Origin of the sequence: Noviherbaspirillum pedocola (assembly GCF_016632335.1) — a bacterium.
Lineage (GTDB): Bacteria > Pseudomonadota > Gammaproteobacteria > Burkholderiales > Burkholderiaceae_D > Noviherbaspirillum_A > Noviherbaspirillum_A pedocola.
This window is the reverse complement of record NZ_JAEPBG010000012.1, coordinates 111,899-168,336: the sequence shown is the minus strand read 5'-3', so window position 1 is coordinate 168,336 and position 56,438 is coordinate 111,899. Positions and strand designations below refer to the sequence as shown.

General features: G+C 64.3%; 50 protein-coding genes, 1 tRNA gene and 1 pseudogene (2 of these 52 running past the window's edge). 25 read left to right on the top strand and 27 right to left on the bottom strand.

Features of this window, described 5'->3' with window-relative positions; genetic code table 11:
* Nucleotides 1-746: the 3' portion of a hypothetical protein gene (locus tag JJB74_RS23305; protein WP_200595927.1), read on the top strand. It extends 325 nt beyond the left edge of the window; 746 of the gene's 1,071 nt are visible here — the last part of the coding sequence; the start codon falls outside the window, past its left edge; the stop codon is at nt 744-746.
* 7 nt (nt 747-753) lie between these two features.
* Here the strand turns inward: JJB74_RS23305 and JJB74_RS23300 are convergent, their stop codons facing one another.
* Nucleotides 754-1,956, bottom strand: coding sequence for a serine hydrolase domain-containing protein (locus JJB74_RS23300; RefSeq protein WP_200595925.1), 1,203 nt, complete (start codon nt 1,954-1,956; stop codon nt 754-756).
* Between the two features lie 173 nt (nt 1,957-2,129).
* A complete protein-coding gene (locus tag JJB74_RS23295; RefSeq protein ID WP_200595923.1) occupies nt 2,130-2,852 on the bottom strand; it encodes an SGNH/GDSL hydrolase family protein in 723 nt (240 codons plus the stop codon).
* A 129-nt stretch (nt 2,853-2,981) separates the two neighbouring features.
* On the opposite strand from JJB74_RS23295, the gene JJB74_RS23290 reads away from it, so the two are divergent.
* From JJB74_RS23290 to ahpF, 3 genes are all read left to right on the top strand, one after another.
* A complete protein-coding gene (locus JJB74_RS23290) occupies nt 2,982-3,857 on the top strand; it encodes an NAD-dependent protein deacetylase (RefSeq protein ID WP_200595922.1) in 876 nt (291 codons plus the stop codon).
* 207 nt (nt 3,858-4,064) lie between these two features.
* Complete coding sequence (gene ahpC, locus JJB74_RS23285; protein WP_200595920.1) at nt 4,065-4,628, top strand: alkyl hydroperoxide reductase subunit C; 564 nt, start codon at nt 4,065-4,067, stop codon at nt 4,626-4,628.
* A gap of 203 nt (nt 4,629-4,831) precedes the next feature.
* Nucleotides 4,832-6,412 carry an alkyl hydroperoxide reductase subunit F gene (gene ahpF, locus JJB74_RS23280; protein WP_200595919.1) on the top strand — a complete coding sequence of 527 codons (1,581 nt, stop codon included), beginning with the start codon at nt 4,832-4,834 and terminating at the stop codon, nt 6,410-6,412.
* Nucleotides 6,413-6,824: 412 nt separating this feature from the next.
* Here ahpF and JJB74_RS23275 read toward each other — a convergent pair whose 3' ends face one another.
* From JJB74_RS23275 to JJB74_RS23260, 4 genes are all read right to left on the bottom strand, one after another.
* Nucleotides 6,825-7,916: an ATP-binding protein gene (locus JJB74_RS23275; protein ID WP_200595917.1), complete on the bottom strand. Its 1,092-nt coding sequence runs from the start codon at nt 7,914-7,916 to the stop codon at nt 6,825-6,827.
* Nucleotides 7,913-8,635, bottom strand: a complete 723-nt coding sequence (locus tag JJB74_RS23270) for a response regulator (RefSeq protein WP_200595916.1) — start codon at nt 8,633-8,635, stop codon at nt 7,913-7,915. Before JJB74_RS23270 ends, JJB74_RS23275 begins: the two co-directional genes overlap by 4 nt.
* Before the next feature lie 114 nt (nt 8,636-8,749).
* Nucleotides 8,750-8,944 carry a hypothetical protein gene (locus JJB74_RS23265; protein ID WP_200595913.1) on the bottom strand — a complete coding sequence of 65 codons (195 nt, stop codon included), beginning with the start codon at nt 8,942-8,944 and terminating at the stop codon, nt 8,750-8,752.
* 63 nt (nt 8,945-9,007) lie between these two features.
* The gene (locus JJB74_RS23260; protein WP_200595912.1) at nt 9,008-9,316 is read right to left on the bottom strand and encodes a hypothetical protein; all 309 of its coding nucleotides are present in this window, start codon (nt 9,314-9,316) and stop codon (nt 9,008-9,010) included.
* Nucleotides 9,317-9,475: 159 nt separating this feature from the next.
* Between JJB74_RS23260 and JJB74_RS23255 the strand changes: the two genes are divergently transcribed.
* Entirely contained in the window at nt 9,476-10,735 is a 1,260-nt protein-coding gene (locus JJB74_RS23255; protein ID WP_200595910.1) for a metal-dependent hydrolase, read from the top strand.
* A gap of 17 nt (nt 10,736-10,752) precedes the next feature.
* On the opposite strand, the gene selD is transcribed toward JJB74_RS23255, so the two are convergent.
* Together selD and senB are read right to left on the bottom strand one after the other, a co-directional pair.
* Entirely contained in the window at nt 10,753-11,805 is a 1,053-nt protein-coding gene (selD, locus tag JJB74_RS23250; protein WP_234484785.1) for a selenide, water dikinase SelD, read from the bottom strand.
* The gene (senB, locus tag JJB74_RS23245) at nt 11,802-12,773 is read right to left on the bottom strand and encodes a selenoneine biosynthesis selenosugar synthase SenB (protein ID WP_200595909.1); all 972 of its coding nucleotides are present in this window, start codon (nt 12,771-12,773) and stop codon (nt 11,802-11,804) included. Before senB ends, selD begins: the two co-directional genes overlap by 4 nt.
* 27 nt (nt 12,774-12,800) lie before the next feature.
* Between senB and senA the strand changes: the two genes are divergently transcribed.
* Nucleotides 12,801-13,988, top strand: a complete 1,188-nt coding sequence (senA, locus tag JJB74_RS23240) for a selenoneine synthase SenA (protein ID WP_200595959.1) — start codon at nt 12,801-12,803, stop codon at nt 13,986-13,988.
* A gap of 113 nt (nt 13,989-14,101) precedes the next feature.
* On the top strand, nt 14,102-14,251 hold the full coding sequence (locus JJB74_RS23235) for a hypothetical protein (RefSeq protein WP_200595907.1): 150 nt from the start codon (nt 14,102-14,104) through the stop codon (nt 14,249-14,251).
* 112 nt (nt 14,252-14,363) lie between these two features.
* On the opposite strand, the gene JJB74_RS23230 is transcribed toward JJB74_RS23235, so the two are convergent.
* Together JJB74_RS23230 and fabI are read right to left on the bottom strand one after the other, a co-directional pair.
* A complete protein-coding gene (locus JJB74_RS23230; RefSeq protein ID WP_200595906.1) occupies nt 14,364-15,743 on the bottom strand; it encodes a DEAD/DEAH box helicase in 1,380 nt (459 codons plus the stop codon).
* A gap of 336 nt (nt 15,744-16,079) precedes the next feature.
* On the bottom strand, nt 16,080-16,862 hold the full coding sequence (gene fabI, locus JJB74_RS23225; RefSeq protein ID WP_200595904.1) for an enoyl-ACP reductase FabI: 783 nt from the start codon (nt 16,860-16,862) through the stop codon (nt 16,080-16,082).
* 235 nt (nt 16,863-17,097) lie between these two features.
* Between fabI and JJB74_RS23220 the strand changes: the two genes are divergently transcribed.
* From JJB74_RS23220 to JJB74_RS23195, 6 genes are read left to right on the top strand one after another with little or no spacing between them, the layout of a single operon-like run.
* On the top strand, nt 17,098-18,894 hold the full coding sequence (locus JJB74_RS23220; protein ID WP_200595902.1) for an extracellular solute-binding protein: 1,797 nt from the start codon (nt 17,098-17,100) through the stop codon (nt 18,892-18,894).
* Between the two features lie 10 nt (nt 18,895-18,904).
* Nucleotides 18,905-19,969: a microcin C ABC transporter permease YejB gene (locus tag JJB74_RS23215; RefSeq protein WP_200595900.1), complete on the top strand. Its 1,065-nt coding sequence runs from the start codon at nt 18,905-18,907 to the stop codon at nt 19,967-19,969.
* Nucleotides 19,966-20,997: an ABC transporter permease gene (locus JJB74_RS23210; protein ID WP_200595899.1), complete on the top strand. Its 1,032-nt coding sequence runs from the start codon at nt 19,966-19,968 to the stop codon at nt 20,995-20,997. The genes JJB74_RS23215 and JJB74_RS23210 overlap by 4 nt, the downstream gene beginning before the upstream one ends.
* A gap of 29 nt (nt 20,998-21,026) precedes the next feature.
* Entirely contained in the window at nt 21,027-21,359 is a 333-nt protein-coding gene (dhiT, locus tag JJB74_RS23205; protein ID WP_234484784.1) for a type II toxin-antitoxin system toxin DhiT, read from the top strand.
* A gap of 9 nt (nt 21,360-21,368) precedes the next feature.
* On the top strand, nt 21,369-21,671 hold the full coding sequence (locus tag JJB74_RS23200) for a DUF2442 domain-containing protein (protein ID WP_200595897.1): 303 nt from the start codon (nt 21,369-21,371) through the stop codon (nt 21,669-21,671).
* A gap of 6 nt (nt 21,672-21,677) precedes the next feature.
* The gene (locus JJB74_RS23195; RefSeq protein WP_200595895.1) at nt 21,678-23,267 is read left to right on the top strand and encodes an ABC transporter ATP-binding protein; all 1,590 of its coding nucleotides are present in this window, start codon (nt 21,678-21,680) and stop codon (nt 23,265-23,267) included.
* A 98-nt stretch (nt 23,268-23,365) separates the two neighbouring features.
* Here JJB74_RS23195 and JJB74_RS23190 read toward each other — a convergent pair whose 3' ends face one another.
* The 4 genes and pseudogenes from JJB74_RS23190 to gloB all read right to left on the bottom strand — a co-directional run bounded on the left by JJB74_RS23190 (nt 23,366) and on the right by gloB (nt 27,904).
* Nucleotides 23,366-24,478, bottom strand: coding sequence for an NADH:flavin oxidoreductase/NADH oxidase (locus JJB74_RS23190; RefSeq protein WP_200595893.1), 1,113 nt, complete (start codon nt 24,476-24,478; stop codon nt 23,366-23,368).
* Nucleotides 24,479-24,575: 97 nt separating this feature from the next.
* Nucleotides 24,576-25,322 (bottom strand): annotated as a pseudogene (locus JJB74_RS23185) (YoaK family protein); the annotation flags it as partial.
* 120 nt (nt 25,323-25,442) lie between these two features.
* The gene (locus tag JJB74_RS23180) at nt 25,443-26,927 is read right to left on the bottom strand and encodes a transglycosylase SLT domain-containing protein (protein WP_200595890.1); all 1,485 of its coding nucleotides are present in this window, start codon (nt 26,925-26,927) and stop codon (nt 25,443-25,445) included.
* A gap of 188 nt (nt 26,928-27,115) precedes the next feature.
* Nucleotides 27,116-27,904 (bottom strand): hydroxyacylglutathione hydrolase, encoded by a 789-nt coding sequence (gloB, locus tag JJB74_RS23175; protein ID WP_200595888.1) that lies wholly within the window; start codon nt 27,902-27,904, stop codon nt 27,116-27,118.
* A 5-nt stretch (nt 27,905-27,909) separates the two neighbouring features.
* Here gloB and JJB74_RS23170 point away from each other — a divergent pair, with 5 nt between their 5' ends.
* The 4 genes from JJB74_RS23170 to JJB74_RS23155 all read left to right on the top strand — a co-directional run bounded on the left by JJB74_RS23170 (nt 27,910) and on the right by JJB74_RS23155 (nt 29,990).
* On the top strand, nt 27,910-28,683 hold the full coding sequence (locus JJB74_RS23170) for a class I SAM-dependent methyltransferase (RefSeq protein WP_200595886.1): 774 nt from the start codon (nt 27,910-27,912) through the stop codon (nt 28,681-28,683).
* Nucleotides 28,676-29,119: a ribonuclease HI gene (gene rnhA / locus JJB74_RS23165; RefSeq protein WP_200595884.1), complete on the top strand. Its 444-nt coding sequence runs from the start codon at nt 28,676-28,678 to the stop codon at nt 29,117-29,119. Before JJB74_RS23170 ends, rnhA begins: the two co-directional genes overlap by 8 nt.
* Before the next feature lie 37 nt (nt 29,120-29,156).
* On the top strand, nt 29,157-29,876 hold the full coding sequence (gene dnaQ, locus JJB74_RS23160) for a DNA polymerase III subunit epsilon (RefSeq protein ID WP_200595882.1): 720 nt from the start codon (nt 29,157-29,159) through the stop codon (nt 29,874-29,876).
* A gap of 39 nt (nt 29,877-29,915) precedes the next feature.
* Nucleotides 29,916-29,990, top strand: a tRNA-Val gene (locus tag JJB74_RS23155).
* A 65-nt stretch (nt 29,991-30,055) separates the two neighbouring features.
* Here JJB74_RS23155 and JJB74_RS23150 read toward each other — a convergent pair.
* Together JJB74_RS23150 and JJB74_RS33410 are read right to left on the bottom strand one after the other, a co-directional pair.
* Nucleotides 30,056-30,226, bottom strand: coding sequence for a hypothetical protein (locus JJB74_RS23150; protein WP_200595880.1), 171 nt, complete (start codon nt 30,224-30,226; stop codon nt 30,056-30,058).
* Between the two features lie 172 nt (nt 30,227-30,398).
* Nucleotides 30,399-30,878 (bottom strand): response regulator, encoded by a 480-nt coding sequence (locus tag JJB74_RS33410; protein ID WP_200595878.1) that lies wholly within the window; start codon nt 30,876-30,878, stop codon nt 30,399-30,401.
* A 346-nt stretch (nt 30,879-31,224) separates the two neighbouring features.
* On the opposite strand from JJB74_RS33410, the gene JJB74_RS23140 reads away from it, so the two are divergent.
* Nucleotides 31,225-32,073 carry a DUF72 domain-containing protein gene (locus JJB74_RS23140; protein WP_200595876.1) on the top strand — a complete coding sequence of 283 codons (849 nt, stop codon included), beginning with the start codon at nt 31,225-31,227 and terminating at the stop codon, nt 32,071-32,073.
* Here JJB74_RS23140 and JJB74_RS23135 read toward each other — a convergent pair.
* Nucleotides 31,995-32,531 carry a hypothetical protein gene (locus tag JJB74_RS23135; RefSeq protein WP_200595874.1) on the bottom strand — a complete coding sequence of 179 codons (537 nt, stop codon included), beginning with the start codon at nt 32,529-32,531 and terminating at the stop codon, nt 31,995-31,997. The genes JJB74_RS23140 and JJB74_RS23135 overlap by 79 nt on opposite strands.
* Before the next feature lie 8 nt (nt 32,532-32,539).
* Nucleotides 32,540-32,869, bottom strand: coding sequence for a hypothetical protein (locus JJB74_RS23130; protein ID WP_200595873.1), 330 nt, complete (start codon nt 32,867-32,869; stop codon nt 32,540-32,542).
* Nucleotides 32,870-33,156: 287 nt separating this feature from the next.
* On the opposite strand from JJB74_RS23130, the gene JJB74_RS23125 reads away from it, so the two are divergent.
* Nucleotides 33,157-34,407, top strand: coding sequence for an Hsp70 family protein (locus tag JJB74_RS23125; protein WP_200595871.1), 1,251 nt, complete (start codon nt 33,157-33,159; stop codon nt 34,405-34,407).
* 38 nt (nt 34,408-34,445) lie between these two features.
* Here JJB74_RS23125 and JJB74_RS23120 read toward each other — a convergent pair whose 3' ends face one another.
* Nucleotides 34,446-35,534 carry a porin gene (locus JJB74_RS23120; protein ID WP_200595869.1) on the bottom strand — a complete coding sequence of 363 codons (1,089 nt, stop codon included), beginning with the start codon at nt 35,532-35,534 and terminating at the stop codon, nt 34,446-34,448.
* 390 nt (nt 35,535-35,924) lie between these two features.
* Between JJB74_RS23120 and JJB74_RS23115 the strand changes: the two genes are divergently transcribed.
* Nucleotides 35,925-37,448 (top strand): MFS transporter, encoded by a 1,524-nt coding sequence (locus tag JJB74_RS23115; RefSeq protein ID WP_200595866.1) that lies wholly within the window; start codon nt 35,925-35,927, stop codon nt 37,446-37,448.
* On the opposite strand, the gene JJB74_RS23110 is transcribed toward JJB74_RS23115, so the two are convergent.
* The 4 genes from JJB74_RS23110 to JJB74_RS23095 all read right to left on the bottom strand — a co-directional run bounded on the left by JJB74_RS23110 (nt 37,358) and on the right by JJB74_RS23095 (nt 45,268).
* Nucleotides 37,358-40,735 carry an NHL repeat-containing protein gene (locus JJB74_RS23110; protein ID WP_200595864.1) on the bottom strand — a complete coding sequence of 1,126 codons (3,378 nt, stop codon included), beginning with the start codon at nt 40,733-40,735 and terminating at the stop codon, nt 37,358-37,360. The genes JJB74_RS23115 and JJB74_RS23110 overlap by 91 nt on opposite strands.
* Nucleotides 40,736-40,816: 81 nt before the next feature.
* Nucleotides 40,817-42,397: a pentapeptide repeat-containing protein gene (locus JJB74_RS23105; RefSeq protein WP_200595862.1), complete on the bottom strand. Its 1,581-nt coding sequence runs from the start codon at nt 42,395-42,397 to the stop codon at nt 40,817-40,819.
* Nucleotides 42,397-44,073, bottom strand: coding sequence for a hypothetical protein (locus JJB74_RS33710; protein ID WP_200595860.1), 1,677 nt, complete (start codon nt 44,071-44,073; stop codon nt 42,397-42,399). Before JJB74_RS33710 ends, JJB74_RS23105 begins: the two co-directional genes overlap by 1 nt.
* 223 nt (nt 44,074-44,296) lie before the next feature.
* Nucleotides 44,297-45,268 carry a thymidylate synthase gene (locus JJB74_RS23095; RefSeq protein WP_200595858.1) on the bottom strand — a complete coding sequence of 324 codons (972 nt, stop codon included), beginning with the start codon at nt 45,266-45,268 and terminating at the stop codon, nt 44,297-44,299.
* A gap of 153 nt (nt 45,269-45,421) precedes the next feature.
* Between JJB74_RS23095 and JJB74_RS23090 the strand changes: the two genes are divergently transcribed.
* Together JJB74_RS23090 and JJB74_RS23085 are read left to right on the top strand one after the other, a co-directional pair.
* A complete protein-coding gene (locus JJB74_RS23090) occupies nt 45,422-46,777 on the top strand; it encodes a DUF3422 family protein (RefSeq protein ID WP_200595856.1) in 1,356 nt (451 codons plus the stop codon).
* Between the two features lie 131 nt (nt 46,778-46,908).
* Nucleotides 46,909-47,121, top strand: a complete 213-nt coding sequence (locus JJB74_RS23085) for a hypothetical protein (RefSeq protein WP_200595854.1) — start codon at nt 46,909-46,911, stop codon at nt 47,119-47,121.
* Nucleotides 47,122-47,740: 619 nt separating this feature from the next.
* Here the strand turns inward: JJB74_RS23085 and JJB74_RS23080 are convergent.
* The 4 genes from JJB74_RS23080 to JJB74_RS23065 are packed head-to-tail and all read right to left on the bottom strand — an operon-like array spanning nt 47,741 to nt 53,896.
* Nucleotides 47,741-49,555: an ABC transporter transmembrane domain-containing protein gene (locus tag JJB74_RS23080; RefSeq protein ID WP_200595852.1), complete on the bottom strand. Its 1,815-nt coding sequence runs from the start codon at nt 49,553-49,555 to the stop codon at nt 47,741-47,743.
* Nucleotides 49,552-50,628 (bottom strand): lipocalin-like domain-containing protein, encoded by a 1,077-nt coding sequence (locus JJB74_RS23075; RefSeq protein WP_200595850.1) that lies wholly within the window; start codon nt 50,626-50,628, stop codon nt 49,552-49,554. Before JJB74_RS23075 ends, JJB74_RS23080 begins: the two co-directional genes overlap by 4 nt.
* The gene (locus tag JJB74_RS23070) at nt 50,628-53,153 is read right to left on the bottom strand and encodes an FtsX-like permease family protein (RefSeq protein ID WP_200595848.1); all 2,526 of its coding nucleotides are present in this window, start codon (nt 53,151-53,153) and stop codon (nt 50,628-50,630) included. Before JJB74_RS23070 ends, JJB74_RS23075 begins: the two co-directional genes overlap by 1 nt.
* A complete protein-coding gene (locus JJB74_RS23065; protein WP_200595846.1) occupies nt 53,150-53,896 on the bottom strand; it encodes an ABC transporter ATP-binding protein in 747 nt (248 codons plus the stop codon). Before JJB74_RS23065 ends, JJB74_RS23070 begins: the two co-directional genes overlap by 4 nt.
* A gap of 117 nt (nt 53,897-54,013) precedes the next feature.
* On the opposite strand from JJB74_RS23065, the gene JJB74_RS23060 reads away from it, so the two are divergent.
* The 3 genes in view from JJB74_RS23060 to egtD are tightly spaced (at most 32 nt apart) and all read left to right on the top strand, a layout consistent with a single transcriptional unit that may run on beyond the window.
* Nucleotides 54,014-55,084 carry a transglutaminase domain-containing protein gene (locus JJB74_RS23060; RefSeq protein ID WP_200595845.1) on the top strand — a complete coding sequence of 357 codons (1,071 nt, stop codon included), beginning with the start codon at nt 54,014-54,016 and terminating at the stop codon, nt 55,082-55,084.
* Nucleotides 55,085-55,116: 32 nt separating this feature from the next.
* The gene (locus JJB74_RS23055; RefSeq protein WP_200595843.1) at nt 55,117-55,674 is read left to right on the top strand and encodes a TlpA disulfide reductase family protein; all 558 of its coding nucleotides are present in this window, start codon (nt 55,117-55,119) and stop codon (nt 55,672-55,674) included.
* Nucleotides 55,675-55,689: 15 nt separating this feature from the next.
* Nucleotides 55,690-56,438, top strand: partial view of an L-histidine N(alpha)-methyltransferase gene (egtD, locus tag JJB74_RS23050; protein ID WP_234484783.1) — the 5' portion only. 193 nt of this gene lie beyond the right edge of the window; 749 of the gene's 942 nt are visible here — the first part of the coding sequence; its start codon is at nt 55,690-55,692; its stop codon lies beyond the right edge, outside the window.

The following is a 56,438-nucleotide window of genomic DNA, read 5'->3' as shown; positions in this document are numbered from 1 at the left end:
TTTTTCCCGATGTTGTCATTGCGGATAAAAGCAATTATCAGCAGGCGTATGCCGATATCCTGAATTCCTGCTTGGCGCTTGCGCATAAAAAAGTGCCGCTCTGGGTCTCCCGAATTCGGAATAAAAAAACACTGCAGGTACGTCGGAAAAGCATTGCCGTGCAAAACGCGGCGCCGACGCCCGAGCATTTCCTGATCGATTACCTGACTGCCGACGGATCGCGCGCTTCCTTCGGCATCGACATGCGCCATCATGTGGATCCAGCGCTGCCGCGGCCGGCATCCGCGAGCGCATGGAGCACGCCGGCGGAGATCCTGTGCGCGGTCGAAAAGCAGTTTTCGCGCTGTGCGGACATCAATCGAGGCGACTATGAAGCCTTTGAAGTTCCGGTAGGCTCCCGCCTGCTGCGCGAATCGTTTTTCTGGGCGCGCGCAAGTGGCGAGGACGAGATATTGCAGGTGCGTTCGGCGGTGCCGGGTTCGGGGCAATTTACCTTGTCCTACCTTAGCGTCACTGGCCTGCCGTATGAAATCGATCTGCGTATCGCCGTCAACAATGGCGCCGGTCTGCTCGGCTCGGTGGATTGGCTTGATATCGCAGTCGCGATCGAAGAGGAATGCACGAGCTATCCGGGCTTCGATGTGGATCGTTACAGCGTGATCGAAATCTGCGACGGCGCGCGCATGCAGAGGGAGATGTTCCTGCCGCAACGGGACAGGACGCAGCCAGTGCGCGCCGCTGCCTGAAAAATGCTCAGGACTTCTGACTGTCAAGCTCGGCAATGATCAGGTTGCCGATTTCAATGGCCGGCTGACGGTCGTTCGGGCCGGAAGACAGCGAGGTCCAGACGATGATCGTGGTCCGCGTATCGGGATTGTGCAGCATGTAGGTGTTGTACCCCGGCAATTGCCCGGTATGGCCGTAGTAGCGCCCCACGCGTCCCAGTCCCCAGCCGTAATGCAGGGAGTCCGGTCCGGTGTTTGCCGGATCGGTCGGCAAGCAGCTTTCCAGCCGTTGTTTCTGCCATTCCGGCTGCAGATAGCCGCCGCCGACCATGCGCTCCACGAAGGCGGCCAATTCACGCGCGGTCGATATGCCGCCGCCCGCAGTCCATGCCCAGGACCGATTCCAGTTTGTTGCGTCGCGCAAGAGCGTGACGCCGGCTTGCGCGTCTTGGGATGCGGCCGATTGTGCTTGTCCGCCTTCATCGCCAATAGGACCGTATTGATAGCCGCGCGCATACGGAGCAGGCAGTCGAGTCTTACCGGCGCGTGGCAGAGAGGTATGACCCAGGCCGAATGGCGTGAACAGCCGCCGCTGCATTTCCACCGCAACCGGGCGCCCGGTCACTTTTTCGATGACCTTGCCCAGAAGCACAGTGTTGGTATTGGAATACGCGTACTGCGCGCCTGGCGCGAAGGCAGGCGGATGGCGGAATGCGATAGCCAGCAAATCGTCCGGTCGATAGACATGGTAGGGATCCCGCTCCATGCGTTTGATGAACGCCGTGTCGCGAGTGTAGTTGAATAGACCGCTGCGCATGTTGAGCAGTTGCTCGATCGTGATATGGCTGCCGTTCGGCACGCCTTTCACATGGCGGGAAATCGGATCCGACAGTCCCAGCCTGCCTTCCTGAGCCAGTTGCAGGATCACCGTGCCGGTCCAGGTCTTGGTAACGCTGCCGACGTGGAAGTGATCGTCGATGCCAACCGCATCCTTCCCGCCCAGGGTGCGGGTGCCGAATGCCTGTTCCCAGTTGCCTTGCGCGGACTTTACCAGCACGACAGCGCCTGGAGCGAGCGTCTGTTTCAGTACCTCTTCTATGCGTGGTCGCAAGGTCTGCGCATAGGCGGGAACATCCGGCGCGGCACGGCTGGCACTGGATGCGGCAAGTAACAGGAGGCAGAACACGGGGCGCAACAGGGGCGTGGGCAGAAGGCGAAGCGGAGTTTTCAAGGCATTTCCTTTCCGGCGAATCACGTGGCGTGGGGATGAGGTGGGCGTTTATCAACTCAGCACGTCGAATGACGGCATGCGCTGCTGAGCCGTACCTTAGGTGAAGAAAAAACGATGCCGGTTCGCCGGCGTATTGCTCGCGGGAGCGCCGGGACGCGCCGTAGGGAAAACGGCTATCGCGACAGAATCAGTGCGCCAGGGCGCGACGCATCGTGCTGGCCGACAGCGCGGATAATGGCCTGCGCAATCTTGTCGGCGCCGCTGCTGGAAGGCTCGATCGCATTCGCGTAGTCGGACGGCTGGCTGCAAATGCTGCGCAGATCCAGCACGCCCAGCCGGTGCTCTGTGGCGACGCGGATGATCACGTCGTCGAACAGCGCCGCCGCAGCCATGATGCGTTCGCGATAGGCAGGGTCAGGAAAGTTGCCGTTGTAGATCGTGCAGATCGTCAGCGGCAGGCCGGGCTGCATCGCCGCGGCGACGGCGTCGCGGTAACTGCTTTCAAACTCGCGCAGCAAGCGCGCCATCAGCGCCAGCGCTTCGCCCACCGAACGCGATGGCTGCTCCAGAATGTTCTGGCGCATCAGCGCATCATTGCCGCCGATGCTCATCACCAGGTGGCTGGCGTCCCCGGACAGTCGGGCAACCTGGGCAGCGATGTCGCGCGTAACTGCACCGTCCACCGCGAGCAGACTGGCTTTCCAGCCTTCCGCAAGATGGCTGCGCAGGCGCGCGAGCACATCTGGCTTGCCGTCGACATAACGGGCATTGTCGAAAACCGAGTCGCCGAGAAGAACCACGTGCTTCATATTCGCTCCGCGCTGTGCGGCGCCAAGCGCGGCGCCTGCCATGCCCAGCGCGGCCAGGCTGAGGAATGCTCTGCGAGCACATGCCATCGCCAACTCCTTTTGCCGGGTTGTTGGGGAAAGACTGCGTTCGCGGGCGGGCGTTCCCTCGGCAACAGCGCGGACGGGGCGGTGGTAGCATAGCCCGCTGCAATGGCAGTCTTTCCGCTGATGATCCCCATGCCTTCCGATCTCCTTTTTCCGCCGCAAGCCCCGATTGACGACGCATCGCTCGAACGCCTGGCGGAATTTGTCGCCAGCCATGCGCGTCTGCTGGTGCTGACCGGCGCCGGCGTCAGCACCGCATCCGGCATTCCCGGCTACCGCGATGCGGATGGCGACCGGCGTGGCAGGGCGCCGATACAGGGTCCGGAATTTCGCGCGTCGGACGCAGTGCGGCGGCGCTACTGGGCACGCAGCATGGTCGGCTGGCCCTTGCTCGCGGCGGCGCGGCCGAACACCGGGCATCGCGCGCTGGCGGCTTTGCAACGTGCTGGTCGGGTGGCATCGGTTATCACGCAGAATGTCGACGGTCTGCACGGCGCGGCGGGCAACAGCAATGTGCTCGAGCTGCACGGCAATATCCACCGAGTGCGATGCCTGGAATGCGGGACAGAGCAGTCGCGTGCGCAATTGCAGGAGTGGCTACTCGCGGCCAATCCCGCGCTGGCTGGCGCATCGGCGCGTCCGGCGCCGGACGGCGATGCGCATCTCGAACCCGACTCGCTGGTGCACTTCCGTACGCCGAGCTGCGCAGCCTGCGGCGGCATGCTGCAGCCGGATGTGGTGTTTTTCGGCGATGCGGTGCCGGCAGTGCGCACGCAGGAGGCGAGCCTGCGTGTCGATGGCGCCGATGCACTGCTGGTGCTGGGCTCGTCGCTGATGGTGCATTCGGGCTACCGGCTCATCACGCGCGCCGTGAACCGCGGCATACCAGTCGCTGCGGTGAATCGGGGCAAGACCCGGGCTGATGCGCTGCTCGCTTTCAAGATCGAGGAATCGACGGAACATTTTCTGCCCTGGCTTGCCGAACGACTTTCCGCAGACATGCTGTGACGGCGCAAGCCTGCCACGCTGCATTTTTATATTCTCGTGCCGGCTATTGAAACATTCGCCATAGCAACCATATCCCGGCAGCCTGGACTTATCGAAAGTTTCATAAAAACTCGCTATGAGATTAATTGGTACTATCGATTTCATTTTTCGATAAGTCTTCGCTATTCTCCACGCATCGCAACTTCTTCAACACCAAGGGAATTCACCATGTCGCTGATCAATACCCAAGTTAAGCCTTTCAACGCCACCGCGTATCACAACGGCAAATTCGTGCAAGTCTCGGATGCCGACCTGAAAGGCAAGTGGTCCGTGGTCGTGTTCTATCCGGCTGACTTCACCTTCGTTTGCCCGACCGAACTGGGCGATCTGGCCGACAACTACGACACCTTCAAGTCGCTGGGCGTGGAAGTGTACGGCGTGTCCACCGACACTCACTTCACCCACAAAGCCTGGCACGACACGTCGGAAACCATCAAGAAAATCCAGTACCCGCTGATCGGCGATCCGACTGGCGTCATCACCCGCAATTTCGACGTGATGATCGAAGAAGAAGGCCTGGCGCTGCGCGGCACCTTCGTGATCAATCCGGAAGGCCAGATCAAGCTGTGCGAAATCCATGACAACGGCATCGGCCGTGATGCCAAGGAACTGCTGCGCAAGGTGCAGGCTGCCCAGTACGTGGCATCGCATCCGGGCGAAGTGTGCCCGGCCAAGTGGACCCCGGGCGCCGAAACCCTGGCTCCGTCGCTGGACCTGGTCGGCAAGATCTAAACGACATATCTCCCAGGCCGCGCCGAATCCGGGCGCGGTTCGCAAGATGCCGGGCGCATTGCCGGCCCGGCGGCAGTACCACCCCCACTTCAGCCTTCCCCATCCGTGTCGCCCGAGGCTGATGCGGAGGCAGTACTGCACCCTCAGGCATTCCGAAGTACCCCAAAGCATCGCCAACCCCATTGACATCGAGAGCGAACATCATGCTGGACGCGAATCTGAAAACCCAATTGAAGGCTTACCTGGAGCGGGTCACCCAGCCGATCGAGATCACGGCTTCGCTGGACGACGGCGACCGGTCGCGCGAAATGCTGGCGCTGCTGCAGGATATCGTTGGCCTGACCGACAAGATCACCCTGATCGAGCGCCGCGACGACACCGAACGCAAGCCATCCTTTGCCATCAACCGCAAGGGCGCAGACATGGGCGTGCGCTTCGCCGGCATTCCGATGGGCCATGAATTCACTTCGCTGGTGCTGGCGCTGTTGCAGGTCGGCGGCCATCCGCCGAAGGTGGAAGCGGATGTGATCGAGCAGGTGCGCAATCTGCAGGGCGAATTCCGCTTTGAAACCTATATCTCGCTGTCCTGCCAGAACTGCCCGGAAGTCGTGCAGGCGCTGAACCTGATGGCGGTGCTGAACCCGAACATCCGCCACGTGATGGTCGACGGCGCCCTGTTCCAGGACGAAGTGCAGCAGCGCCAGATCATGGCGGTGCCGACCGTGTTCCTGAACGGCGAAACCTTCGGCCAGGGCCGCATGGGCCTGGAAGAAATCCTGGCCAAGCTCGACACCGGCGCGGCGCAGCGCGATGCGGAGAAGATGGCGTTGAAGGAAGTCTTCGACATGCTGATCGTCGGCGGCGGCCCGGCCGGCGCGGCGGCGGCGATCTACTCGGCGCGCAAGGGCATCCGCACCGGCGTGGTCGCGGAGCGTTTCGGCGGCCAGGTGCTGGACACCATGGGCATCGAAAACTTCATCTCGGTGAAGGAAACCGAGGGACCGAAACTGGCGGCCGCGCTCGAGCAGCATGTGAAGAGCCATGACGTCGACGTGATGAATCTGCAGCGCGCCGCTGCGCTGATTCCGGGCGAGACCATCGAGGTGAAGCTGGAAAACGGCGCGAGCCTGAAGGCCAGGACCGTGGTGCTGGCCACCGGCGCGCGCTGGCGCCAGATGAATGTGCCGGGCGAGCAGGAATACAAGAACAAGGGCGTGGCCTATTGCCCGCACTGCGATGGTCCGCTGTTCAAGGGCAAGCGCGTGGCGGTGGTTGGCGGCGGCAATTCCGGCGTCGAGGCGGCGATCGATCTGGCCGGCATCGTCGCGCATGTGACATTGCTGGAATTCGATGTGAAGCTGCGCGCCGACGCAGTGCTGCAGCGCAAGCTGTACAGCCTGCCGAACGTGACCGTGCTGACCCAGGCGCAGACCACCGAAGTCACCGGCGACGGCGCCCGGGTCAACGGCCTGGTCTATACCGACCGGCAGAGCGGCGAATCGCATCGTGTCGAGCTGGAAGGCATCTTCGTGCAGATCGGCCTGTTGCCCAACACCGACTGGCTCAAGGGCACGGTGGCACTGTCGAAACACGGCGAGATCGAAGTCGACGCGCACGGCCGCACCTCGGTGCCGGGCGTGTTCGCTGCAGGCGACGCGACCACGGTGCCGTACAAGCAGATCGTGATTGCGATGGGCGAGGGCTCGAAAGCGGCGTTGTCGGCCTTTGATCATCTGATCCGCACTACCGCGCCGGCGGAAGAGAAGGCGGCGATCGCGGCCTGACCGGGTAGGGAGGCATCGGCTCGCGGTGTCAGGTCACGCGCCGAAAAACCCGCCACGTGTTGGCGGGTTTTTTCATGGGCTGGGGGCGGCGGTCTGTCGCCGGGCAGGTTTTCCGTAGGTTGGGCTGCCAAGCCCAACATGCTCACGCGGCCTGCAAGCGCCCGGTGTTGGGCTTGGCAGCCCAACCTACAAGCCGGCATGCGGACAAAAAAATGCCCGCCGGATGGCGGGCTCAAAATCAGATGTCAGTCCATGACAATCTGGGAGGGAGATTGCAATTCATGCGATTCCCTCGGGCAAGCAGAGCCGGTCTGTCGGAACCGGTGTCGTCGCCCTCAGGAGATTGCAGTATCGCGCCCGGATGTGTCGACAGTTTGTGCGGCATGTATCGGCCTTGATACATTCGTCCCAATTAATCCTGCGCGCGCGGCAGCGTCAGCCGCGCGATCAGACCGCCTTGCGCGGCATTCTCCAGCACGAGAGAGCCGCCGCATTGCGTCGCCGCCTCGCGCGCAATCGCCAGTCCCAGGCCGACGCCGCCGGTGGCGCGGTTGCGCGAATGTTCCAGGCGTACGAAGGGCTCGAATACCTGTTCCATCTGATCTTCCGGAATGCCCGGGCCGGCATCGCGGATCTCGATCTGCAGCCTGTCGTCCTCATCCTTCAGCACGATGCGGGCGCTATGCCCGTAGCGCAGCGCATTCTGCAGCAGGTTCGACAGGCAGCGTCGCAGCGCCAGCGGCCGGGTCGTGACCGGACGCGCGGCGCCGGCCAGCGTGACATCGTGTTCCAGTTCCTGCGCATCCTCGGCCATCGATTCCAGGAGCGCCGTGATGTCCAGCAACTGCCAGCCCTCGGCCGAGGCTTCATCGCGCAGGTAATCGAGCGTGGCGTTGAGCATCGCCGCCATTTCTTCGATGTCTTCGCCAAGCTTGTCGCGCGCCGCGTCGTCATTCAGGCGTTCCACGCGCAGCTTCATGCGGGTCAGCGGCGTGCGCAGATCATGCGACACCGCAGCAAGAAAACGGCCGCGTTCCTCCACGCCCTTGCGGATGCGCTGCTGCATGCGATTGAAATTGCGCGCCGCCTGGCGTTCTTCGCTGCTGCCGCTTTCGGCTATGGCCGGCTGGTCGAGGCTCGCGCCGAGGCGGGATGCCGCGTGCGCCAGGCGCTGCATCGGCCGCGCCAGCATGCGCGCGCCGAACCAGGCGGCCACGGTCAGCGCGAATAACTGGCTGGCAATACCGATCCAGAAATTGAGCGGCGGACGGCGTATCGCATGGCCGGCAATGATCACGCTGGCCGGCGGCGGATGATGATGCCCGGCGGCGCTCGGCGCATGCATTTCGGTCGGCGGCCGCGCATCTGGCGGCGGGCCATGATGGTCGCGCTCGCCGTAGATCAGCAGCAGCAGCGCGAACGTCATCAGATGGCTGACCATGATGGCCGCCAGCACCAGCAGGAACAGTCGCCCGAACAGGGTATCCGGCAGCAGGCGTTTCATCGGGCGATGCGCGCGTCGAACAGATAGCCTTCGCCGCGTATGGTTTTCAGAATCTTCGGATCGCGCGGATCTTCATCGAGCTTCTGGCGCAGCCGGGAGACCAGGAGATCGATGCTGCGGTCGAACGCGGTGCTGGCCTGGCCGCGTGCGGCATCCATGAGCTGGTCGCGGGTCAGCACCCGGCGCGGCCGCTGGATGAAGGTCCACAGCAGGCGGAATTCGGCGTTCGACAGCGGCACGATCATGCCGCGCGGCGTGGTCAATTGGCGGCTGCTGACATGCAGCACCCAGCCTTCGAAGCTGACTACGTCTTCATCGTGGCCGCTGCTGTCGTCGCGCTTGCGCTCGGGGCGGGCGCGGCGCAACACGGTATGGACCCGCGCTACCAGTTCGCGCGGATCGAAGGGCTTGACCACGTAATCATCGGCGCCGAGTTCCAGGCCTACCACCCGGTCGGCCGCTTCGCCGCGGGCGGTGAGCATGATGATGGGAATATCGCCCGCCGCACGCAACTGGCGGCACAGTGTCAGACCGTCTTCGCCGGGCAGCATCAGGTCGAGGATGATCACATCGGGTTGCTGCTCGACCATCGCGCGGCGCATGGCGGCGCCGTCTTGCGCGCCGCTGGCATCGATGCCGAAGTCGGCGAGGTAATTGCACAGCAGAGTGCGGATTTCATTGTCGTCATCGACGATCAACGCATGTATCGGCTTGTCCATCGCCCTCAATCTCGAACGCAAAAAAGCGTGCTGAAACGCACGCAGCCGCAGCATACACCGCGGCTGTATCGATCATGTATCGGGATTGCGTCAGGCTTGCTACAGGAGAAGCACTCAGGCTTCGCCGCTGCCGTGCCGGGTATTGGGTGTGGAGCCGGGTGTCTTGCCGCCCGGGTCTTCCAGTTCCCCGGGTTGAATGCCGGGCGGCAGGCCGGTATCGATGACATGCTTCACGTCATTGCGCTGCGTCGGAGCGATGTCGCGCGGATCGGCCGCCGGGCGTTCGCCATTGCTGGGTTCATTCTGCATGCTGGCCTCCAAACCCGTTTGGATGGACGTTGGCGCGCTCGGTTCCGCCGTGCCGAAACATGCTCAATGCCGTGGCGTGATCGACCGGCCCGAACGTCCGAACAACTGGCGCGCTTTTGCCACGGCCAGGGACAGCAGCACGCCGGTTGCGGCGACCAGAACGAATACGCCGGCAAACAGCGCCAGAAGCACCAGCACGGCGATTGCGGCGATGGCCATGCCGGCGATCTTCCAGCGCCACCAGGGTCCGAGCAGCACCTGCAGCGGATGACGCATGGCGCCAGCATCCTGCGTCGATTGCCGATAGGTGTATTCCTGCCCGCGGCGCGTCGACGCGTCATCAACGATTTCCCACTCCACTTTTTCACTCATTTCTTGTTCCTCAGCGCATCTCATGGTTACGGCATGCCGATCAACGGGCGACACACATGCTAATTCTCGTAAGTCGCATAAAAAACCGGAGTTTTGTGTATCTTCGGTTCGCAAAAAACGAAACCAGCAAGCGGCTTACATTTTCAGTAACATCGCCCGATGGACAATCTCAGCCACTCTGTTGCCGGCCTGCTCGCCGGCGAAATCCTGCACCGGGCATTGCCCGCCGAAACTGAACCGGCATTCGAACGCAGCCGTCATCGCTTGCTGCTGATCAGCTGCTGCCTGGCGAGCAATTTTCCTGACCTCGACCTGATCTACACCTCGCTTCTGCCCGCGCCGCTGGGCTATTTGCTGCATCACCGCGGCCATACGCACACCATCCTGTATGCCTTTCCTCAGGCGCTCTTGCTGGCGCTGCTGACCTGGCTTCTCTGGCCCGCGGCCCGGCACCTGCTGCGCGGCAGTGCGACGGCGCGGCTGGGCTGGGTGCTGGCACTGGTGACCGGCTTCGCGCTGCACCTGGGCATGGACTATTTGAACTCCTACGGACTGCATCCGTTCCATCCCTTCGATGCGCACTGGGTCTATGGCGACATGGTGTTCATCCTGGAGCCGGTGTTCTGGACCGCGTTCGGCGTGCCGATGTTCATGCTGTTGCCGCGTGCCTGGCTGCGCTGGGCAATGCCGGCTTTGCTTGCGGCCATGCTGGCGTTATTCACGGTGCGCGGTTTTCTTGCCTGGCAATCGCTGCTGGCGCTGTACGCGCTCGGCGCCGCGCTGGCTTGGCTACAGCTGAAATCGTCGCCAAGACAGCTTGCGGCGCTGTGCGCCGCCGCCGCGGTCGGTTGCGGCTTCGTCGCGGCCCAAGCTGGGGCTTCGCACGTGGCGCGGCAAATGGTGCAGGAAACGCTGAGCCGGCGCGACCCCGGCGCCCGCTTCATCGATGCCGCGATGACTGCATTCCCGGCCAATCCGCTGTGCTGGAGCGTAGTGGCGCTGCAGTCGTGGGAAGGGGAGTCGCGCTATCGGATCAGCAGCGGCATCGTCAGCATCGCGCCGCGATGGATGCCGGCGCTGTCCTGTCCCGCTTCGTTCATCGACCGCCCGGCCTTGCCCGATTCTCCGGAGACGCTGGCGCTGCTGTGGCGGCAGGACGATTCGTTGGCGCATCTGCGGCAACTGGCCCGCGATAACTGTCAATTCAACGCCTGGATGCGTTTTGCCCGCATGCCGTTGCTCGACAGCGCACGCGCTTCGGATGCGCGCTTTGCCAGCGGCCTGCGCGACAACTTTTCCACGCTGGATTTCAAGGCCTTCGCCGGCCAGGCGTGCGACGGACCGGTGCCGAGCTGGGGATATCCGCGCGCCGACCTGCTGGCCCGGCATGCGCCAGGTGGCCCCGGCGCACCGTACTGAGAGCCGCGATTTGCGGCTCAGGACACCACGACCTGAGCTGCACCGGCAGCCATCTCGCCGATGACGCGGGCATGGCCAAAGCCTTCGCGCTCGAAAATCGCCAGCACCTCGTTCACCGCTTCCGGGGCGCAGGACACCAGCAGGCCGCCCGAGGTCTGCGGATCGGTCAGCAAAGCGCGCTCGACGTCCGAAATGGTTTCGGCCAGGCGCACCGCATCGCCGTAGCCGGCCCAGTTGCGGTTCGAAGCGCCGGTCACGTAGCCCTGCTGCGCCAGCTGCAGGACGTCCGGCAGCAGCGGAACATCCTGCATCGTCAGCCGCGCTTGAAGGCCCGCGCCGCGCGCAAGCTCCAGCGTGTGGCCAAGCAGGCCGAAGCCGGTGACGTCAGTCAGCGCATGCACGCCGGGAAGGGCGGACAACAGCCGGCCGGGCTTGTTGAGCCTGGTGGTGTTTTCGATCATCGCGGCATAGCCGCGCTCGTCCAGCGCATTCTTCTTCAGTGCCGCCGACAGCACGCCTACGCCCAGCGGCTTGCCGAGGATGAGCTTGTCGCCGGCGCGGGCGTCGGCATTGCGCTTGATGCGGTCCGGATGCACCAGTCCCATCACCACCAGGCCATAGATCGGCTCGACCGAATCGATCGTATGTCCGCCGGCGATTGGAATGCCGGCTTCGGCGCAAACGGATTCGCCGCCGCGCAGGATCTTGCCGATGGTCTCCAGCGGCAGCCGGTCGATCGGCATGCCCACCAGCGCCAGCGCCATGATCGGCGTGCCGCCCATCGCATAGACATCCGAAATGGCATTCGTTGCGGCGATGCGGCCGAAGTCGAACGGGTCGTCGACGATGGGCATGAAGAAATCGGTGGTCGCGATCAGCGCCTGCTCATCGTTGAGCTTGTAGACCGCGGCGTCGTCGGCGGTCTCGATGCCGACCAGCAGCTGCTCGGGGATCGGAAAGCCGCCGGAGGTCTTCAGGATTTCGGCCAGCACGCCGGGTGCGATCTTGCAGCCGCAGCCGCCGCCATGGGAAAAGGAGGTGAGCTTGATCGGTTCGTTCGGATTCATCATGGGTTCCTGTGAGAGAGCAGCGCATTATCCACCAGCGCGAGCAGCGATGCTTGCTCGTGTTCCGGTGCGAACAGCGGCGCGCGTGCAGCACATTGTTCGCATAGCAGCCGATAGAAATCCGTATCTCCCGCTGCGCGATCGATGAGCGCGGCAAGAGATGCAGCATCGCCAACCGGGAAGTAGCCGGCATAGTCCTCGCCGAGCATGCCGCGGTTGCCGGAAACATCGCTGGCCACCACCGGCACGCCCGATGTCACCGCTTCGATCAGCACATTCGCGCCGCCTTCCATCAGCGAGGGCAGCGCCAGCAGGTGGCTGCGCCGCAATTGTTCGCGTGCATCGTCGTGCGGCAATTCGCCCAGCCAGGCATAGGCGGGACAGCGCTGTGCCGTGTCCTGCGCTGCCGCCTCGAGTTCGGGCTGCAGCGCGCGGCCAATCTGCAGAAAGCGCAGCGCGGGCGCACTGGCAAGGGCCGCAGCGCGCATGAAGGTCAATGGATCCTTTTCCTGCCGAAGATGGCCGATCATCACCACCGAAAACGGACTTCCCACTGCCGGCATCGCACGCGGCAGCGCCGGCGCGGACTGGTAGATGACATGGGCGCGCGGCAGCAATGCGCGCGGCAGTTCGGCCAGCCCTGCCGGCTGCAGCAGCACGAGGCGCGCGGCGGCGTGCAGTGCGCGCTGTGCCAGGGTATCGCTGTGAATGTCGTGGTAAAGGTCGGTGCCGGTGAGCGCCAGAATCGCCGGCCGGCCGGTTGTGGCAAAGGCCAGCAGCGCGCTCGCCGAGCGGCGCGCATGCAGCGCGATCATGGCGTCCGGTGGCGTACTTGCGGCAAGCCAATTGATAGCAATGTCGACGTGATATCGTTCGGACAGAAATCCCGCCCAACGCTGCGCGGTGCGCCAGTTGCCATTGTTCGCCTGCACCGTCGCCGGGCTGATGATGAGGATGTTCGCCTTGTTCAAATCGATTCGCCGTTCGCTCGCCCGATGATGACTGATTCCTTCCGAAGCGCCACGCCAGGCGAATTGGCTGGCGCCCTGCAGAACGCCAGGGATTATACGCTGGCGCTTTTTGACTGCTTTGCGGCCGTCGGGCTGGATGCTCCAGTGCGTGTGCCGCCGCTGGACATCATCAATCCGCCGCTGTGGGAGCTCGGCCATATCGCCTGGTTCGCCGAGTGGTACATCCTGCGCGAAGCGGAATCGAGCGCGCCCGGTTCGGCGAAGACCCATTCGCTGCTGACCAAGGGCGACGACTGGTTCGACTCCAATACCGTGCCGCACGCCATGCGCTGGAAGCTCGATCTGCCTTCGACCGGCGCGCTGAAAACCTATTGCCACGAAGTGCTGGACCGGGCGCTGGACAAGCTGGCCAAGACCAATGGCGACGATGCGTCGCTCTATCCCTACCGCCTCGCGCTGGCCCACGAAGACATGCACGCGGAAGCCTTCTTCGCCACGCTGCAGACGCTGGGCGTGGCGCTGCCGCCGACGCTGGGTGGCAATACGATCCGGACCTGGGCACAGGGAGAAATCCGTTTTCCCGGCGGCACGCTGCAGATGGGCAGCGCGCCGGGCAAGGGCTTCATTTTCGACAATGAGAAATGGGCGCACCCGGTGTATGTGCCGCCGTTTTCCATGGATTCGACGCTGGTGACGAATGCGCAGTATGCGGAATTCATCGCCGACGGCGGCTATGAGCGGCCGCAGTTCTGGAGCAAAGCCGGCCGCGCCTGGCTGATGACGCAGGAGCAGTCCGCGCCGCGCGACTGGGAACGCTACAACGAGAACTGGCGCTGCGTGCGTTTCGGTCGGCCGATGCTGCTGGCGCAGCAGGAGCCGGTGCGGCATGTGAGTTTGTATGAAGCGCAGGCGTACTGCATGTGGGCGCAGCGCCGCCTGCCGACCGAAGCGGAATGGGAATATGCGGCGGTGTCCGGGCATCCGGCGCTGCGCTGGGGCGATCTCTGGGAGTGGACCTGCTCGCCTTTTGAGCCGTATCCCGGCTTTGAAGCCGATGCCTACCGTGAATATTCCGCGCCATGGTTCCATACGCACCAGGCGGTGCGCGGCGCTTCCTTCGTGACGCGGGCACGCATGCGTTCGCCGAAATACCGGAATTTCTATCGGCCGGAACGCAATGATCTGATGCTCGGTTTTCGCACCTGCGCATTGTAAAGTGAGCATGCGAAAAATTTAACTTTCGACCGCTTGCCTCTGGTATCACGGCGTTCTATGCTTGCAAAAAAATCAACAAATAATCGTCAAGCAAACGGGAGGAGACCATGGCAATGCAAAGCGACATATCCGTGCGCAATGAAGCCGTTGCGCAATCCGTCCACAATCACGATTTCAGGTTCGCACTACCTGCAATCGTGATTTCTCTTTGGGGGCTGATCCTCGGTGTGGCAGCCTATTTTCTGACCGGCGTCGGGGGGTGAGGCTCCGGCATGGTTTGAAGCAGAAAGTGAAAAAGCCGTTCCAGTAACTGGAACGGCTTTTTTATTGGGCTTGCCGGCGATGCCGGCCATGGCCATGCTCAAGGTTTAGCGATTAGCGATCGCCATAGGAACGGCGCTGACCTTCGCTGCGCTGGCCGCCCTTGTAGCCGCCGCCCTCTTCACGGCGCGGTGCGCCCGGCTTGGCGAAGCTGCGCTGGCCCGGCTTGCGACCACGCGTGTCGCCCGGTTTCCAGCCGGCCGGCTTGCTCGGACGCGGCGCGGTGCGCTTCGGCTCGAAGCCTTCGACAATATCCACCGGGATGATTTGCTTGGTGAAGCGCTCGATGCGCTTCACATTCATGCTCTCGCTGTGATTGACCAGCGAGATCGCCAGGCCATTGCGTCCGGCACGACCGGTGCGGCCGATGCGGTGCACATAGTCTTCCGGAAACTTCGGCAGATCGTAGTTCACCACGTGGGTAATAGTCGGCACGTCGATGCCGCGTGCGGCGACGTCGGTGGCTACCAGCACCCGCACCTGGCCACGGCGCACGCTTTCCAGCGTGCGGTTGCGCGCGCCCTGGTGCATGTCGCCATGCAGCGCGGCGGCGGCGAAGCCGGCGATGTTCAGGCGGTCGGCGATGGTGTCAGCGTCACGCTTGGTCGCGGTAAACACCACGGCCTGGTCGATGCTGGTGTCGCGCAGCAGATGGTCCAGCAGACGATTCTTGTGCGACAGGTCGTCGACGAAATGCACGCGCTGCTGGATGTTTTCATGCCGGTTGCTCGAACTGGCAATCTGGATGGTCAGCGGATCGCGGGTAATACGGCGCGCCATGTTGCCGACGACGCCGTCGAGCGTTGCCGAGAACAGCATGGTCTGACGGGTTTCCGGCGTGGCTTCCACGATCTTCTCGATGTCGTCGATGAAGCCCATGTCGAGCATGCGGTCGGCTTCGTCGAGCACCAGCATTTGCAGCTCGGAGAAATTGATCTTGCCCGATTCCATGTGGTCGATCAGGCGGCCCGGCGTGGCGACCAGGATTTCCGGGTTCTTCGCCAGCAGCTGCATCTGTTTCGGATACGGCATACCGCCCAGGATGGACACGGTGCGCACGCGGCGCATGTGGGCGCCGTATTTGTCGGTGGCAGTGGTGACCTGCAGCGCGAGTTCACGCGTCGGGGTCAGCACCAGCACCTTCGGCTGGGCCGGCTTGAAACGCGGACGCTCGCCGCGGGAGCGCGCCGATTGCGCTTGCTGATTCGGGGTACGGGGAATGCCTGCCGGCTGTTCGACCGAGGCCAGCTTGTGCAGCGTGGGCAACATGAACGCGGCAGTCTTGCCGGAGCCGGTCTGCGAGGAAACCAGCAGGTCGCGGCCTTCCAGTGCGGCAGGGATGGACTGCTCCTGCACCGGGGTTGGGTTGGTATAGCCGGCCTCGGTGAGCGCTTTCAGAATGGACGCGTGCAAGCCTAGTGCTTCAAAAGTCATCAGGTTCTTTCGTTGAAGGAAGTCATGCGCAAAAGCCGGACGGCGATGTCGCCATCGAAACGTGCCATGCGCGGGAAATGCATCGCCAACCAAAAAAACAGCAGGAATACTCGAAAGAGGATTCGGCACAAAAGCTTTGCGCCGGGACGGTGTCTGAGAGCGACACCAGGGGCGGAGGGCTTTATTGTCGGTAAGGGTAAGCGGTGCGACGAAATGCGTGGATTACTGCAACGCACAAACCGCAGTGTATCTGCTCGGGCAGTGATTTGTCCAGTGCTTTTTCACTGTATTTTCAAGGATTTGCCGCTGCCCGAGCGGTAGGATTCAATGCAATGCTTATTCGGCAATGCCGCCGACGACATGCGAGAAGCCGCCGTCGACATAGGTGATTTCGCCGGTGATGCCGCCGGCCAGATCGGACAGCAGGAAGGCGGCGGCGTTGCCGACGTCCTCGATCGTCACGTTGCGGCGCAGCGGCGCATGCTCCTTCACAAAGTTCAGGATCTTGCCGAAGTCCTTGATGCCGGACGCGGCCAGGGTCTTGATCGGGCCGGCGGAAATGCCGTTGACACGCACCCCGCGTCCGCCCAGCGATTCGGCGAGATAGCGCACCGACGCTTCCAGCGATGCCTTGGCCAGGCCCATGGTGTTGTAGTTGGGCAGGGCGCGCATGGAACCGAGGTAAGACAGGGTCAGCAGCGCCGCGTGGTCCGACAGCATCGGCAGTGCGGCCTTGGCCATGGCCGGGAAGCTGTACGCCGAGATGTCGTGCGCGATGCGGAAGTTCTCGCGCGTCATGCCGTCGAGGAAGTCGCCGGCGATCGCTTCGCGCGGTGCGAAGCCGATTGCGTGCACCAGGCCGTCGAGCCGTTCCCAGGACTTGCCGAGGTCGGCGAACACCGCATTGATCTGCTCATCGCTGCCGACGTCGCAATCGAATACCAGCTTGCTGTCGAATTCCTGCGCAAATTCGGTGATGCGATCGCGGAAGCGGTCGCCGACATAGGTAAATGCCAGTTCCGCGCCTTCCCGCTTGCAGGCCTGGGCAATGCCGTAGGCGATGGACCGGTTGGACAGCAGACCGGTGATCAGGATTTTTTTGCCTTGCAGGAAAGCCATGGGAACTCCGGGAGAGGGGGTTGCGATGCGGCGCGGACAGCCGGTTTTTGAAACCGCAAGATTGTAGGGACTGCTTGAACGCAGGGCAAGCCTTGCGGATTCCGGCAACGGTGCGCAAGGCTTGTCGGCATTCGCGACGCGCCTGAAACAGTTGTGGTCTTCTGTACAATAGCCCGCACTCGCGGCAGCGCCGTTGCGGCGCACACCTTCATCCCAGGAGCGAAACGACAGGCGCATGGCAAAACTTCCGGCATTCCTTTTCCTGGCCGCCATCTTTTGCGGCAACGATGCGCTGGCCGCGCATGCGTTCGCGCTGTACGACTCGCCCAAGTACCCGGCCGGCTTCACCCATTTCGACTACGTGAATCCCGATGCGCCCCGGGGCGGCGAGCTGTACCTGGCCAATCCCGACCGCCGCACCAGCTTCGACAAGTTCAACCCGTATTCGCTCAAGGGCGTGGCCGCCGCCGGCATCAGCGAGCTGATGTTCGAGACGCTCGCCACCGGTTCCGCCGACGAAAGCGCCAGCATGTACGGCCTGCTTGCCGAGGACATGGAAGTCGCGCCGGACCGCCGCTCCATCGTATTCCGCCTCAACCCCAGGGCTCGTTTCAACAATGGCGACCCGGTGCTGGCCGCCGATGTCAAATTCTCCTTCGACACCCTGATCGCCAAGGGCGCGCCGCAATTCAAGTCCATCTTCGCCGAGGTCAAGCAATGCGCAGTCGTTGACGAGCGTACCGTGCGCTTCGACTTCCGCTCCAATAACCGCGAGCTGCCGCTGATCGTCGGCGGCGTGCCGGTGTTCTCGCGCAAGTGGGGTGCGAAGACGACGTTCGACAAGATCGGCCTGGAAGCGCCGATTTCCAGCGGCCCTTACCTGATCGACCGCTACGACGTCGGCCGCTCGATCAGCTACCGGCGCAATCCAGATTACTGGGGAAAGGATGTGCCCGCGCGGCGCGGCATGTTCAACTTCGAGCGCATCCTGTATCGCCTGTACAAGGACGACACCGCCAAGCTCGAGGCCTTCAAGGCCGGGGAATTCGATGTGACGGTGGAATACAGCGCGAAGAACTGGACGCGCGCTTACAACGGACCGAAGTTCCGCAGCGGGGAAATCATCAAGCGCGAGTTTCCGCATTCGAATGTCGCCGGCATGCAGGCCTTCGTGATGAACCTGCGGCGCGCGCAATTCCAGGACATTCGCGTCAGACAGGCGCTCGGCCTGGCGCTGGACTTCGAATGGATGGACCGCCAGCTGTTCTACAACCAGTACAAGCGCATCAATTCCTTCTTCACCAACAGCGAACTGGCCGCGACCGGCACGCCGAGCGAAGACGAGCTGAAGCTGCTCGAGCCGATGCGCGACAAGCTCGATTCCGCGGTGTTCGGGCCAGTTCCGGTGCCGCCGAGCACGAATCCGCCATCGTCGCTGCGCGCCAATCTGCGCCAGGCGCGGGAATTGCTGCGCCAGGCCGGGTGGGAATACCGTGACGGCGCGCTGCGCAATGCGAAGGGGCAGCCGCTGGTGTTCGAAGTCATCGACGACCAGTCGGCGATGTCGCGCATCATCAGCGTCTACATCCGCAACCTGCAGAAGCTCGGCATCCAGGTGAGCCAGCGCAGCGCGGACTTCGCGCTGCTGCAAAAACGCATGGAGGAATTCGATTTCGACATGACCTCGCAGCGTTTCGGCGCCAGCAACAGCCCTGGCAGCGAGCTGCTCGACATGTTCAGCTCGAAGGCAGCCGACGAACCGGGTTCGAACAATGTCTGGGGACTGAAGGATCCGGCGGTGGACAAGCTGCTCGATGCGCTGTTGACGGCCAATACCCGCCGCGAACTGATAGCGGCTGCCAGGGCGCTGGACCGGGTGCTGCTGAACAAATACATCGTGGTGCCGCACTGGTATTCGTCGACGCACCGTGTGTCCTATCGCAACCGCTTCGGCATGCCGCAACAGCTGCCGCTGTATTACCAGGCCGAGTCGTACGTGGTGTCGATGTGGTGGCAGCAGAAGCCGAGATGAGGAACTAAGCATGAATATCTGGGCATACATCTTCAAACGCGTGCTGCTGATGATTCCCACGCTCTTGGGCGTGGTCGCCATCACCTTCGCCGTGATCCAGTTCGTGCCGGGAGGTCCGGTGGAGCAGGCAATCATGGAATTGCGCAAGGGCGCGGCAACCGGCGGCGGTGAAGCCAGCGGCGGCGGCGCGTCGCAATACCGGGGCCGTCAGGGCATCGACCCGGAACGCGTCAAGGAAATCCAGGCGCTGTACGGCTTCGACAAGCCACCGCTGGCGCGCTTCTGGCAGATGCTGAAGGGCTTCGCCCGCTTCGACCTCGGCCAGAGCTTCTATCACCACATGGATGTCTGGCAACTGGTGAAGTCCAAGCTGCCGGTGTCGATCTCGATCGGCCTGTGGACCTTCTTCATCACCTACCTGATCTCGGTGCCGCTGGGCATTGCCAAGGCGGTGCGCGAAGGCAGCCGCTTCGACGCCGTCACGAGCATGCTGGTGCTGATCGGCTATTCGATTCCCGGTTTCGTGCTCGGCGTGCTGCTGCTGGTGCTGTTCGGCGGCGGCAGCTTCCTGCAATGGTTCCCGCTGCGCGGCCTGACCTCGGACGACTGGGACACGCTGTCCGTCGGCGGCAAGATCCTCGATTACCTGTGGCACATCACGCTGCCGGTGACGGCCTCGGTCGCCGGTTCCTTCGCGGTGATGACGATGCTGACCAAGAATACCTTCCTCGAAGAGATCCGCAAGCAGTATGTGCTGACCGCACGCGCCAAGGGCCTGGACGAGCGGCGGGTGCTGTACAAGCATGTGTTCCGCAATGCGCTGATCCCGCTGGTGACCGGTTTCCCGGCAGCCTTCATCGGCGCCTTCTTCGCCGGCAGCCTCTTGATCGAGACGCTGTTCTCGCTCGATGGCCTCGGCCTGTTGTCCTATGAATCGGTGATACGGCGCGACTACCCGGTGGTGATGGGCACGCTGTATCTGTTCACCCTGATCGGCCTTGTGGTGAAGTTGCTCGGCGACCTGTGCTACGTCTGGGCCGATCCGCGGGTGCAATTCGAGAGCCTGTCGCGATGAGCCCGCAATCGATATCGCCGAACCGCCGCATCTGGCTGCGCTTCCGGCAGAGCCGCCGCGGCTACTGGAGCCTGGTGATTTTCCTGGTGCTGTTCGGACTCTCGCTGTGCGCCGAACTGCTGTCCAACGACAAGCCGCTGGTGGCGCGCTACGACGGCCGGCTGATCTTTCCGATCGTGTCGACCTACTCCGAAAAGGAGTTCGGCGGCGACTTCGATACACCGGCCGATTACCTCGATCCCTTCATCCGCGACCAGTTCGGCAAGCCCGGCAACTGGGCGGTCTATCCGCCGAACCACTATCGCTATGACACGCTGAACTATTTCGCGAAGTCGCCGAACCCGGCGCCGCCCTCGAGCGAGAACTGGCTGGGCACCGATGACCGCGGACGCGACGTGGTGGCGCGCCTGCTGTACGGCTTCCGGGTGTCGATCCTGTTCGGCATCGCGCTGACCATCATCGGCGTGATCCTGGGCGTGGCCACCGGCGCGGTGCAGGGCTATTTCGCCGGACGCACCGACCTCCTGTTCCAGCGCTTCATCGAGATCTGGGGCTCGATGCCGGAGCTGTACCTGCTGATCATCTTCTCTTCGATCTTCGATCCGAGCATCGGGCTGCTGCTGGTGCTGCTGTCGCTGTTCGGCTGGATGGGCCTGTCCGACTATGTGCGCGCCGATTTTCTGCGCAACCGCAACCTCGAATACGTGCAGGCAGCGCGCGCGCTGGGCCTGTCCAACGGGCAGATCATCTGGCGCCACGTATTGCCCAACAGCCTGACCACGGTGGTGACTTTCCTGCCGTTTCGCATGAGCGCCGCGATCCTCGCGCTGACCAGCCTGGACTTCCTCGGCCTGGGCGTGCCGCCGTCCACGCCCAGCCTCGGCGAGCTGCTGGCCCAGGGCAAGAACAATCTCGACGCCTGGTGGATCGCGCTGTCAACCTTTGCCGTGCTGGCGATCACGCTGCTGCTGTTGACCAATATCGGCGATGCCTTGCGCAATTCGCTGGATGTGCGGAGGAAGTCTTGAGGCGGGCTTGTGCTCGCATGTGGAGCTGAATGCTGATGGATCATCAGATAGGAGGAAGTGTTGTGCTGAAACAGCAAACAACAGGGAGCGCATCCATGCCTGTCATTTCGATGTTTTACGGGATCATCATCCGCATGTATTTGCTCGACAACAGGCAGCATGCCCTGCCGCATATCCATGCGAGGTACGCGGAATTCGAGGCTTCCATCAGCATTGCGGATGCCGAAGTTCTTTCTGGTGACCTGCCGCGCAAACAGTTTCGTCTGGTGCAGGCATGGATTGAGCTGCATCGTGATGAGTTGATGGCCGATTGGGAGCTTGCGGTCAACGGGGAAAATCCCTACAAAATCGCTCCGTTGTGAGAGGTCGTTATGTACTGGGACGTGAAGTTCGTCAAACCCCTGCCTGACTTTCGGATCTACGTGGAAATCGCTGATGGACGCAAGGGAATATTCGATCTGAAGCCATATCTCGATCACGGTGTCTTTCGCGAACTGCGCAATCCGCAGTACTTCGCGCAAGTCGGCATCGTTCTTGGTGCAGTGACTTGGCCCAATGAACAGGACATTGCTCCCGAAATGCTTTTGCATGGAATGATCCCCATTGAAACGGCGGCAGGCGATGCGTTGGCGGCGGATAGAAACGCAGGGTCGTCCCTGCGTCGCACGGGTTGAGGTTTTATGAGCCTGCTCGATGTCCAACACCTCCGCGTCGCCTTCGGCGACACCACCGTCGTCGACGACGTCAGCTTTTCCATCGCGCCCGGCGAGAAGTTCGCGCTGGTCGGCGAATCCGGGTCCGGCAAGACCGTCACCGCGCTGTCGGTGCTGCGCCTGAACGGCGATGCGCGTTACGGCGGACGCATCCTGTTCGAAGGCGACGATATCCTGCAGCGGCCCGAAGCCAAGCTGCGCCGGCTGCGCGGCAAGGATGTGGCGATGATCTTCCAGGAGCCGATGACAGCCCTGAATCCGCTGTTCACCATCGGCAACCAGATCGCCGAGGTGCTGACGCTGCATGAAGGCCTGTCAGCCAGGCAGGCGGCGCAGCGCGCGGTGGAGCTGCTGGAGAAGACCGGCATTCCGGAGCCGGCGCGGCGCGCGCTGGCGTATCCGCATCAGCTCTCCGGCGGCCAACGCCAGCGCGCGATGATCGCGATGGCGCTGGCCTGCCGGCCAAAATTGCTGATCGCCGACGAGCCGACCACGGCGCTGGACGTGACGATACAGGTGCAGATCCTGGAGTTGCTCAACGACTTGCAGCGCCAGGAAAACATGGCGGTGCTGATGATCAGCCATGACCTGAACCTGGTGCGCCATTTCGCCGATCGTGTCGGCGTGATGGAGGGAGGCCGCCTGGTTGAAGCCGCGCCGACGGCCGAGCTCTTCGCCAATCCGCGCGAGCCTTACACCAAGAAGCTGCTTGCCAGTCATCCGCAGCGCATGGTGGCGCCGGTGTCGTCCGGAGGCGCGCCGCTGCTTGAAGCCAACAAGGTGCGCTGCATCTTCGATATTCCGCAGGGCTGGTTCAGGAAACGCGAATTCGTCGCCGTCGATGATGTCAGCGTGGCGCTTGCGCCCGGCGAAACCCTGGGCATCGTCGGCGAATCCGGCAGCGGCAAGTCCACGCTCGGCATGGCGCTGCTGCGGCTGTCGGCGGCGCGCGTTGCCGGCGACATCGCTTTTCGCGGCCAGCGCATCAGCGCGATGACTAGCGCGCACCTGCGGCCCTTGCGCGCGCAGATGCAGGTGGTGTTCCAGGATCCGTATGCGTCGCTGTCGCCACGTCGCACGATTGCACAGATCGTCTCCGAAGGCCTGGCGCTGCACCAGCCGCAATGGAATGCGCATCAACTGCGGCAGGCCGTGGCCGACAGCCTCGAAGAAGTCGGGCTCTCAGCGGCGATGATGGACCGCTATCCGCATGAGTTCTCCGGCGGCCAGCGCCAGCGCATTGCGATCGCCAGGGTGCTGGTGCTGAAACCGGCGCTGGTGCTGCTGGACGAGCCGACGTCTGCGCTCGATGTGTCGGTGCAGATGCAGGTGCTGGCGCTGCTGTCGGAGCTGCAGCGCCGCCATGGCATGGCTTACCTGTTCATCAGCCATGACCTCGCGGTGATCCGCGCGATGGCGCACCGGGTGCTGGTGATGAAGGATGGGCAGGTGGTGGAGCAGGGCGATGCGCAAACGCTGCTGTCGTCGCCGTCACATCCCTATACCCGGCGACTGCTGGCCGCGTCGACTTACAGCGCCGTTGCGGCGCATGCCTGAGCGCGCTGCGCTTGCAAGCTTGTAGGGTGGGCGCAAGCCCACGCGGTGGTTGAACAACGCGTGGGCTTGCGCCCACCCTACGAATTCAACCAGACGCGCTAACGCTGCCCGAGCGTGGTCTCGCCGAACAGATTGCGATATTGCCTTGGCTGCGAACGCCAGTACTGCGGCGGCGCATCCACCTGGCCGCCGAGATCGGCTGCCGCATGCCAGGGCCAGCGCGGGTCGTAGAGCATCGCCCGCGCCAGCGCGACCATGTCGGCCTGGCCGCTGGCAATCACGGTTTCCGCCTGTTCCGGCTCGGTGATCAGGCCCACGCCTATGGTCGGCATGCCGCATTCCTGGCGGATGCGCGCCGAAAAGGCCAATTGATAGCCCGGCCCGACCGGTATCTTCTGCTGCGGCGACAGGCCGCCGCTGGAGACATGGATGAAATGGCAGCCGCGTCGCGCCAGTTCCTCTCCCAAGCTCACGCATTCCTCGATATCCCAGCCGCCTTCGACCCAGTCGGTTGCCGACACCCGCACGCCGACCGTCATCGACACCGGCACCGCGGCGCGCACCGCATCAAAGACCTCGAGCGGAAAGCGCATGCGGTTCTCGAGCGAGCCGCCGTAACGGTCGGTACGCCGGTTCGACAGCGGCGACAGGAATTGATGCAGCAGATAGCCATGCGCGGCGTGAATCTCGATACCGTCCAGGCCCAGAGCCTGCGCGCGACGGGCAGCGGCAACGAAGGCATCGCGCACGCGTACAAGTCCCGCATCATCCAGGGCGATCGGCGCCGGCTCATCCGCGCCATGCGGCAGCGGCGACGGCGCCACGGTATGCCAGCCGCCTTCCTCCGGCGGAATCAGCGCGCCGCCTTCCCACGGGGCGCAACTGGACGCCTTGCGGCCGGCGTGGCCGAGCTGAACCATCACCGGTATCTCGGAGTACGCGCGGATGGCCTGCAGCACCCGGCCGAGCGCCGCTTCGTTCTCATCGGAATACAATCCGAGATCGCCGGGCGTGATGCGGCCGATGTCTTCCACCGCGGTGGCCTCGATGATCAGCACGCCGGCGCCAGACAGCGCCAGATGGCCGAGATGGATCATGTGCCAGTCGGTGGCATTGCCGTTTTCCGCCGAGTACTGGCACATCGGCGCGATCGCGATACGGTTCCTGACCTGCAGCGGGCCAAGGGAATAGGGAGAGAACAGCTGGCTCATCGGAGGGCTCCTTGCAAAACGAAGGGCCATTGTCGCAGCGCGCGCCTTGACCTGCCTGCGCGGCGGCCCAGAGCCTTGGGAGTGCTCAATGCGCGCTGCGACGCACCCGGTGCCGGATGTCGTCAGCCACCGGCACGGTTGCCAGCAGCGCCAGCAAGGCCGCCAGCGGCAGCGCCGAGATGAAGCCGATGTGCTTGAAGCCGAGCGCACCGACCACGCCGCCGGTGAAGAACAGTGTCACCAGCAGCGACAGAATCCGCAGCTTCGGCCGGTTCGCCAGTACCGGTGGCGTAGCGTCGTGCCGGCTCGCGTTCCAGTAGAACAGCTTGCCGAGTTCGATGCCGATGTCGGTGACCATGCCGGTCAGGTGTGTGGTGCGTATCTCGGCGCGCGAGAGCTTGGTGATCATCGCGTTCTGCAAGCCCATCATGAAGCACAGCAAAGATACGGTGAGCGGAACGAACAGCCATTCATGCTGGCCGAGATGCTGGCCGAGCAGGCCGAAGCAGACCAGCAGCAGCGCCTCCAGCAGCAGCGGAAACGCATATTCGCTGCGCAGCTGCTGCCTGCGTGCCCAATTGATCAGCATTGCCGAACAGGCCGCGCCGAGGAGAAAGGACAGCAGCGCGCCCGCGCCTTCGAGGATCAGTTTGAAATCGCCGAGTGCGGCATTGTCGGCCATCGAAGAGACGATGCCGCTCATGTGCGAGGTGTATTGGCGCACTGCCAGGAAACCGCCGGCATTGACGGCGCCGGCGATGAAAGCGAGAAAGCCGGCGAGATGGCGATTGCTGCGGTCGCTGCGCTCGCGGTCGGCCAGGGCGCGCAGATAGCTGATGGGCATGAATGTCCTCCTCTGCGCACAATGTTACCGAGTCCCAGCGCAAGCGGACAGGAAAGCAGTCGCGGAATGAAAAAAGCGGCGGGTATCGGCCGCCGCTTTGGAACGAGCAAGGCGAAGCTGTCAGCGGATCCGATGACGCGATGCCGACGCCCTGACCACCGGATGAGACGTAGCCTTGACCGCCACCACGTGCGCTGCGCGGACCGAATGGATGCTGCGGCCCGGCGCCGCATGCACCAGGCGCATCCCGTTCGGCACATGCAACGTCAGCGTCTGGCCACGCGACACGGCGTCGCGCGACAGATTGTTCCAGGACTTGACCTGGGCCACGGTGACGCCATTGCGCGCGGCAATCGAAGCGATGCTGTCATGGCGACCAACCTTCACGCTGATCTTGCGCGTGGGCGGCAGATCCGGCTCCATCGCCAGCTTGGCGCGGTCGGCCACTTCCGGCGCGATGTCCTTTTCCTCGTCCTCGGTCTTGGGCACCAGGATGGTCGAGCCGGCTTTCAGCACCATGCGCGGCGGAATATGGTTGACCTCGCGGATGACTTCCGGCGTGGTGCGGAAACGCGCGGCGATGACTTCGATGCGTTCGCGCGCCGAGGTCACGGTGTGCGCGGTCCAGGAAGACAGCGCCTGCTTCCATTTCGCGAGATTGGACTTGAACTTCTCCGCATTGCTCTTCGGCAGCAGGATTTGCGTATCCGGACTGCCGACGATCACCGGCCGGTTGAACTGCGGATTCAGCGCCTTGAATTCCTCCATCGGCAGTTCCGCCAGCTTGGCCGCGACCTGCACATCGATGTCCTTGGTCTTGCGGATGGTGACGAAATAGGGCTGGTTGTCGATGTGCGGCAGCGCGATACCGTATTGCGCCGGCGTGGCAATGATGTTCTTCACCGCCTGCAGCTTCGGCACATAGTTGCGGGTTTCATTCGGCATGTAGGCCGACAGCGTATTGAAGTCAGTCGGCTGCCCGGCCGCGGTGGCCTTGGCAATCGCCCGCTGCACCGAGCCTTCGCCCCAGTTGTAGGCGGCCAGCGCCAGCTGCCAGTCGCCGAACATCGCATACAGCTTTTCCAGGTAATTCAACGCGGCGTCGGTGGAAGCCAGCACATCGCGGCGCTCGTCCTGGAACATGTTCTGTTTCAGGTTGAAGTCGCGGCCGGTGGACGGAATGAATTGCCACATGCCGGCAGCCTTGGCCGTCGACAGCGCTTCCGGGTTGAAGGCCGACTCGATGAAGGGCAGCAGCGCCAGTTCGGTCGGCATGTTGCGCTTTTCCAGTTCCTGCACCACATGGAACAGATAGCGCGACGCGCGGTTGGTGACCCGGTCGATATAGTCCGGGCGCGAGCTGTACCAGGTGGTTTGCACCTGCACCAGCGGATTGTCGAGATCGGGAATCGCAAAGCCCTTGCGGATGCGGGACCAGACATCCACTTCTTCCATGGACATGACCTGCATCAGCGGGTCGTTCGGGTCCAGGGGCTGGCTGGCGAGATAGGAAAAGATGGAAATATCGTTGGCGTATGCCGTGAGCGAGGTGCCCAGCGACAGAAGCGCTGCGCAGACTAAGGTCTTGATCGGTTTTCGATGCATGGGATCACTGTCTTATTTTTAATCGGCCCGAATGGCCGTAACCGCGGACGATGCCTGAACCGCGATGGCGGCATGCCATCGAAGCGCGCACGCAGCCATGCATGCATGCGCACACATAAAGCAACTACGTCCCGGCAAGGTCGGGACGTAGTTGCTTTATGGAATAACGGTTCGGCGCCTGAACTTCTTTAGCGGTAGGAATTTTTCCATTCTCGCAGTGCCGCGAACGCTGGAATTGATTCCCTGACCGGCAAACGACCAACACTTGTCAGCCGGTCCAAAATGCGGGGCTCAGTGTAACGCAAAAAAGGATTGGTCAACTTTTCCAATCCGATAAAACTCGGCAGTGTTGGCAGATTTTGATCGCGTTTTCGCTGCTCTTCGGCAATTCTTGCCGAAAGTTTCACGTTTTCCGGCTCGACTTCGTGGGCGAATTTCAGATTTGACATCGTGTATTCATGCGCACAATACACGGCGGTGTCGTCTGGCAGCGCCGCGAGTTTGCCCAGCGATGTGGTCATCTGCGCCGGGCTGCCTTCGAACAATCGGCCGCAACCGCCAGCGAACAGGGTGTCGCCGCAAAACAGCCAGCGACGATCCGGTTCATGATAGGCAATGTGGTCCAGCGTATGTCCGGGCACTTCCAGCACCGACAACTTCACGCCGAGTTCGGGCAGTTCCACGGTGTCGCCTTCGGATACCGGCTGTGTGATGCCGGCGATGCGGCTGTTTTTCGGGCCGAACACCGGAACCTGATACTGTGCGAGCAAGTCCGGAACACCGCCGACGTGGTCGGCATGATGATGGGTGAGTAGAATGGCAACGAGTTTCAGCCCGCGGTTTTTCAGAGTTTCGATCACCGGAGCGGCATCGCCCGGATCGACTACGGCGGCGTGGGTTTCATCATGAATCAGCCAGAGATAGTTGTCGGCAAAGGCCGGAATGGCGAGCACGCCCGGAGAATGCGATAGCGACATGGGTTATGAAACATTCGTCAACTGAAAAACCGATTATAGCCCTGCGCTCCTGGTTGCAGACGCCGGCCGGCGCCTATGTGCGCCAATGGGAAGAGGCGCGGCTGTCGCTGCTGACGGCCGACATCTTCGGTTTCAACGCAGTGCAGATCGGCCTGCCGGAAATCGACGGTCTGGCCGCCTCGCGCATGCCGCACCGCTGGATCGTCGACACCCGCGTGCCGCAGGACCGCAAGCTGCAGGCAGTCGTGGTCGGCGATTACGGCGAACTGCCTTTCGCCACGCAAAGCCTGGATCTGGTGCTGCTGCCGCACGTGCTCGAATTCGCACACGAGCCGCACCAGGTGCTGCGCGAGGTCGAACGGGTGCTGATACCGGAAGGGCAGGTCATCATCTGCGGTTTCAATCCGGCCAGCATGTGGGGTGCGCGCCAGGCAGCGGCGCGGCTGCGCAGAAAGGCTTTCTTGCCGCAGAGCGGCGAGTTCATCAGCGTGCCACGGTTGAAGGATTGGCTGAAGCTGTTGAACATGGAAGTGCATCCGGGGCATTTCGGCGCGTATGCGCCGCCCTGCGACACCGAGCGCTGGCTGCAGCGCTTCGAATTCATGGAGCGGATGGGACGGCGCTGGTGGCCATATCTGGGCGGAATCTATATAGTGCAGGCCATCAAGAGGGTGAAGGGCATGCGGCTGATCGGGCCGGCCTGGAACCGCAAAAAGGCCACCGCCCGGCAGGGCGTTCCGGTCACGAACAAGCAAACCAATCACAAATCCCATGGATAAGGTAGATAAGGTAGAAATCTTTACCGACGGCGCCTGCAAGGGCAATCCCGGCCCGGGCGGCTGGGGCGCCTGGCTCAAGGCCGGCGAGCATGAGAAGGAAATCTTCGGCGGCGAGCGCAACACCACCAACAACCGGATGGAGCTGATGGCGGTCATCGAAGCGCTGGCCGCGCTGACCCGGCCGTGCGAAGTCGTGCTGCACACCGACAGCCAGTATGTGCAGAAAGGCATCAGCGAATGGATACACGGCTGGAAGGCGCGCGGCTGGAAAACCGCGGCCAAGGAGCCAGTCAAGAATGCCGACCTGTGGCAGGCGCTCGATGCCGCGCAGGCCCGCCACAAGGTCGAGTGGCGCTGGGTGCGCGGCCACGCCGGCCATGTCGGCAATGAGCGCGCCGACCAGCTCGCGAACCGTGGCTGCGCCTCGGTGAAGTAAGCAGCACGCCGCTCATCAACCGTTTTCCAGAATCACTATGCGTCAAATCGTACTCGACACCGAAACCACCGGCCTGAATGCCCGCTCGGGCGATCGCATCATCGAAATCGGCTGCGTGGAACTCGTCAACCGCCGGCTGACCGGCAGAAACCTGCATTTCTACATCAACCCGGAACGCGATTCGGAAGAAGGCGCGCTGGCAGTGCACGGATTGACCACCGAATTCCTGTCCGACAAGCCGAAGTTCGCCGAGATCAGCAGCGAATTGCTGGATTACCTCACCGGCGCCGAAATCATCATCCACAACGCGCCGTTTGATATCGGCTTCCTGGATGCCGAATTCGAACGGCTCGGCTTGCCGCGCTTTGAAAAGCATGTCTCCGGCGTGCTTGATACCCTGGTACAGGCGAAATCCATGTATCCGGGCAAGCGCAATTCGCTGGACGCGCTGTGCGACCGCTACGGCATCTCGAATTCGCACCGGGTGCTGCACGGCGCGCTACTGGATGCGGAACTGCTGGCCGAAGTCTATCTGGCGATGACCCGCGGTCAGAACAGCCTGACGATCGACCTTGAGGTCGAGGCGTCGACGACAAGCAGCGATGCCGGCCTGGGCTCCGTGGCACTGGCCGATATTGTGGTGCTCGCCGCGCAGCCTGATGAAATCGACGCGCACGAAAAACTGATGGATGGCCTCGATAAAGAGGTCAAAGGCAGCTCCATCTGGCGCCAAGTTGCCGCGCAGATTGCAAATTGATTTCGGTGCGAATGCTGTGATATAGTTCGCGCCTGCCTGGGGAGGTTAGCTCAGGGGTAGAGCGATCGCCTCACACGCGATAGGTCGCTGGTTCGAAACCAGCACTTCCCACCAGAATTCGAAGCCGGTTGCAACATGTTTGCAGCCGGCTTTTTCTTTTCCCCGTCGCCGCTTCGTCCTTATTCGGCCCGCAGGCGCGTCGGACGGCGGAAGCTGCACAGCAGGCGGTCAGCGTCGCCGAGCGCAATGCGCGCCTTGCCGCGAATTTCCCGCTCCACGCCCAGATCCCGCTGCTTGCGGCTGCCGATGGCACAGGCCAGCAACTGTTGTGCCTTGCCGGTATAGATCATCCCCATTCCGCTCAAGAAATACGATTTCATGTACGCCTCCCAAGACGATGACAAATTGTTATCTGTTGCTCATCGTAAAGCGCGAAAGGCGGTAGGGATATAGGAAAAGCGGAGTTGTTTTTGTAGGAAAAGTGGAAATCTGATGCCGAGATGAAAGCGTGTGCCAGCCGGATCAGTATTCCCGGAACTGCCGCGCGACAAACTCCAGCAGCGCATCCGCATCTACTGGTTTGACCAAGTGATAGTCGAAGCCAGCTTCCCGCGCGCGCGCCTTGTCGCGTGCACGCCCGTAGCTGGTAACGGCTGCCAGAATCAGCTTGCGCTCGCCCGCGGCTTCGCGCAGGTGCGGCGCAAGCGCATAACCATCCATGCCGGGCAAACCGATGTCCGACAGAACTAGATGCGGCTGGAAGCTTGCGGCGATTGCCAGGCCGGACTCGGCATCTTCTGCGGTACGGATGTCGTAATCCATCAACTCGAGCAGGGCGCCCATGGAATCAATGGCATCGCGATTGTCATCGATCAGGAGAATGCGAAACGCGCGGTGCTCGATAAAGCCACCGTGCCGCGCAACCGGTTCGGAATGGATTGCCTCTGCCGATGATGGAACATCGACAGTGACAGAGTAAGCATTCGAAATGGATGATTGCACGGTGGTCCTTGCCGTAACCGGTCATATAGTTTCAACAAGGAAATTCTTTTGCCGTGTGCTAACGATGTTGCCGTCATTTCTGCTATGCCGCCTCAAAAAAAGCGAGCTTGTGCCATAGCACCTGCGCCAGACTGCGAATAGCAGTTCACACGCAAGGCGAACCAACTTACCGACAAGAATTTCCCATTACGATGGAAAATAGCAGTTGCACCGAACGACGCGAAATCGGACGAAATCTGAAACCCGTGTAGGAAAACAGGAGTTCGTTACACGCTTGTTTCGGGACAAGGGAGAGGGGCGAGGGCTGCGGGCATGATTGTGCTATCGACATTTCTCATCTACATCCATGATGGACCATTCCAGCGCAGCCAATCTGGAGCCGATACGCATCGGCATGGCGGGCTGGAGCCTGCCAACGACCCTGCAGCCACGCTTTCCCGGCGCCGGCACGCATCTGCAACGTTACGCCGCAGTGTTGCCGGCAGTGGAAATCAACTCTTCGTTTTATCGGCCGCATCTGCCCGCGACCTATGCGCGCTGGCGCGACAGCGTTCCTGCCGATTTCCGTTTTTCGGTCAAGTTGCCACGGGAGATTACGCATTTCCGGCGCTTGAAAGACATCGAAGCGCCGCTGGAAAGCTTCCTCAACGAGGTGCTGCATCTGGGCGACCGGCTGGGTTGTGTGCTGGTACAAATGCCGCCGAGCCTCGTGTTTGACCCCGACGCCGCTGCCAATTTGTTCGGCCGCCTGCGCGTAGGCTTGCCGGAAGGTATCGGCCTGGCCTGCGAAGCAAGGCACCGCAGCTGGTTTGGGGAGGAGGCGGCCGCTCTACTGGGCGAAGAACGGGTGGCGCGGGTGATTGCCGATCCGCCAGTAGTCAGCGAGATGGCGCCTGTCATTTACCGCGATTTGCTGTACATCCGCCTGCACGGTTCACCGGAGATTTACCACTCGAACTATGCCGACGATTACCTGCAAAAGCTGGCGCCGCGTTTGCTGCATCACCAGCAACGCGGCAGACGGGTCTGGTGCATTTTTGACAATACCGCCAGCGGCGCGGCGCTGCCGAACGCGCTGGCGACGCTGGAGCGGGTGCAGCGCGAAAGCGACGTCGATCAGCGTGGCGGCGGCGCCGGTGGTGCGCCCGGAGGCGGTGGCGGCGGCATGCTTTTCGAAGACGATGGCGCCGTGTAAGACGGCGTTGTATAGGATTCGATCATGTAGCCTCCCGGCGACGGAATACGATGCCCTTGCGCATACATGCATTGCAGATAGGCATAGTCATAACGCCGCTGCACGCCATAGCCGGAAGCCTGGCCTGCGCCCGTGCCGGCCAGGCCGCCGACGGCAAGCCCGGTGCCCGCGCCGACCGCCGCGCCGTGGCCGCCATTGGCCGCAGCGCCGACCGCTGCGCCGAGCAGCGTGCCCACGGCGGCGCTGGTCACGCCGCTTTCCTGCATCGCCGTGGTCGGCGTGGCGCCGCCGAGTTGTGACTGCGCATAGCCGCGGCACTGGTAATCGTCATTGCGGAATTGGTCGAAGCTCTTGCCGGTGCCGGGCAGCACCATCACATTCGGACCGCTGGGCATTGTAGTGCACGCGGCCAGCGTCAGCAGGGCGAGGCCGGGCACGAGTCTGGTCAGGATAGTCATGGCGCTTGTCATCGGTTGGCGGGCGTGGCCGGGACTTGCTGCCACGGCGTCGGGCAGCTCGGCACTTGTGGATAGTAAGCCTGCGCATCCGGGCACCAGTACCAGTATCCGGAAGGCGCCGGCGCGGGATTGCGTTCGATGTACACCGTTGGCGGCCGCTCCACTACCACCGTCTGCGGATAGTAATAAACGGGCGCCGGATAGTAGAACGGGCTTGCCAGCGGCACGCCGAAATACACGCCGACGTGCCCGTGTCCGTGTCCATGCGCCCAGGCGCTTGAAGTGCCGGCCGCAGCGGCAAGCAAGGCACCGAACAAAAGCCATTTGCCGGGTTTCACAATGTGCTCCAGTTGTTCAGGGATGCGAAGAATAGCGGAATGAAGAAAATTGGTTCTACAGATGCGGTGTTCATTCTGAGCGCATTCGGTGTGCAGAGTGAACAGTATGACCACATTGCAGTGTAGGACGCTTTATCCGGCCCGAGCGAATTGTTACCTCCCGATACAAAGCTGACGCAAGTCTTTACACCCGGTTTTTGTGGCAACGCACCGGGCTTTTTGAGCGCGCTGGGACAGCGGCGCCGACATGCAATAAGATGGCGCCCTTTTTCTGCTTTGCTGACACCATGAAACCTGCCTGCGGCGTCGATTTCGGCACTTCCAATTCCACCGTCGGCTGGCTGCGCCCCGAACAGCCGACGCTTTTGCCGCTGGAAGACGGCAAGCCGACGCTGCCATCGGTGGTCTTCTTCAACGCCGAGGAAGAAAGGCCGAGCTTCGGACGGCAAGGCCTGGCGGAATACCTGGCCGGCTATGAAGGCCGGCTGATGCGTTCACTAAAAAGCCTGCTCGGCACGCCGCTCATCGATGGGCAAACCGAGGTGCTCGGACGCGCGCTGCCATTCCGCGAGCTGTTGTCGCAATTCATCGGCGAGCTGCGCCGACGTGCCGAAGCCGCTGCCGGTTGTGCGTTTGAACATGCGGTATTCGGCCGGCCGGTGCATTTCATCGACGGCGACGCCGCCGCGGACGCGCTGGCGGAAAACACCCTGCGCGAGATCGCTGCAGCCGTCGGTTTTCGCGACATTGCATTCCAGTACGAACCGATTGCCGCCGCCTTTGCCTACGAAGCGCGCATCGAACGGGAAGAATTGGTGCTGGTTGCCGACATCGGCGGCGGCACTTCGGATTTTTCGCTGGTGCGACTGTCACCGCAGCGCGCGCGGCAAGCCGATCGGCGCGCCGATATCCTCGCCAACGGCGGTGTGCACATCGGCGGCACTGACTTCGACAAATACCTGAGCCTGGCGGCGGTGATGCCGCTGCTCGGCATGGGCAGCCGCCTGAAGAATGGCAGCGACGTGCCGTCGAGCTATTACTTTCATCTCGCCACCTGGCACACGATCAATTCCGCCTACAGCCGCAAGGCGGTGCAGCAGCTGCAGGATTTTTCGCGCGACGCCGACGATCCGGTGGCCCTGAGCCGTTTGCGCCGTCTCATCGACGACCGCGCCGGCCACTGGCTGGCGCTGAAGGTGGAAGAGGGCAAGATCGCGCTTTCCGACAACACCGACTTCACGCTGGCGCTGGACCGGCTGGCGCCGCCGGTCGATCTGCCGCTGAGTCGCGCCGGGTTCGATCGCGCGGTTGCGCATCTGGTCGACGATATCGATGCCAGCGTGCGCGCGCTGCTGGCCGAGGCCGGCGTCGCGCTCGATGCGGTGGACACCATTTTCTTCACCGGCGGCGCCAGCGGCGTGCAGCTGCTGCGCGAACGCATCGGTGCGCTGCTGCCCGCGGCGCGCAAGGTCGAAGGCGATTTGTTCGGTTCCATCGGAACCGGCCTGGCGCTCGATGCGGCGCGCCGCTTCGGCTAGGCCGGAGATCGGGCGGCCCGAAGACCGCCCCCTCAACATCAGAACGTGTGCTTGACGCCGACGTTCAGCAGCGTGGTGTTGGTGTCCGGAGACACCGGGGTCAGTACCGCCGAAGTCAGGGCCGTGGCGCCGGCGCGCGCGTTGGCAAAGGCCAGCGTGCCGTACAGCGTGGTGCCTCTGGACAGGGCGTATTGATCCGACAGGATGAAAGTCGTGGTCTTGTCGTCGCCATTGTTCTTGTCCTTGGCGAAATAGACAGCGGCCGACGCGGTATTGTTCGGCGCGGTCTTCCAGTCGACGCCGAGTCCCCACATGTCAACCTTCGAGGTTTCGTCCAGCGTCGCCGGCGCGCGGTTAGTGCCGCGTAAATAGTTCAGCTTCCCGGTAAGCGCACCCATCGTATAAGCGCCGCCGAGCGAAACCATGCGCGACAGGTAGTCGCCGCTGTCGGGCTTGTTCGCCTGCTGGTACGCGGCCGACAGCGCAATTGGTCCGGTATAGGTCAGACCGAGCGAGTAGACCGAGCCATGGTTGCCGGTATTGTTGGCCAGCGCAGTCGCGCCCGTCGGACGCTCGGACAGGCTGACTGCAGCGCCGAAGTGAACCGGGCCGAAATCATTGGTGTACGAGATCGCGTTCTGCAGGAACACGCCCACATCGTTATTGGTGTTGATGCCCGCGCCGCCGAGTGCGCCGGAGTTGTAGGCCCAGGAATACAGACCGGAGAAATTCTCGCGCAGGCCGCGCGGATCGGTGGTGGCGAAAGCCAGGATCGCGGGGCTGTACTGGTTGCCCAGCGCGACCGCGCCGACATTGGCCATCCACAGGCCGACATTGGCCTGACGCCGGAACAGGTTCCCGACCTGCGCGCCGGTGTCCGAAGCGAAATGGCCTTCAAGGTTGAACATCGCCTTCAGACCGCCGCCCAGATCTTCTGTGCCCTTGAAGCCCCAGATGCTGGGCGCGTCGCCGCCGCTGGCCAGGCTCACGCTCGGCCTGCCCGGCGCGCTGTGGTTTTGCGCCAGCACGCCCGCGTCGATGATGCCGTAGAAGGTGACATTGGTCTGCGCGGCAGCGATGCCGGATGCCAGTGCGAGTGCAGCGCTGGCGATGATGGTTTTTTTCATGACTTGCTCCCTGGTGTTGTTGAAATGGCTGCCGTGGACGGCTTTTCCGCAAATCGGGTGGGAAAGGGCTAGTCCCAGGTCTCCTCGAATGCGCGACGTATGGCTTTTGCGCATTGCGGTGCTAAGGGCAAACAACGTGCCGATAGGCAATGACGCAGGGAAAAATATTGAAAATACAAAAGCTTGGATGTGAATTGCGATGAGGGAACGCAAGAGCGGCAGCAGCACGATCTGTTTGAATCTGGATAAGAGCACCGAGCCGGTGCGCAATTTTTCAGCATTCCGCAAACGGGCGGCGAGAGTGCTTGTCCGATTCAACTTGCGCGGGACATTCGCCGCGGCTGACGTGAATGGCGGCGCTATGCTCAGACAGCGCAAGGAGAGGGGAGCATGACGATTTCAAGCGACATTCCGGCACGGCTGGACCGGCTGCCCTGGTCGCGCTGGCACTGGCGCATCGTGATCGCCCTGGGCGTGGCCTGGGTGCTGGATGGGCTGGAAGTAACGCTGGTCGGTTCCATCGGCGGTGTGCTCGAGCGCCCGGATACGCTTGGACTGAGCGCGGGCCAGGTCGGCTGGGCCGGTTCGCTGTATATCGGCGGTGCGGTGGTCGGCGCGCTGCTGTTCGGCCGGCTGACCGACCATCTCGGCCGCAAGCGCCTGTTCCTGCTGACCCTGGCGGTCTACATGCTGGCGACGCTCGCCACCGGCCTGGCTCCCGGCTTCGGCTTTTTCGCGGTCTGCCGCTTTCTGACTGGATTAGGTATCGGCGGCGAATATGCGGCAATCAATTCCGCAATCGATGAACTGATCCCGGCGCGTGTGCGCGGTCGGGTCAACCTGGCGATCAACGGCAGCTTCTGGCTGGGCGCGGCGCTGGGCGCCGGTTTGTCGCTGGTGCTGCTCGATCCGCATGTGCTCGGCCCGGTCTATGGCTGGCGCGCCGGTTTCGTGCTCGGCGCGGTGCTGGCGGTGGCGATTCTGCTGGTACGGCGCGATGTCCCGGAAAGCCCGCGCTGGCTGCTGGCCCATGGCCGCGCCGACGAGGCGCACCGCATTATCGACGCCATCGAAGCCGAGGTCGCCGCCGAGCATGGCGCCCTGGCGCCGGCATCGGGGCGCATCGCGCTGTCCGGCGCTGCCGCGCCGTCGTTGCGCGAGGTCGCCGCGGTGCTGGCGCGCCGCTATCGCCGGCGCAGCGTCGTGGCGATCGCATTGATGGTGTCGCAGGCCTTTTTCTACAACGCGATCTTCTTCACCTATGCGCTGGTGCTCACGCGCTTTCATCACGTGCCGGATGCGCGCGTGGCGCTATACATCTTCCCGTTCGCGCTCGGCAACGTGCTCGGGCCGCTGCTGCTCGGGCCGCTGTTCGACCGCATCGGCAGGCGCAGGATGATCGCCTTCACTTATGTGCTGTCCGGCGTCGGCCTGGCCGCGACCGGGCTGGCGTTCATGGCCGGATGGCTGGATGCGCTGACCCAGGCGCTGTGCTGGTCGGCAGTGTTCTTTCTCGCCTCGGCCGCGGCCAGTTCCGCCTATCTCACCGTCAGCGAAGTGTTCCCGCTGGAGATGCGGGCGCAGGCGATCTCGGTGTTCTATGCGGTGGGCACCGGCGCCGGCGGCTTTGCCGCGCCGCTGCTGTTCGGCCTGCTGATCGAGTCCGGCAGCCGTGGCGCGGTGACCGTGGGCTATGCGATCGGCGCGGCGCTGGTGATCGTCGCCGGCCTGATCGCGCTGCGGCATGCGGTCGATGCCGAGCGGCGGCCACTGGAAGACATCGCGCCGCCGCTGGGCGCGGTGCATCACGAGGATCAGGAGGATCAGCCGCCGGTGGTCGACGGCGTCCAGAAACTGACCGAGGGCTCAGTCAGCGCCGGGATGGAGCCGTCCGGCGAGCGCAGGATGTCGTAGTTCAGCGTGTAGACGGTGCGCCAGAAATCGACGGTCATCCTGGCCGCATTGATGCCGGAGGTGCGGCAGATTGGCGCAGTGCCTTCCTGGTCGGGATGGTAGACGTCGAGCCAGTGCACATTGCTCGCGTCCTGCGACAGCACGTACAGGAAGCCGCCATATTCCACCGCGAGGTCGAGATAGGTGGCGTTCTGCGTGGCATCGAGCTGCAGGAAATGTGGCCGCTTCTGCTTGGTGAAATACGGAATCGGATTGCCGCCGACATCGAAGGCCTGGATGCGGTTGTTGCCGCTGCTGTCCTCCAGTACCAGGATCACGCCATCCGCGCTGATGGCCAGCGCCACCGGCGTATCCATCAGGCCGGGCCGGGTGCCGAAACCCGAATAGTGCCGCGCCAGCCAGCTGCTGCGCGCCGTGGCGTCATCGACCGCCTGCTGCGGCAGCTTCAGCGCCTCGATCTTGTGGTTCTCGCTGTTGATCGACACCGCATAACCGGCCGGATGCAGCAGGAGCCGCGTCGGCGGCAGGTTCAGCCGGCCGAAGGCGCCGCCCGTGCCCGGTCCCGGCAAGGCTGGCGCGCTGCCCAGCGCGACCGGCCGCAGCAGCAGCGATTCCGGCTCCAGCATCACATTGCGGCTCTGGTCCGACAGCAGCGAAAAGCTCGCCAGCGTGCCGGCGCCCGATCCGCAGCTGCTGGCAACGAAGCCGGGGCGCGCCGCACCCGCCGCACCTGTGGCGGTGTCGAGGATGGCGACATAGTCGAACTGGCCGGGAACGCCGCTGCCGCAGCCGGGAACGCCGCTGGAATAGCCTTGCCAGGCATAGCCGACGTAGCCCGGCAAGGCGCCGGCGCCTTGGCGCACCGTGATGCCGCGCAGCGCGCCGAGGCTGGGCTGCTGGTCGCCGGTGGGAGGGAGGTAGGGCGGCGCGTTCCCGCCGTTCAGGCCGGTGCGCCAGGCATGCGCGCCGCTCGCATCCAGGCTGGAAATGCCGCTGTGCAGGTACACCGTGGCAGCCGAGATCGGCACCCGGTTGTAGGCAAGCGCGATCGCCGGGGCGGTATCGACGGTATTGGCGATGAGGCCAGTGCTGCCGTGCGCGGCGCACAGGTCGTTCGCGCCCGGGGCCGCTCCCTGCGCGCGGGCATAGATGCCGACCAGGACGTTGACCTGGCCGCCGAACGGAATCCCCGACAGCATTACCGCCACCGGCGCGCCAGCCGCCGCAGCCGGCAGGTCGATGGGCGCGAGCACGTGCGCGCTGCCGCTGTCGAACACGTAGCTGACCTTGTAGTACAGGCTGTAGCTGCTCCAGGACTTGAGGAAGTCGGGATCGACCGTGAAGCTCGTCGACAGGTCGTGCGTCAGCACCAGGTTGAAGCGGTACAGCGGCGGCGACAGGCCGATTTCCAGCGTCGTTTCCGCCAGCTCCACGGCGCCGATCACGGCGGCCACGGCGCGCGCCGCCTGTCCGAGTATCGGGATGGAATCGATCACTTCGCTGCGCCCGATCGTATCGAACAGGTACTTCCACAGATGGTCCAGCAGCGTGGTGGCGCCGGTCTCCATGATGGTCTTGCACATTCCCGCGACCAGTTCCTCGAGCGCCAGCGTCTCCCGCGCCAGCAGCGCTTCGAACACGTTCAGCAGGAGTTCGAGCAAGCCCTGCGCGAGAAGGTCGAGAAGCAGCCGCCCGGTTTCATCGAGATCCTGCACGCCGGCCGCGAGAAAGATCGAGACGATGACGTAGTTGACCAGGACGGTGGCCACGATGCCGGGCGTGCGCAGCTTTTCCGGATCGTTGAGCGCGCCGGACAGGCCCAGCCCGCCGTAGATGACTTCCATCGATGCCGCGCCCTGCGGCCAGCGGATCACCGGCTCGAATTTCCCCGGCATGAATGGAATGCCGGCAAGCGCATTGACCTCGGGCAGCATGCCGACGAACAGGCTTTCCGCGGTATCGAGTCCGTTCGAATGCGGATACTTCGCATCCGGCAGCGTGTCCACGTCCAGAGAGCTCGTCGGGATGACACGCCCCGGCTTGTCGCCATCGCCAGGCGCGCGGAACTTGATCCACATGCCGAGCCAGCGCAGGAACCAGTTCGAGACATTGTCCATCGTGACCTGCACCCGGCCGCCGACGTTCTCCACCGTCGGCGCGCTCACCGCCAGGCCAGTCTCGGTAGCCAGGCTGGAAAAGGTGACGGTGGGCACGTCCTCGCCGGCCTGCGCCTGCCGGCGCGCAACGCTGGCCAGGCCATCGTGGCGAAACCACAGGCGTCCACGGACGGCCTCGGCGCTTTGCACGACGCTTCCCGCGCCCAGCGCCACGCCCAGGTTCTCATCGTCGATCACGCCCGGATGGATGGTGCGTATGCACTGCGCCACGGCCGCGTCCACGTCCGGGTGCCAGTCCGGCATGAACTGGATCAGCTTGCCGTCGCTCTTGCGGTACGGCACGGGCGGCACGACCCGCCTGTCCAGCAGCGGGCGCAGCGTCGCCCATTGCCCCGGGTTAGGCTGCGAGGCGGATTGCTGCGGCGCAGCCGGGCCCAGTCCGGCCAGCGTCGCGACCAGTTGCACCATGTCCGGGTTGGGCGCGATGTGATTCGCATGCAGGTAGGCCGCGCCGCCCGGGTCCAGGCACAGCAGTTCCGTGTGCACGCCGACGAGCGCCTGCGCATGGTCGTGGCTGTCGATGAACGCGGCTTCGTCGATCAGTTCCGCCGCGCTCGCGGCAGCCGGCATGCCGTAGAAGCGGCGCTTGGCCGAGCGCGGCAGCCGCGCGGCCCCGGCTGCAAACGCCAGCGCATGCGCGCTTTCGGGCAGCAGCAGGTGAAGCAGCGGCATGGTCCAGTTGCCGCTGGCGGGATCCTCGTCGGCGCTGACGTAGCCCAGGGCCACCGCTTTTGCCGGCAGCTCCGCGTCCAGGTGATGGGTGATGGCCGCATCCGGCAAGGCCTGCAGGAAGGCGTTGCTGCGGCGCGCCTGCTGCAGCACCTCGGGCGCCTGCGCCACCGGCGTCAGCGGCAGGCGCTTGCCAGCGATGTGCAGATAGGGGTTGGCCAGGGCGGGGCCCGCCGTGCGCGACAGGTTGAAGAACAGCAGCCGCCTTTGCAGCGCCTGCTGCGGCGGTGGCGCCGACGCGTCGCCGCCGCAGGAAGACAGCAGCGGCGGCGCACCCAGCGTTGCGCCGAGCGCGGCGATGCGCGCAAGGAATTCGCGCCGGTTCATCGTCCCCACGCTGCCGCGCAGTGCCCTGCGTTTTCCGGTTTGGCTTTTGCTCATGACGCTTCCTGTTGTCTCTTGAAAGGGATCGATGCTTTGGGCTGTACGGTTATGCGGTTATGCGGCTGCATGGCGGCGTGCTCACCAGTCCAACGCGACGGGCCGCGGAGTGGCGCCATTGCAGATGGAAGCGCTGGGCGCCGCCGGGGTATAGGTGGCGGCGTTCCCATACCAGGCCGGCGGTGCGTTCAGTGGCTGAGTGCTCTTCCAGGCCGGATTGCTGCCGTCGCGTTCTGCGGGGCCGCAGCCGGCGGGCAGTTGGTCGCCGGAAGGGCAGGTCAGGCTGGGTTCGGCTTGCGGCACCCGTCCTTCCCCGCCATAGGACATGCTGATGCACACGCTCGCGCCGCGCGCGACCGGGCAGCCCGAAGACGGGCAGGCATGCTGGGTATGGTTGCCGTCGAGTTCGACGTTCAGGGTGTTGCCGGCCCGGTTGAAGTCGACGTAGGCATTGGCCAGCGAGGCATCCCTGATCAGCTGCGACTGGCCGAGGTTGGTGCCTTCCAGGTGCGCCTGCAGGAAGGTGGTTGGTGAAGTCTCGCCGTTGTTGTTTATGGTCGCGCCGGCAAAGTTCGCGCCGGTCAGCACCGCGTAGGAAAAGTCGACGCCGGAGATGGTGGCGTTGCTGAAGTCGACGCCATAGAGAAAGGCGCCCGTGAACCGGGTGCCGGTCATGGTGGCGCCGCTCGCGCTGGCGCAACTCTTGCCTGCTTTGCCGATCCCGCATGGGCCGTGGCCGTTGCTGTAGAAATTGGCATAGGAAAAATCGGCGCCGGCAAGCTGGGCCGATGTCAGGTTCGTGTTGTGCAGATGCGCACCGATCAGGGTGGTCGCCGGGCCGCCGGGCTCTCCGCTGAGGATGGCTCCGGTGAGATCGGCGCCGGAGAGATTCGCATGATTCAGGTTCGCGCCCCGCAGGGTCGCTTTGTACAGGTTCGCGCCGCTCAGGTTGGCGTTCTGCAGGTTCGCGCCGGTCAGATCGAGGTTGGGCAGCGCCACGCCGGCCAGCTTTGCCGCGCACGCGCTGAGGTTGGCGCCGGCGCCGCTCGAACTGCCCGCGCTCGGCTTGAAGTCGAGCTTCGACCAGTCGCTGATGAATTCGCAGTTCATCGTCGTGCCGCGGAAGGCCGGCTTGCACAGCGAGGCGTCGATGACGAGCGGTCCCGGCCCGAAGATCGTCAGGCCATCCTGCAGGACGGTGTTCGAAAAGTCTGCGCAGCTGACATCGGCATGCGAAAAATAGGTCCGCCCGGTGAAGCTCATGCCGGCAAGGCAGGCCTGGCGCAGGTTCGCGCCGGTGAAGTCGGTCGGGCGCAGGTCTTCGTTGTCGCTCCTGAGCACCCTGGCGTTGCTGAAGTCCGCGCCGGAGAGGTTGGCGCCGATGAACACCGTGCCCTTGAGCGTGGCGCCGGAAAAATTCGCATTGCGCAGATCGAGCCGGTTGAAGTTCATGCCGGACAGGTCGCGGTTGCGGAAGTCGGGGCCGGGCGGGGATGCGGGGGTGTTCGGACAAGCGTTGGCGACACTGGCGACACTGGTAGCCTGCGCCTGCGCCGATCCCGGCGCGGTCCGTCCCCCGACTCCGCCGAACAGAAACAGCACGATGGCCAGCAGCAGTGCCGGCAACCGCGCCGACGAAGGTTTGAGCATCGGGCGGCGCATCAGTCTTCTCCTTCGAAACGCACGACTGCATCGCCGGCGCCGCCCAGGCCGTCCTGGCCGTCGGCGCTGCGGCACTGGCTGTTGGCGCTGCCGGCAACGGCGGGATTGTTGATGCCGCTGCCGCGCCGGCCGGCGCTGCCGGGGAGGGTGGAATAGCGGAAGAAGTTGCCAGGGTCCGGCACGGCGCCGACGGCGGCGATGGCCATCGAGGGACCGCCATTGCCGCCGGCGCCGCCCGCGCCCGCGCCGCCGGGGCCGCCGTCGCCGCCCTGGCCGCCGAATGCGGGGGCAGCCACCTGAAAGCTGCCTGCCTGAAAGTGGATTTGCGTCGTAATGGCGCCGCTCGCCCCCTTGCCGCCAGGACCGCCCGGAGCCCCTGTGCCGCCAGTTCCGCCCTGGCCGCCGGGGCCCGGAATCAGATTGGCCGTATCGGACAGCTCGGCCATGCCGGCGTTGATCAGCACCAGCGCAATTGAAGCGCCGCCCTGCTGACCGCCTTGTCCGCCCGGGCCGCCGCAACCGCCGCCGCCGCCGCCGCCTGGCAATCCGTGATAGCGAAAGGTGTCGCCGAGGAACTTGTGCTGTACCGCATAGCCGCCGGCGCCTCCGCCTCCGCCGCCGCTGCCGCTGCCGCCTTCGCCGCCCGGATTGCCGCGGGACGCGACCCAGCGGCCCGCATTGAACTTCGCTAGGCCGACAGTCGCTGTGGATGGCGTGCCGGGAAGCATGCCGCAATCGCCGAGTTCGCCCGGAGCGCCCGCGGGGCCGCCGCCAGGATCGGTCGCCGCATGCGGATTGCATTGCAAACCTGCCCCCCCGATGCCGCCGCCGGAGCCGCCGTGTGCGGCGCCGCTGTCCCTGCCGGCGTAGAAGTCGGGAGCCTGCCGTGCTGGAGCGGGAGAGCAATCGCAATCGAATGTGCAAGTCTGTATTTCGGGGAAATTCAATTCCCTTCCCGGGCCACCGCTTCCCGGCCACGGCTGCGGTTTCCCCGGGCAGCTTGCGCCGCCCTCGCCGCCGGCATTGGCGTTCGGGCCGGGTTGCGTGCCATTCCCGCCCGGATCCGCGCTCACCGTGCTGCCCGCCGCGCCGTCGCCGCCGCGCCCGGCGGCCAGCGTGACGCCCGACAGGCTCAGGCCACGGCTCGAACGCACCAGCATGCCCACGCTCGCTTCGCCGGGCGTCGTTTCATTCTTGCCCAGCACGACGATGTTCGACAGCACCGTGGTCGTGCCGAGATTGGCTGCGGCGATCGCGGCTTCGCCCGCGGCGGGCTTTGCGGCGATCACGGTGCGGTAATGCAGGTCCGGTTCGTCGCCGAAGCGGCAGCTGCCGTACACCGAAACGCCGTCGACGAGCGCTATGGTCTCGCTGCTGTCATACAGGCCGTATCGCACCGCCACCGCGCAGCCGGACCGCGTGCAGCGACGTATGCCTTTCGCGATCGATTTGCACGCCGTGGCGACGGTCGCGCCGCAGTTGTCGCCCGCGATGCCGTCGGGCGCGACGTAGACCACGGTCTGCAGGCGCGCCAGATCGGCGCCGGGACAACTGACGGCGGCCTCGGGGAGGTCGCGCTGGACGCGGCCCTCCTCCTCGCCGCCGCCGCCACAGGAGGCAAGCACGAACGGCAGGAGCAGGGCGGCGAATCGGCGAGCGAGACGAAAAATCGGCATGGAAAACCCTTGCGCAATGGCTGTGGCGGCAAATGCCGGCATCCGGCGAATCGATGCGGCAAGGGGTGGGTGATTCCTGATCGGAAAATGTTCAATCCGACATGGCTTTTATCGAACAATTAATCGATGAGTGAACGGAACAATCCGGTGCGCCATCGAAGCGCGGCACACATGAAAAACCCGCCTGGGAAGGCGGGTCGGGGCATGGATTCAACGTCCGGATTCAGACGGCCATGGGCGCGGTCAGCGGCGGATGGTGCCGGTAGCCTTCGAGCGAGAAATCGCCGGGCTCGATCTTCTCCAGCCATTCCGGCTCGTACCGCCCGGTCTTCGCATGATCGGGCACGCGATCGGCAATCACCAGTTTCGGCAGCGGATACGGCTCGCGCTCGAGCTGCTCGCGCAGCATGTCGAGATGGTTTTCATAGATGTGCGCATCGCCGATGAAATAGCTGAACCAGCGCGGCTTGTAGCCGGTGAGGCGGCCGACCAGGTGCAGCAGCGCCGCGCCCTCGGCGAGATTGAATGGCGCGCCCAGGCCGATGTCGTTGCTGCGGATGTACAGGCACAGCGAGATTTCACGGGTGCTTGCGTTCGGAATGAACTGGTACAGCAGGTGGCAGGCCGGCAGCGCGACTGCATCCAGCACCGCCGGATTCCAGCCGTGGAACAGGATGCGCCGGCTGCCCGGGTTGTTGATGATGGTGTCCAGGCATTCGCGGATCTGATCGACCGCGCGATACATCAGCAGCTTGGGACGGCCTTCATCCTCGAGGCGCGACACGCAGCGAAAGCCGCGGCGCTCGGCGTCGTCGATCTGCGCGGCCTGGTCGGCGTCGATCAGCTTGTATGCCGGCCATTGCCGCCATTGCGCGCCGTAGACCGGGCCGAGGTCGTCGGGGCCGGCGCGGTACGGGTTGGCGAGCCAATCCGCGTTTTCATTGGCGTTCTGATCCCAAACCTTGCAGCCGAGCGCACGGAAATCGGCGGCGCTGCGCGTGGCGCGCAAAAAGCCGACCAATTCGCCGACCACTGACTTGAAGGCAAGCCGTTTCGTGGTCACGGCCGGGAAACCGTCGTTCAGGTCAAAGCGCATCATCGCGCCGGGGATGCTGATTGTTCGTATACCGGTGCGGTTGTCTTGCCAGCTTCCGGTGTCGAGGATGGTGCGGACGAGGTCGAGGTAGGCTTTCATGAGTGTGCGCTTGATGAGCGCGCCATTCTAACGCACGACATCCGTTGGCGCCGCCTGCCGGTCTTGCTGCGGTTTCGCCCGCGATGCCGCCCCGCTCGCAGCGGCTACAATGCCGCTTCCTTGCCAGTTCAGCCATTCCATCCTGCCAACCTGATGATTTATTCCAGCCTGAATCACGCGCTGCGCGTGCCGCTTGCCGCCGAAATCCATTCCCGTCCCTTTCTCGAGCTGCATGCGCCGGAAAGCATCACCCATCTGGCGGTGTATGTGCGCGACGACCTCGCGCCGGGCGCGACGAATGCCCGGCTGCAGCATGGCTTGCTGACCGACCTGTGCCGGCATTTCGGCGTGTCCGCGCCGGCCGAGGAGGCGAAGTTCTTCTTCCACGATTTCGGCCGCTTCCGCCTGAAATGGGAAAGCCATACCGAGTTCGCCACCTACACCTTCGCCCAGCGCCACGAGGAAGCGCTGCCGGTGGACGAAGCCTTCGGCCGCGTGCCGCTGCACCAGATTCCGCAGCAATGGCTGTCGGCGTTGCAGGGCCGGCTGATGGTCGCCACCCACGTCGTGCTCGACGCTTCCTCCGGCGCGGCTCAGGACTTCGCGCACGGCCTGCGCCGGGTGTTCGAAGGCAAGCTGCTGGTCGGCAGCCGGGTGCTGCACGGCGCGGAAATCTGGACCGACTTCCTGGTGCAGTCCGATGGCTTTTCCCGCATTGTCGTGCGCGACGTCGGCCTGCGCGAACAGCAGGCCGGCCGCCTGGTGCAGCGCATGCTGGAGATCGAGACCTATCGCATGATGGCGCTGCTCGGCCTGCCGCATGCGCAGCGTGCTACGCCGGTGCTGAATGCGATCGAGGATGAGCTGGCCGAACTGACTGCCGCCATGATCGAAACCGATGGCATGAACGGCGGCACGCTGCATCACCAGTCCGCGGCTGAATCGGTGCAGGAGCAGGGGCTGCTGGACAACATCACGCGCCTGGCCGCGCGGCTGGAAAATCTCGCGGTGGACAACAACTACCGCTTCTCGGCATCGCAGGCGTATTTCCGGCTGGTGGCTGCGCGCATCGAGGAGTTGCGCGAGGAGCGTATCGAAGGCTTTCCGACGGTGGAGGAGTTCATGGACCGGCGCCTCACGCCCGCGGCCAGCACCTGCGCCGCCATCTCCAGCCGCCAGGAAGCGCTGGCGCGACGCATCGCGCAGACCAACGATTTGCTGCGCACCCGCGTCGGCATCGTGCAGGAACAGCAGAACCGGCAGATTCTGCAATCGATGAATGCCAGGGCAGCGCAGCAACTGCAGTTGCAGCAGGCGGTGGAAGGCTTGTCGGTGGCGGCGATCTCGTACTACATGATCGGCCTGCTCGGTTATGCGGCGAAGGCGCTGAAGGCGGCCGGCTTGCCGATCAATGCCGACATCAGCACCGGCGTGCTGGTGCCGGTGGTCGCCGGCGCGGTGTGGCTGGGGTTGCGGCGCATGCATAAACGGATGCATGCGGGGCATTGAGGAGGAACCTTGTCTCGTAGGATGGGTAGCCAAGGCGGTGATCGAACAACCGCGTGGGCTGCGCCCAGCCAGCTCTTTCAAGGTTCGCGCGGTAACTGCTGCATCGGTTGTAATAGCACTACGCTACGCAGTTGCAGTTGCAGTTGCAGTTGCAGTTGCAGTTGCAGTTGCAGTTGCAGTTGCAGTTGCAGTTGCAGTTGCAGTTGCAGTTGCAGTTGCAGTTGGTTCTGGCTTTTGTCGTTGCCGTTGCCGTTGCCGTTGCTTTTAATCCCGTTGATCGCGCCGTGGCGCCGGGCCCTGAAGCGGATAAGGTGCGGCGTCTGTTTGAGCGAAGCGCAGCGTAGCGAGTTTAGCCGCGCCCCGCTTCAGGGCCCGGACCCGGCTTGCTCGCCAAGCAAGATGTCCATATTGGGTCATCGGGCGTCGGCCTCCGAGCAGGCAGGCCTTTCAATCCAAGCCTCGATCACGCGACGACCAAGGCAAGAGCCTGCACCCGTGAGCACCTCACTCCGGTGACGCAAAACGTTCAGCGCCCCCTCGACCTAGCCGGGTCCCGGCCCGGCAGCCGGCCTACTTCTTTTGGGCGCCAAAAGAAGTAGGCAAGAAAAGGCGCCCCGGAGATTGCGCCCCGCTGCGCGGGGTCCCGTGCCGTCGATGCCCGGAGCGGGGCGCGGCTAAACTCGCTACGCTGCGCTGCGCTCAAACAGACGCCGCACCTTATCCGCTCCGGGCATCGCCGTCACGGCGCAATCAACGGGGTTAAAAGTAACGGCAACAACAACTACAACTACAACGGCAAAGACAAAGGCACTGCAACTGCAACTGCAACTGCAACTGCAACTGCAACTGCAACTGCACCCTTATCTCGCCCTGCCAACCTTATGCAGACTACCGGCGGCCCGAAAAACAATTTGACGTCACCTCGAAAGGGCTGGCTGCGCCCAGCCTACAGGCTCACTGTCATCAACCCAGATTGAACTGCAGCGCCGCCAGGCTCGCATACAAGCCACCCCTGGCCACCAGCTCCGCATGCGTGCCGCTCTCCACCACGCGACCATGCTCCATCACCAGGATCCGATCCGCGCGCTGCACCGTCGCCAGCCGGTGCGCGATGACCAGCGTCGTGCGGTTCAGCATTGCCGTCTCCAGCGCGCCCTGCACCAGCCGCTCCGACTCTGCATCCAGCGCGCTGGTGGCTTCATCGAGCAGCAAGAGCGGCGGATTCTTCAGCAGCGCGCGGGCGATGGCGATGCGCTGGCGCTGTCCGCCCGAGAGCCGCACGCCGCGCTCGCCGAGGAAAGTGCGATAGCCCTCGGGCAGTCGCTCGATGAATTCATGCGCGGCTGCGAGCTTCGCCGCGGCGATGACATCGGTATCGCTGGCGTCGGCGCGGCCATAGCGGATGTTCTCCATCGCATCGGCCGAAAAGATCACCGTGTCCTGCGGCACGATGCCGATCGCCTCGCGCAAGGCATGCAGATCAAGTTGACGAATGTCGACGCCGTCGAGCAGCACCGCGCCGGACTGCGGATCGTAAAAGCGCAGCAGCAGCTGGAACAGCGTGGTCTTGCCGGCGCCGGACGGGCCGACGATGGCCACCGTCTCGCCCGGCTTCACTTCGAGCGATACGCCATCGAGCGAAGGCGCACCCGGACGCGACGGATAGCAGAAGCGCACATCAGCCAGGCTCAGCGCCGCGCCGCCGCTGCTGCGCGCACCCGGCGGCAACGGGTGTGCGGGCGATTGCACCGGCGACTCGAGCGCCAGCAATTCCATCAACCGCTCGGTCGCGCCGGCGGCACGCTGCGCTTCACCGATCACCTCCGAGAGCGCAGCGATCGCGCCGGCGACAATGGTGGCGTACAGGATGAACTGGCCGAGCTGCCCGGCGCTCATCGTGCCGGCCAGCACCGCGTGCGCGCCCAGCCACAGCACGAAGACGATCGCGCCGAACACCATCAGGATCGCCACCAGCGTCAGCAGCGCGCGAGCGCGGATGCGGCGCCGGGCGGTGTCGAAAGCGCCTTCCACGGCCACGCCGAAGCGGCGCGCCTCGATCGCTTCATGGGTGTAGGCCTGCACCGTCGGCATCGCGTTGAGCATCTCGCCGGCCAGCGCCGACGCATCGGCGATGCGGTCCTGCGAATCGCGTGACAGCCGCCGCACCTGCCTGCCGAAAGCCACGATAGGCAGCACTACCGCCAGCAGCGTGACCAGGATGATCGAGGACAACCTCACGCTGGTATAGAACAGCATGCCCATGCCGCCGGCAAACAGCAACGCATTGCGCAGCGCCATCGAGATGCTGGTGCCGACCACCGACTGAATCAGCGTGGTGTCGGTGGTCAGGCGCGACAGCACTTCGCCTGCGCGCGCGGTTTCGAAGAATTGCGGGCTTTGCGTGACCACGTGCGCATAAACTGCGGCGCGTATGTCGGCGGTGACGCGTTCGCCCAGCCAGGACACGAAATAAAAGCGCGCCGCGGTTGCTGCGCCGAGCACGCAGGCCACGCCGAACAGCGCCAGGAAATACAGGTTGATGTGCCGGTCGCCGGCGCCGCCCGCCGCGCCGAAGCCCAGGTCGATCAGCTGCCGGAAGGCCACCGGGATGGCCAGCGTGGCGCCAGCCGCAACCAGCAGCGCCACGCCGGCCGCGAGAAAGCGTTGCCGGTAGGGCGCAAGAAAGGGCAGAAGGCCGGTGAGCGCGGCAAGGCGGCCGCGCGCGCGCCGTGTATCGCTCCGGGTATCGCGCTTCGTATCGTCTTTGGTATCCGTCATAGCTTCAGCGGCGAGACATAGCCGGTCAGTTCGAGATAGCCGCGCCCGGCCGGCTTGCCGTCGCGCGTCACGCGCACCGCGCCTTCCCAGTAGACCGAGCCGGTCGAGGCGCGCGAGTCGAGTTCCTGGTCATCCTGCAGCGGCTCCAGCGTCCAGCGGATGCCGCCGGTATCGAGCGCAATCGCCACCGGATAGCTCGCATCGGTATGCGGCGAGCGCCAGTTGCGCAGCGGCGTAAAGCGGATGTCCTGCTGCGCGAACTGGGTCATGCGGCCGGCGGCGTCGCGCAGGGTCGCATGCGACCACAGCGTACTGCCATCCTTGGCGCGGATGCGAAAGGCCATCAGCGCCGAGCCGTCATCGAGATTGATGCCCATCCAGTCCCAGCCCGAAGCGCCGGGCGCGAGATAGCTGGTCGACCATTCGCGGTCCAGCCAGGCCGTGCCGGTCACCGCCACCGGCTTGCCGTTGCGGCTCACGCTGCCGGACACCTTGAGCTGCGGCTCGCTGAAGTAATGGCTGGCCTGGCCGGGCAGCGGGCCCTTGCGCGAATAGCCGCCTTCGCCCTGCGGCATGATCGGCTGCGTCGGCGCGAGATCCAGCGTCAGCGTGAAATCCGTGGCCGGGATGTTGGCGTGATACACGCCCTTTTCATCGCGCACGAAGCGCCAGTCCTGCAGCTTCACATCGGTGTTGTCGGTCTTCGCATAAGCCAGGTCGAAGCCTGAGCGCGCGGCCTTCTGGTCATGCAGCAAGCGGCCAATCGTGGGATCGGAAAGCGCCGCATGGGCGATGATCAATTGCTTGGGCGCGAAGCTGCTCGGGTTGTCGCGATCGTGCTCGGTCGCCGCGCGAAAGAAGGTCAGTTGAAAGCCGAGCTGCTTGCCATCCGGCGTCTGCAGCCAGCCGGTCGCATACCACCACTCGGTGCGGTAATCAGGATGTGCGCCGAAATCGCGCGGAAAGACCAGCGCATCCTCCGGCTTGACCTCGGCAAAGCGCGGCGGCGCGGCTGTGGCCGTGATGGCGAGCAGCGCAACGCAACCCAGCAGCAGCAACAACAGTTTTCTCATCACCAGTCCTCCCTGACCGAACGCACCGCATTGCCCGCCACCGCCTGCCGCCCGGCGACGAGCGCGGTGCCGGCCGCCGATACCAGCAGCGCCGTCGCCACCGATGCCAGCAGGCCCCAGGGCATGTGCAGCTGCATCGTCCAGTGGAAGGACTGCGGATTGACGATGAACACCAGGATCAGGCTGATGCACCAGCCCAGCGCGAAGCCGACCGCGATGCCGGACAAGGCCAAGAGGCCGCCTTCCGCGGCCAGCATCGCCAGCACCTGGGATCGGGTCACGCCGACATGGCGCAGCATGCCGAATTCCTTCGCCCGCGCCAGCGTCTGCGCCGAAAACGTGGCGGCCACGCCGAACAGGCCGATGATGATCGCCACCGCTTCGAGCAGGTAGGTCACTGCGAAGCTGCGGTCGAAGATCCTCAGGCTCATCGCGCGGATCTGCCCCGGCTCGGCCAGCTCCAGCGTCGCGCCGAAGGGCAGGGCGCGTATCGCCGTGCTGACTGCGGACACGGTCGCGCCCTTGGCCAGCAGCAGCGCGGCATCGTTCACCGTAGCGTCGCCGGTCCAGGCCTGGTAATCGGCCAGGCGCATCTGGATGGCGCCGGTCTGGCGCGCATAGTCGCGCCACACGCCGGCGACGATGAAGCGCCGTTCGCCGGCCGCCGACGGCAGCGTGATCGTCTTGCCGACGGCGTCGCCATACAGATCGACCATCGCTTCGGATACCCACACCGGTGTCATCCCGCGCCATTGCGCGCGGCCGATCTGCTCGCCGGTCAGCGGAAGGGCGCGGCCGGGATCGTCGGCATCGATGTTCCGCGCGATCAGCATCACGGCCGGCCTGGCGGGAGTTAGCGTGAGCGGCACGAAGCGCTGGAAGTCGGCGCGCGCCACGCCCGGCACCGCGGCCAGCGCGCGCTGCGCGGCGGCATCGAGCGCGCCGACATCGCCAACGCCGGCGCTGCGCACATACAGGTCCGCCGGCAGCAGCTTCACCAGCCAGTCGTCCACCGACACCCGAAAGCTCGACACCATGATGCCCATGGCCACCATCAGCGCGAAGCTGGACAGCACGCCGCCGAGCGCGATCGATGCCGCGTTCGGCGCATTCGCCAGCCGAGCCAGCGCCAGCGCGCCGACCGTGCCGACGCGCTGCGGCGGGATCCGGCCGGCGGCGGAAAACACGATGGCGGCGAAGCGCGGCATCAGCGCGATGCCGCCGATGAGCAGCAGCGCGACCGCGAGATAGCCGAACACCGGCAAGCCATGCACCGGCGGCAATCGGGTCAGGGTCGCGCCGAGCAGCAGGCACAACAGCGCCGGCCACGGCCGCGCGAGTTTAGCCAGCGCCACGTCCTCGCTGCCGGCCTTCAGCGCCGGCGCAGGTCTGGCGCGCGCCGCTTCCCAGGCCGGGGTGGCGCTGCCGAGTATCGCCACCAGGCTGCCGGCGCAAAAGAAGATGGCTGCGGTCAGCGGGCGGAACTGCACGCTGGGCTGCACGCCCGGAAAATAGCCGCCGCCGAGATCGCCGCCGAAGGCGCGCAAGGCGATCGCGGCGATGCCATAACCGGCCAGGATGCCAACCGCCGAACCGATCACGCCCAGCACCGCGCCTTCGAGCAGCACCTGCACCAGCACGCCGCGCCTTGTGGTGCCGAGCACGCGCAGCAGCGCGAATTGCTGCCGGCGCCGGATCACCGACAGCGCCTGCGTCGAAAACACCAGAAAGGCGCCGGTGAACAGCGCCACCAGCGCCAGCACATTCAGGTTGACCCGGTAGGCGCGCGACATGTTGGCGGTGCGGGTTTCGCTGTCCTCGGGCTCGGTGGCGATCAGCCGGCCGGCATAGTCGCGCGCCAGTTGTGCGCGAAAGGCAGCGCGGTCCACGCCGGGCGCGAGCTTCAGTTCCACGCGCGACAGCCTGCCCAGCAGACCGAAACGCCATTGCGCCGCGCCGAGGTCCATCACCGCGATGCGCTGGCCGGGCCGGGCGCGATTGATGCCGCCGGCCACGCGCAGCCGCAGCGGCGACGCGCCGGCGCGCAGCGTGATCGTGTCGCCCGCCTTCAGGTTCAGCCAGGTCATCGCCGCCGGCGACAGGAAGATCGCGTCATCCATCAGGGTGTCGAAGGGGCGGTCTTTTGCCGGCACGCCGAGCAGATCCGGGGCAATCTGCGCGGCGCGGAAGACGTCGATGCCAAGTATCTTCAACGAGCCCTGCCGGTCGGGCAGCGCCGCATCGATTTCCAGCACCGGATTGGCCGCCGCCACGCCGGCGCGCTGCGCCAGTTCCGGGTACAGCGCTTCATCGAAGCTCGGCTGCGGCGCGCGTACCTGCAGATCGGACTGGCCCGACAGGCTGCGCGCGGCGGCCGAGAATTCATTGAAGGCGGCAGCATTGATCAGATCGATCGCAAAACCGAGCGCCACGCCCAGCGTGATCGCGGCGATCGCCATCAGTGCGCGCAACGGATGGTCGCGCCATTCGCCGATCAGCAGCCAGCGCGCAAGCGGCGCCTTCATGCGAAGTCGCCCCCGCGCGCCGGAAAGAGGCCGTCGCGGGTCAGCACCAGCACCCGGTCGGCACTGGCCGCGGCGGCGTGCGAATGGGTGACCATGATGGCCGAGGCGCCCGAGGCACGGATTTCATCGCGCAGCAGCGCCAGGATGTCGGCGGCGGTATCCGGATCGAGATTGCCGGTCGGCTCATCGGCCAGCAGCAGCCGCGGCCGGTGCGCCAGCGCGCGGGCGATCGCCACCCGCTGCAATTCGCCGCCGGAGAGCTGGCGCGGGAAATCGCCGGCACGCCCCGGCAGGCCGACCGCGTCGAGCAACTGCCGGGCACGCGCGAGCGGCAAGCCGTTCAGCATCAGCGGCAGCGCCACGTTCTGCTCGAGCGTCAGGTGCGGCAGCACATGGAAGGCCTGGAAGATGAAGCCGAGCTTTTGCCGGCGCAGCAGCGTGGCGGCATCGTCGTCGAGGCCGGACATCGCCACACCATCGATGAGCAGCTCGCCGCCATCGGGCGCATCGAGCCCGGCGATCAGGTTCAGGAAGGTCGACTTGCCCACGCCGGACTCGCCCATCACCGCGACGTACTCGCCGGCTTCGAGCCGGAAATCGAGGTGGTCGAGAACGATGCGGCCATTGCCGTAGGACTTGGTCAGGCCGCGGCATTCGAGCGCGGGCGTGGTCGCGGCAACGGCGGGGGAACGCAGCGCAGCATCGCGCTGGCCGGCGGTTTGCGGCAGGGGCAGGGAGGGCATCAGCGGGGTATCCGTGAATCCAGTAAGATGCGCCAGTTTAACGGACGGTCAACTTGAGCGTTCGACACCACCTATGCCGGTTTGCGGCAACCAGATTCGACATCCCGGGAGAAAAACATGGATCGACGCAGCTTTCTGAAAACCACGGCCGCCCTGTCGGCGGCAGGTCTCGCCCCCCTGTCACATGCCGCCGCAAGCGGCTGGCGCAGCTTCGAAGTCACGACCCGGGTGGAGCTGCAGGACGGCTCGCCGGCGCGCATCTGGCTGCCGGTGCCGTCGGTCAATACCGACTACCAGAAAGTGCTCGATAACCGTTACACCATCGATGGCGGCAATGCCCGCATGATCAAGGACCCGACCTATGGCGTCGGCATCCTCGCCGCCGAATTTGCGAAAGACAAGCAGCCGACGATCGAACTGGTATCGCGCATTTCGACGCGCGACCGTGCAGTCGATCTCGACGCCGGCAAACGCGCGCCGATGGCCGATGCCGAACGCCGCATCTGGCTGCGCTCGACCGAGCTGCTGCCGACTGACGGCATCGTGAAGGAAACCGCGGAAGACATCACCAAGGGCGCGAAGACCGATGTCGAGAAGGCGCGCGCGGTCTATGAATGGATCGTCGACAACACCCAGCGCGATCCGAAGACCCGCGGCTGCGGCATCGGCGACATCCAGACCATGCTGGAAACGAAGAACCTGAGCGGCAAGTGTGCCGACCTGAATGCGCTGTTCGTCGGCCTGATGCGCGCCGTCGGCGTGCCGGCGCGCGATGTGTATGGCATCCGCGTGGCCGATTCCCGGCTGGGCTACAAATCGCTCGGCAAGTCCGGCGACATCACCAAGGCGCAGCATTGCCGCGCCGAGTTCTACGCGGCGGGAACGGGCTGGGTGCCGGTGGATCCGGCCGATGTGCGCAAGGTCGTTCTTGAAGAAAACGGCGGACTGCCGCTGAACGATGCCAAGGTCGAGGCGGCGCGCAAGCGGCTGTTCGGTTCCTGGGAAATGAACTGGATGGCTTACAACTACGGCCACGATGTGCAGTTGCCGGGCTCGCGTTACGGCAGCGTCGGTTTCCTGATGTATCCGAACGCCGAAGCGTTCGAATCCGGAAAGATTCAGCGCGTCGACAGCCTTGACCCGCAGAATTTCCGTTACACCATCACCGCGCGCGAATTGCTTGTTTGAGCGCATGGCGGCTCAACAGCAGGAATGTTGAAATGACACGTCGATCATCGGCGCCTATGCCGTCTGGAAAGCATCGCCGACTGACGCTGCTGGCCGGCGTGCTCCTCACCGGGATGCTTGCCGGCGGCAGTGCGATGGCCGCCGGGAGTTGGAAAGCGTTTTCCGCGCCGGGCGGTCAAGCGCCGGCGCCGCTGGCCTTGCAGGACCTGAACGGCAAGCCGGTTGACCTGGCAGACCTGAAGGGCGAGGTGGTGCTGGTCAATTTCTGGGCTACCTGGTGCGAACCCTGCCGCGATGAAATGCCGGGGCTGGACAAGCTGTCGCGCACGCTGGCGGGCCGGCATTTCCGCGTCGTTGGCGTGAACGCCGGCGATGGCGAGCCGAAAATCCGGCAGTTTCTCGAACGTGTCCCCGTAGGCTTTCCGATCCTGCGCGATTCGGCGATGGAAACAATGAAAGCCTGGAGGGTGCGGGTACTTCCGGCCAGCTTCCTGGTCGACAAGAATGGCATGTTGCGCTATCAACTCGTTGGCGAAACCAATTGGGAGGATGCGGCGCAGCAGGCTCCGATCATGGAACTCTTGAAATGAACAGGAACCTTTCCATTGGCCGACTTCCTCGAGCGCGCAGATTCCGGTTCGCAGGGCATCATCGATGAACTGACGCAGGGCCTGCTGGCGCGGCAGGCGACGATTTCCCCGAAGTATCTCTACGACCCGCTCGGCTCGCGACTGTTCGAGGCGATTTGCGAGCTGCCCGAGTACTATCCGACCCGCACTGAAGCGGCCATCTTCGACGCGCATGGCGCCGACATTGCCGAAGCGGTCGGCCACGGCGCTACGCTGATCGATCTCGGCGCCGGCAATTGCGCCAAGGCTGCTCGTCTCTTTCCCTTGCTCAAACCGGCGCAATATGTGCCGATCGACATTTCCGCCGACTTCCTGCGCGGTGCGGTCGACAGCCTGCAGCGTCGGTTTCCGGACATAGCCATGACCGCGCTCGGCATGGATTTTTCGAGCAGCCTGGTGCTGCCGGACGCTGTGCGGCGCGAACGGCGGCTGTTCTTCTACCCCGGTTCGTCGATCGGTAATTTCGATCCGGAAACGGCACTGTCCTTTCTGCGGCGCCTGCGCGAGGCGAACGGCGACCTGCTCATCGGCGTGGATCTGATCAAGGACAAGGCGGTGCTCGATGCCGCCTACGACGATGCGCTGGGCGTGACCGCCGCCTTCAACCTGAACCTGCTGAACCATTTGAATGCCTTGCTCGGCGCCGATTTCCAGCTGCGCGAATGGCGGCATCGCGGCTTTTTCCATGCCGAGCGCAGCCGGGTGGAAATGCATTTGGAAGCGCG

Coding starts and splice junctions, on each gene's coding strand:
- JJB74_RS23295 (WP_200595923.1), bottom strand. CDS start 2,852: ATGGCATGTGCTCGCAGAGCATTCCTCAGCCTGGCCGCGCTGGGCATG.
- JJB74_RS23290 (WP_200595922.1), top strand. CDS start 2,982: ATGCCTTCCGATCTCCTTTTTCCGCCGCAAGCCCCGATTGACGACGCA.
- ahpC (WP_200595920.1), top strand. CDS start 4,065: ATGTCGCTGATCAATACCCAAGTTAAGCCTTTCAACGCCACCGCGTAT.
- ahpF (WP_200595919.1), top strand. CDS start 4,832: ATGCTGGACGCGAATCTGAAAACCCAATTGAAGGCTTACCTGGAGCGG.
- JJB74_RS23275 (WP_200595917.1), bottom strand. CDS start 7,916: ATGAAACGCCTGCTGCCGGATACCCTGTTCGGGCGACTGTTCCTGCTG.
- JJB74_RS23270 (WP_200595916.1), bottom strand. CDS start 8,635: ATGGACAAGCCGATACATGCGTTGATCGTCGATGACGACAATGAAATC.
- JJB74_RS23265 (WP_200595913.1), bottom strand. CDS start 8,944: ATGCAGAATGAACCCAGCAATGGCGAACGCCCGGCGGCCGATCCGCGC.
- JJB74_RS23260 (WP_200595912.1), bottom strand. CDS start 9,316: ATGAGTGAAAAAGTGGAGTGGGAAATCGTTGATGACGCGTCGACGCGC.
- JJB74_RS23255 (WP_200595910.1), top strand. CDS start 9,476: ATGGACAATCTCAGCCACTCTGTTGCCGGCCTGCTCGCCGGCGAAATC.
- selD (WP_234484785.1), bottom strand. CDS start 11,805: ATGATGAATCCGAACGAACCGATCAAGCTCACCTCCTTTTCCCATGGC.
- senA (WP_200595959.1), top strand. CDS start 12,801: ATGACTGATTCCTTCCGAAGCGCCACGCCAGGCGAATTGGCTGGCGCC.
- JJB74_RS23235 (WP_200595907.1), top strand. CDS start 14,102: ATGCAAAGCGACATATCCGTGCGCAATGAAGCCGTTGCGCAATCCGTC.
- JJB74_RS23230 (WP_200595906.1), bottom strand. CDS start 15,743: ATGACTTTTGAAGCACTAGGCTTGCACGCGTCCATTCTGAAAGCGCTC.
- fabI (WP_200595904.1), bottom strand. CDS start 16,862: ATGGCTTTCCTGCAAGGCAAAAAAATCCTGATCACCGGTCTGCTGTCC.
- JJB74_RS23220 (WP_200595902.1), top strand. CDS start 17,098: ATGGCAAAACTTCCGGCATTCCTTTTCCTGGCCGCCATCTTTTGCGGC.
- JJB74_RS23215 (WP_200595900.1), top strand. CDS start 18,905: ATGAATATCTGGGCATACATCTTCAAACGCGTGCTGCTGATGATTCCC.
- JJB74_RS23210 (WP_200595899.1), top strand. CDS start 19,966: ATGAGCCCGCAATCGATATCGCCGAACCGCCGCATCTGGCTGCGCTTC.
- dhiT (WP_234484784.1), top strand. CDS start 21,027: ATGCTGATGGATCATCAGATAGGAGGAAGTGTTGTGCTGAAACAGCAA.
- JJB74_RS23200 (WP_200595897.1), top strand. CDS start 21,369: ATGTACTGGGACGTGAAGTTCGTCAAACCCCTGCCTGACTTTCGGATC.
- JJB74_RS23195 (WP_200595895.1), top strand. CDS start 21,678: ATGAGCCTGCTCGATGTCCAACACCTCCGCGTCGCCTTCGGCGACACC.
- JJB74_RS23190 (WP_200595893.1), bottom strand. CDS start 24,478: ATGAGCCAGCTGTTCTCTCCCTATTCCCTTGGCCCGCTGCAGGTCAGG.
- JJB74_RS23180 (WP_200595890.1), bottom strand. CDS start 26,927: ATGCATCGAAAACCGATCAAGACCTTAGTCTGCGCAGCGCTTCTGTCG.
- gloB (WP_200595888.1), bottom strand. CDS start 27,904: ATGTCGCTATCGCATTCTCCGGGCGTGCTCGCCATTCCGGCCTTTGCC.
- JJB74_RS23170 (WP_200595886.1), top strand. CDS start 27,910: ATGAAACATTCGTCAACTGAAAAACCGATTATAGCCCTGCGCTCCTGG.
- rnhA (WP_200595884.1), top strand. CDS start 28,676: ATGGATAAGGTAGATAAGGTAGAAATCTTTACCGACGGCGCCTGCAAG.
- dnaQ (WP_200595882.1), top strand. CDS start 29,157: ATGCGTCAAATCGTACTCGACACCGAAACCACCGGCCTGAATGCCCGC.
- JJB74_RS23150 (WP_200595880.1), bottom strand. CDS start 30,226: ATGATCTATACCGGCAAGGCACAACAGTTGCTGGCCTGTGCCATCGGC.
- JJB74_RS23140 (WP_200595876.1), top strand. CDS start 31,225: ATGATGGACCATTCCAGCGCAGCCAATCTGGAGCCGATACGCATCGGC.
- JJB74_RS23135 (WP_200595874.1), bottom strand. CDS start 32,531: ATGACTATCCTGACCAGACTCGTGCCCGGCCTCGCCCTGCTGACGCTG.
- JJB74_RS23125 (WP_200595871.1), top strand. CDS start 33,157: ATGAAACCTGCCTGCGGCGTCGATTTCGGCACTTCCAATTCCACCGTC.
- JJB74_RS23120 (WP_200595869.1), bottom strand. CDS start 35,534: ATGAAAAAAACCATCATCGCCAGCGCTGCACTCGCACTGGCATCCGGC.
- JJB74_RS23115 (WP_200595866.1), top strand. CDS start 35,925: ATGACGATTTCAAGCGACATTCCGGCACGGCTGGACCGGCTGCCCTGG.
- JJB74_RS23110 (WP_200595864.1), bottom strand. CDS start 40,735: ATGAGCAAAAGCCAAACCGGAAAACGCAGGGCACTGCGCGGCAGCGTG.
- JJB74_RS23105 (WP_200595862.1), bottom strand. CDS start 42,397: ATGCGCCGCCCGATGCTCAAACCTTCGTCGGCGCGGTTGCCGGCACTG.
- JJB74_RS33710 (WP_200595860.1), bottom strand. CDS start 44,073: ATGCCGATTTTTCGTCTCGCTCGCCGATTCGCCGCCCTGCTCCTGCCG.
- JJB74_RS23095 (WP_200595858.1), bottom strand. CDS start 45,268: ATGAAAGCCTACCTCGACCTCGTCCGCACCATCCTCGACACCGGAAGC.
- JJB74_RS23090 (WP_200595856.1), top strand. CDS start 45,422: ATGATTTATTCCAGCCTGAATCACGCGCTGCGCGTGCCGCTTGCCGCC.
- JJB74_RS23080 (WP_200595852.1), bottom strand. CDS start 49,555: ATGACGGATACCAAAGACGATACGAAGCGCGATACCCGGAGCGATACA.
- JJB74_RS23075 (WP_200595850.1), bottom strand. CDS start 50,628: ATGAGAAAACTGTTGTTGCTGCTGCTGGGTTGCGTTGCGCTGCTCGCC.
- JJB74_RS23070 (WP_200595848.1), bottom strand. CDS start 53,153: ATGAAGGCGCCGCTTGCGCGCTGGCTGCTGATCGGCGAATGGCGCGAC.
- JJB74_RS23065 (WP_200595846.1), bottom strand. CDS start 53,896: ATGCCCTCCCTGCCCCTGCCGCAAACCGCCGGCCAGCGCGATGCTGCG.
- JJB74_RS23060 (WP_200595845.1), top strand. CDS start 54,014: ATGGATCGACGCAGCTTTCTGAAAACCACGGCCGCCCTGTCGGCGGCA.
- JJB74_RS23055 (WP_200595843.1), top strand. CDS start 55,117: ATGACACGTCGATCATCGGCGCCTATGCCGTCTGGAAAGCATCGCCGA.